Genomic DNA, 57,215 nt, shown 5'->3' on the forward strand with positions numbered 1-57,215 from the left:
CGGACCCTAGACAAGTCCTATCGTCCCAGGTCAGAGGCACTCCTCACCTTTTTGATCACGCTTCGGACAGGCTCGTTCGTGAAAGCGCGAGGCTAGACACCGTCGTGCGGAGGCGGGCGGCTTCGGCTCGGAGGTTGGGTGCGGGGTTGCGGCTGGTGTGCTGGATGCGGGTGATCAGGACGCGGGCGGGCTGGCGAGCGGTGGTGAGTTCGCGCTGGGCGGCGGCTTCCTTGAGGAGCTGGTGGGGTTTGTGGCCGCCGGCTTCGGCGTCGGCGAGGACGGTGGCGAGGGCTGGCCAGGCGGGGTCAGTGAGGATGCGGTCGGCGTGGTCGGGGACGGCCGCCCGGACGTCATGGGCCAGGGTCCGGCTGGCCTGGTCGCTCGGCCGGCGAGCGGCGAGGGTGTCGATGACCGGGACGAGGGCGTGGTCGGCGGCTGTCTGGAGGTGGTGAAGGGTCTGGCGGGCGGCTTCGGCCTGGTGGGCGTGGTTCCTCGCTTCGTGCCAGCGGGCGGCGACGATCGTGGCCCAGACGAGGGCGGCGAAGGCGCTGGCGTCGGGGCCGGTGACGGTGTGGGCGATGTCGCGGGCTGCGCGGCGCAGGGTGTGGGCAGCCTGGGTCTCGGCGCGGATCTGGGAGCGCTGGGAACGGGCGAATGTCCGTGCTGCGGTGCGTAGTTCGGCTCGGGAGTGGTCGGGGGCTTTCTGTGCGGTCGCCTCGATGAGTTCGCCGAGTGCCGTGATGTGGGCCTGGGCGTGGGTGTCGTCGGTCATGTCCTGGTGGAGGGTGTCGAGGGCGTCGGTGGCCTGGTGCCAGGGGGTGGTGGGGCGCTGTCGGCGTGCGGTGGGGTGTTCTTCGGCTGGGGTGGTTTCGAGGCGGGCCTTGAGCTTGGGGAGGGTGAGGTCGGGGGCGATCTTTCCGCCGGGGTGGAAGATCCGCCTGCACGATCTGCGCCACGGCGCGGCCACCCTCATGCTCGCCGCCGACATCGATATCAAGATCGTGTCGGACACCCTCGGGCACAGCGACACCCGCATCACGCGGGACATCTACCAGAGCGTCCTCCCCCACGTCGGCAAGAGTGCCGCCGAGGCCACCGCGAAGCTCGTCCCCCTCCAGCGCAAGGCCGAGGCCGAGAAGGCCGCGCGCAAGGCCGCAAAGAAGGAGAAGGCCAGGAAGGCTGCGGCCAAGGCGGCCGACGTCGGCAAGGGCAGCAAGGGCGGCGGCAAGCCGAAGAGGGACAAGGCAAAAGCTCAGGCCAAGGCAGCCAAGAAGGACACACGCCGCAAGCCCAAGAAGTAGGTCCCCGAGCGGCTCCGCTCACGCACCGCTCACGCAGGCAACACCACGGCAACCCGGCCGTGTGTCCCGCCATGCTCCGAGCAACAGAAAACCCCAGGTCACGGGCTATGTGGCCTGGGGTTCAACTGAGCCGCCTTCGGGATTCGAACCCGAGACCTACGCATTACGAGTGCGTTGCTCTGGCCAACTGAGCTAAGGCGGCGCGCCCTGTTCGCACCATGATGCGATCAGCAGCGACGCCAAGTCTACACAGTTTCCAGGGGTGCTCCGAACCAGCCCGCTTCGGCACCGTTCGCGCAGGTCAGGTGCACTTCTTGCCCCCGGCCGGCGGGGTGCCCTCCAGGAGGTACGTGTTGATCGCCGTGTCGATGCAGTCGCTGCCGCGTCCGTACGCGGTGTGGCCGTCGCCCTCGTAGGTGAGGAGGATGCCCGAGGAGAGCTGGGCCGCCAGGGACCGGGCCCAGGCGTACGGGGTGGCCGGGTCGCGGGTGGTGCCGACGACCACGATGGGGGCGGCGCCCTTCGCCTCGATGCGGTGGGCGGTGCCGGTGGCGCGGACGGGCCAGTGGGCGCAGTTCAGGGCCGCCCAGGCGAAGCCCCTGCCGAAGACCGGGGACGCCTTCTCGAAGGAGGGAAGGGCCTTCTCGACGGCCTTCGCGCCGGTGAAGGCGGGCGGGAGGTCGAGGCAGTTCACCGCGGCGTTGGCGAACATCAGATTGGTGTACTTACCGCTCGGCTCCCGCTCGTAGTAACTGTCGGCCAGGGCCAGCAGCCCGGAGCCGTCGCCCGACTCGGCGCCGGTCAGCGCCGCGCGCAGCTGGGGCCAGGCCGACTCGTCGTACATCGCCGCGATGACGCCCGTCGTGGCGAGCGATTCGCCCAGCTCGCGGGAGTCGCCCGTGGGGATCGGATCCGCGTCCAGGCGGGCGAAGAGCTTCTTCAGGCGGTCCGCCGCGTCGGAGGCGGACGTGCTCCCGAGCGGGCAGTCCTTCTGCCGCACGCAGTCCTTCGCGAACGACTGGAACGCCGTCTCGAACCCCGCCGTCTGCGCCCGGTTCATCTCCACCGACGAGAGCGAGGGGTCCATCGCCCCGTCGAGGACCAGGCGGCCGGTGCGGCCGGGGAACAGCTCCGCGTACGTCGCCCCCAGGAACGTCCCGTACGACGCCCCCACATAGTTCAGCCGCTCGTCGCCGAGCAGGGCGCGCAGCATGTCCATGTCGCGGGCGGTCTCCACGGTCGAGACATGCGGCAGGACCTCGCCCGAGCGCTTCTCGCAGCCGGCGGCGAACTTCTCGAAGGCACCACTCAGCTTCGTGACCTCGGCGGCGTCGTCGGGGGTCTGGTCCACCTGCGTGTACGCGTCCATCTGCGGCCCGGTCAGACACTCGACGGGCTCGCTGCGCGCCACCCCGCGCGGGTCGACGGCCACCATGTCGTAGCGGGCCCGCACCTGGGCGGGGTAGCCGATCCCCGCGTAGCCCTGGAGGTAGCCGATGGCCGATCCGCCGGGGCCGCCCGGGTTGACCAGGAGGGAGCCGATCCGCTTGCCGGGGCCGGTCGCCTTCTTGCGCGAGACGGCGAGCTTGATCCCGTCGCCGTCCGGCTTCGCGTAGTCCAGCGGCGCCTTCATCGTCGTGCACTGGAATCCGCTGACACCGCAGTCCCGCCAGCTGAGGTGCTGCGCGTAGTACGGCTTCAGGCCGGCCGGGACCGCCGAGGGCGACGCGGAGCCCGCACCGGCGGAGGACGTGGCTCCCGACGAGGAGTCTCCGCCGCTGCACCCGGAGACGAGCAGGCCGGCAGTGCCGAGCACGAGGGCAAGAGTGCGGAACGGGCGCCTGGGGTCCATGCCCGGAGCGTAGCCGCAGCCCCGCCGGTCACCCGATTCCTTGCTCTTTCGGGTGATTCGGCGGATGTACGGGAGCGCCGCCTCAGCCCGCGCGCAGCGCCATCGTCATCGCCTCCACCGCCAGCAGCGGCGCCACATTGCGGTCCAGGGCGCGGCGGCAGGCCGATACCGCCTCGATCCGGCGGAGCGTGCGCTCCGGGGTGGACGCGCGGGCGACGCGGTCCAGGGCGTCCTCGGCGTCGGCGTTGGCTATCGCGATCCGCGAGCCGAACTGCAGGGCGAGCACATCGCGGTAAAAGCCGGTCAGCTCGGTGAGCGCCAGGTCGAGGCTGTCGCGCTGGGTGCGGGTCTTGCGGCGCTTCTGCTTGTCCTCCAGCTCCTTCATCACCCCGGCCGTACCGCGCGGCATCCGGCCCCCGGCGGCGGCACCGAGCGCCGCCTTCATGTCCTCGGTCTCCTTCGCGTCGACCTCGTCGGACGCCTGCTTCGCGTCCTCGGTCGCGGTGTCGATCAGCTCCTGCGCCGCCTTGAGGCAGCCCCCGATGTCCTCGACGCGCAGCGGCAGCTTCAGCACCGCGGCCCTCCGCGCCCGGGCCCGCTCGTCCGTGGCGAGGCGGCGCGCCCGGCCGATGTGCCCCTGCGTCGCGCGGGCGGCGGCGGCGGCCCGCTCCGGGTCGATGCCGTCCCGGCGCACCAGCACGTCGGCGACGGCGTCGACCGGCGGCGTCCGCAGGGTGAGGTGGCGGCACCGCGACCGGATCGTCGGCAGCACGTCCTCCAGCGAGGGCGCGCACAGCAGCCACACCGTGCGCGGGGCGGGCTCCTCGACGGCCTTCAGCAGGACGTTGCCCGCGCCCTCGGTGAGGCGGTCGGCGTCCTCCATGACGATGACCTGCCAGCGCCCGACGGCCGGCGAGAGCTGGGCGCGGCGCACCAGCTCGCGGGTCTCCTTCACACCGATGGAGAGCAGGTCGGTGCGGATCACGTCGACGTCCGCGTGCGTACCGATGAGGCTGGTGTGGCAGCCGTCGCAGAATCCGCAGCCCGGCGCCCCGCCCAGCGCGCGGTCCGGGCTCGTGCACTGGAGCGCGGCGGCGAAGGCCCGGGCGGCGGTGGAGCGCCCGGAGCCCGGCGGGCCGGTGAACAGCCAGGCGTGCGTCATCTTCGAGCCGGGCGGCACCGGCTCCCCCGCCGCGTTGGCGGTGACCAGCACATCGGCGTCCCGGGCGGCGGCGCTCAGCTGCTCCTGCACCCGGTCCTGACCGACCAGGTCGTCCCACACGGACATGGGGCACCGCCTTTCCGCTTCGCTCGACGCGTGGCTCCCGTCGCTCCGGTCTCCCATTGTGAGGGACAGGTCTGACACCACGGACGCCGATGGCCCCGCACCCGTGGAGGGCGCGGGGCCATCGGCGTACTTCCGTCGGCGCCGGACGGTCAGCGGCGGGGCCGTCGTCCCCGGCCGCCCGAGGACTCCGGGCCCTCGTCCTCGTAACCGCCGAGCAGCTCGTCGGCCAGGCTGGGCAGGTCGTCCAGCGGGGTCTCCTCCGCCCAGTCGGGCCGGGGGCGCCGGGGCCGCTGCTGCTCCGCGTGCGGATCGGTGATCTGCGGCAGCTCACGGGTGCGCTCGTTTTCGCCCTCCGCCTGCCGCTCGTCCCGGAAGATGCCGCGCGGCACGCGGTCGGCCGGGTCGGCAGCCGGTACGGCCGGCAGGACCGTCGTCTCCTCGGAGTCGTCCGAGAACTTCGGGATCACGGTCGTCTCGTCCTGGTCGGACGGCCAGGGCCCACGGCCCCGGCCGGAACCGGACTCCGGATCCACGGGCGCGGGAACGGGCTGCGTGGTCTCGTTCGGGCTCACGATCGGGGTGGGCACGGTCAGCTCGTTGTCGGGCCCGGCGGGCTTGTCGCCGCTGCCGGAACCGCCGGCCTCCGAGCGCGACGAACCCCCGGAGTCCTGCCGCAGCCGGGACTCCTCCTCCCGGGCGGCCCGGGCACGGGCTTCCTGCCGCGCGGCCAGGGCGCGGGCCTCCTCCTCGCGGGCAGCCCGCTCACGGGCCCGCTCCTCGGCGGCGGCCGCATCGGCCTGGGCCTTCGCCTGGGCCTCCGCTTCCGCCTGGCGGCGGGCGGCCTCGGCCCGGATCAGGGCCTCCTCGGCCTTGCGCTGCTTCTCCAACCGCGCGGCCTCGGCCTCCTTGCGCAGGCGCGTGTCCTCCTCCGCCTGCCGGCGCAGCCGCGCCTGCTCCGCTTCGTACGCCGCCTCTTCGGCCTCGCGGCGCGCGCGCTCGGCCTCGGCGACACGGCGGGCCTCCTCGGCCTGCTGCCGCTCCGCCTCGGCGCGCTGCCGCTCCTCCTCGGCCTTGCGGGCGGCCTCCTCCTCGGCGCGGCGCCTGGCCTCCTCCGCCTGGCGCTCGGCCTCGCGGCGGCGGGCTTCCTCCTCCTCGCGGCGCTTGCGCTCCTCCTCCTCGGCGCGGAGCTTGGCGAGCTGTTCCTGCCGTTCGCGCTCCAGCCGCTCCTCCTCGGCCTTGCGGGCGGCCTCTTCCTCGGCGCGGCGCCTGGCCTCCTCCTCGGCGGCCTTGCGGGCCTCCTCGCGGGCCTTGATCTCGGCCTCGGAGAGCGGCAGGACCTGGTCGAGGCGGTGGCGTACGACGGTGGTGATGGCCTCCGGTCCCTGTGCGGCGTCCACGACGAGGTAGCGCGTCGGGTCGGCGGCGGCCAGGGTCAGGAAGCCGGAACGCACCCGGGCGTGGAACTCGGGCGGCTCGGACTCCAGCCGGTCGGGCGCCTCGGTGAACCGTTCCCTCGCGGTCTCGGGCGCGACGTCCAGGAGGACGGTCAGATGCGGTACGAGGCCACTCGTCGCCCAGCGCGAGATGCGGGCGATCTCGGTGGGGGCCAGATCGCGGCCCGCGCCCTGGTAGGCGACGGACGAGTCGATGTAGCGGTCGGAGATGACGACGGCGCCGCGCTCCAGGGCCGGGCGGACGACCGAGTCGACGTGCTCGGCGCGGTCGGCGGCGTACAGCAGGGCCTCGGCCCGGTTGGAGAGCCCGGCCGACGACACGTCGAGCAGGATGGACCGCAGCCGCTTCCCGATCGGGGTCGCGCCGGGTTCACGGGTGACGACGACCTCGTGGCCCTTGGCCCGGATCCACGCGGCGAGCGCCTCGACCTGGGTGGACTTGCCGGCTCCGTCGCCGCCCTCCAGGGCGATGAAGAAGCCGTTCGCGGCGGGCGCGACGGCCGGGTCGCCGCCGCGCAGCGCCTCGCGCAGATCGCGCCGCAGCGGTACGCCGGTGCGGTCGTCGGTCTTCGCGAGGACGATGACCGCGACGGGCAGCAGCAGGGCGCCGACCAGCATCAGGGTGAACGCGGCGCCGCCGTGCGCGAAGACGAAGTCGCCGATGGTCAGCCGGTGCGTGCCGATGGCCGCGGCGACCAGGGGGCCCCCGACCGCGCCGAGGGCGATGAGGATCCGGACGACGGCCTGGAGGTGCTCGGCGATCCTGGTCCGGCGGGCCTCCTCGGTCTCCTGGTCGACGAGGACATGACCGGTGTTCGCGGCGACGCCCGCCGCGTATCCGGCGAGTACGGCGAGCAGGACGACGGTCGCGGTGTCCGGGACGAGGCCCATCGCCAGGAGGGCGATGCCGGTGACGGCGGTGGCGAACGAGAGCATCCGCCGCCGCGACAGGGCGGGCAGCACCTTCCCCGCCGTACGGATGCCCACACCCGTACCGCCGGTGAGGGCGAGGACCAGCAGGGCGAGGGTGACGGGCCCGCCGCCGAGGTCGCTGGCGTGCAGCACGGCGACGGCGGCCGCGGCCGCGATGGCTCCCGCGACCGCCGCGCAGGTGGCGACGATCAGCGGGATGGAACCGGTGCGGCCCTTGTCGGGGCCGTTCCCCGCGGACGGCCTGCGCAACCCCTCCAGGGGCGAGCGCGGGCGGGGCGTCTGCGTGGCGGGCAGTTGCAGGAAGTACAGGGTGGAGACGGAGGCGGAGAACAGCCCGGCCGCGACGTACGAACCGAGGGCCGCCTGATGGAAGGAGAACCAGTCCAGACCGGAGCCCAGCAGGCGGCCGATCACCGTGGCGACCAGCAGAACGGCCGCGGCGAGGGGAACGGCCGCGAAGTCCGTACGCAGGGACAGCCGGCGCAGTGCGTCGAGGTGGTCCGGCAGCGGCCGCACCGCGGCGCCCTCGATCGGCGGGGCGGGCAGCAGCGCGGGCGCCGCGCTCTCCTTGGCGACGGTCCAGAGCCGCTCGGCCACCCCGGCCACGAAGACGGTGACCAGGATCATCGTCAGCGCGTTGGCGGGCGTCCAGTCGATCCACAGGGGCGCGACGACGAGCAGCAGGAGCCGCACCCCGTCGGCCCCGATCATCAGCCACCGCCGGTCGACCGGCCCGCCCGGCGCCGTGAGCGACGTCAACGGCCCCAGAAGTACGGCTCCGAAGAGCAGGGTGGAAATGATCCGGGCCCCGAACACGGCGGCGACGGCAAAGGCCGCCCCCCGGTATCCGGTCCCGAATGAGCCCTCGAGAACCGCCGCTTGCAGCGACAGCAGCACCAGCACGAGAAGGGCGAGTGCGTCGCCGGTACCGCCGACGAGCTGTGCGCTCCACAACCGCTTCAGCGGAGGAACACGCAACAGGGCTCGTACGGCGCGCTCGCGTGAGTCTGCGGCAAGTGCGTCGGAGGTGGGGCTCACGACCGTAGGCTGCTCGGCTCGCGTCATCCGCCCAGCCTAACGGGACACCCACATCCCCCGTGCCCCCACCCGAACAAACACCCAAGCCGCACGATCCAGCCCCGCCGGCGTTTGAGGCGCGGGGCCCGGGGCAGAGCCCCGAAACCCACCCCGCCGCACGATCCAGCCCCGCCGGCGTTTGAGGCGCGGGGCCCGGGGCAGAGCCCCGGTTTCGGGAAGGGGCGGGTAGGGGAACACCCCCGCCCCAGGCGCCCCGCCCCGCCTACTCCTCCGCAGCGGCCTTCTTGGCGACAGCCTTCTTCGCCGGCGCCTTCTTGGCCGTCGTCTTCTTCGTGGCCGCCGCCTTCTTCGTAGCCGCAGCCTTCTTCGCCGGCGCCTTCTTGGCCGCAGCCTTCTTGACCGTCTTCTTCTTCGCCGGCCCCTTGGCCCGCTTCTCCGCCAGCAGCTCGAACCCCCGCTCCGGCGTGATGTCCTCGACACTGTCCCCGGTACGCAGCGTCGCGTTCGTCTCCCCGTCGGTGACGTAAGGACCGAACCGCCCGTCCTTCACCACGACCGGAGACCCGCTCACCGGATCGGTGCCCAGCTCCTTCAGCGGCGGCTTCGCCGCGGCCCGCCCCCGCTGCTTCGGCTGCGCGTAGATCGCCAGCGCCTCGTCGAGCGTGATGTCGAAGATCTGGTCCTCCGACGTCAGCGACCGCGAATCCGTGCCCTTCTTCAGGTACGGCCCGTAGCGCCCGTTCTGCGCCGTGATCTCGACGCCTTCGGCGTCCACGCCGACCACCCGCGGCAGCGACATCAGCTTGAGCGCCTCGGCCAGCGTCACCGTGTCGATCGACATCGACTTGAACAGCGAGGCCGTCCGCGGCTTCACCGCGTTCTTGCCGGTCTTCGGCGTGCCCTCGGGCAGCACCTCGGTGACGTACGGCCCGTAACGGCCGTCCTTGGCGATGATCTGGTTCCCGCTGACCGGGTCCGCGCCGAGCTCGAAGTCGCCGCTCGGCTTGGCCAGCAGCTCCTCCGCGTACTCGACGGACAGCTCGTCGGGCGCCAGGTCCTCGGGGACGTCCGCGCGCTGGTGGCCCTCGGAGTCCTTCTCGCCGCGCTCGATGTACGGGCCGTAGCGGCCGACGCGAAGCTTGATGTCGTTGCCGACGGGGAACGACGAGATCTCCCGCGCGTCGATCGCCCCGAGGTCGGTGACGAGCTCCTTGAGCCCGCCGAGGTGGTCGCCGTCGCCGTTGCCCGCGTCGGAGGCCGCCCCCGCACCGGCCGCGTCGTCGCCCTCCTGCGTACCGAAGTAGAACCGCTTCAGCCACGGCACGGACTGGGCCTCGCCACGGGCGATGCGGTCGAGGTCGTCCTCCATGCGGGCCGTGAAGTCGTAGTCGACGAGCCGGCCGAAGTGCTTCTCCAGCAGATTGACCACGGCGAACGAGAGGAACGACGGCACCAGGGCCGTGCCCTTCTTGAACACATAGCCGCGGTCGAGGATCGTCCCGATGATCGAGGCGTACGTCGACGGCCGGCCGATCTCGCGCTCTTCGAGCTCCTTGACCAGCGACGCCTCGGTGTACCGGGCGGGCGGCTTCGTCGCGTGGCCGTCGACCGAGATCTCGTCGGCGGACAGCGCGTCGCCCTCGGTGACCTGCGGCAGCCGCCGCTCGCGGTCGTCCAGCTCGGCGTTCGGGTCGTCGGCGCCCTCGACGTACGCCTTCATGAAGCCGTGGAAGGTGATCGTCTTGCCGGACGCGGAGAACTCGGCGTCGCGCCCGTCGCTCGCCCGGCCGCCGATCTTGACGGTGACCGAGTTACCGGTCGCGTCCTTCATCTGGGAGGCGACGGTCCGCTTCCAGATCAGCTCGTACAGCCGGAACTGGTCACCGGTGAGGCCGGTCTCGGCAGGCGTGCGGAAGCGGTCGCCGGAGGGGCGGATCGCCTCGTGCGCCTCCTGCGCGTTCTTGACCTTGCCGGCGTACGTACGCGGCTTCTCGGGCAGGTAGTTCGCCCCGTACAACTGCGTGACCTGCGCCCGGGCCGCGGAGATCGCGGTGTCCGAGAGGGTCGTGGAGTCGGTACGCATATAGGTGATGAAGCCGTTCTCGTACAGCTTCTGCGCGACCTGCATGGTGGCCTTCGCCCCGAAGCCCAGCTTCCGGCTCGCCTCCTGCTGGAGGGTCGTCGTACGGAAGGGCGCGTACGGGGAGCGGCGGTACGGCTTCGACTCGACGGACCGCACGGCGAACGAGGAGTCCGCGAGCGCGGCGGCCAGGGCCCGGGCGTTCGCCTCGTCCAGGTGCAGCGTCTGGCCGGAGGCGGACTTCAGCTGTCCGTCCGCACCGAAGTCGCGGCCCTGGGCGATGCGGCGCCCGTCGACGGCGCTGAGCCGGGCCGTGAACGTCGAGGGGTCGGAGGCGTCCCCGCCCCGCCCGGTGGCGAAGGTTCCGGTCAGGTCCCAGTACTCGGCGGAGCGGAAGGCGATGCGCTCGCGCTCCCGCTCGACGACGAGCCGGGTGGCGACGGACTGGACGCGGCCCGCCGAGAGCTTCGGCATGACCTTCTTCCACAGGACCGGCGAGACCTCGTAGCCGTAGAGGCGGTCGAGGATGCGGCGGGTCTCCTGGGCGTCGACCATGCGCTGGTTCAGCTCGCGCGGGTTGGCGACGGCGGCGCGGATCGCGTCCTTGGTGATCTCGTGGAAGACCATCCGGTGGACGGGGACCTTGGGCCGCAGGACTTCCTGGAGGTGCCACGCGATGGCTTCGCCCTCGCGGTCCTCATCGGTGGCGAGGAAGAGTTCGTCGGACTCGGCCAGCAGCTGCTTCAGCTTCCTGACCTGGGCCTTCTTGTCAGCATTGACGACGTAGATCGGCTCGAAGTCGTTCTCGACGTCGACGCCGAGACGGCGCACCTCGCCGGTGTACTCGTCGGGCACCTCGGCGGCGCCGTTCGGGAGGTCGCGGATGTGCCCGACGCTCGCCTCGACCACGTATCCGGGGCCGAGATAGCCCTTGATCGTCTTCGCCTTGGCAGGGGACTCGACGATGACGAGTCGGCGGCCGCCCTGTGCGGTCTCGCTGGTCGGGGACAACTTCGCTCTTCTCTCCGGTCGACGCTCGGTGGGCATCCGGGGCAGCGCGAGGGCGCTGCCGACAGTGCTGTCGCTGCGGAGTGTGACGGTACAGCCCGCCCCCGTGTCAAACGGCAAAAGCCCGCAACGGCCACTCGAACGGTAACCCGACTTCCGCCATTCCTGCCGCCCGGCCCGCTCGGTCCGCCGCGCGCACGGCCACGGCCTGCGGGTTTCGGCACGGTCCGGACCGCCCTGCGGGTGCGGGGTCCGGGGGACACGCGGCCCGGGCGTGTTTCCGGCCTCACCACCGGGTCCCCGACCGGCCCGGCCGCGTACGCCTGGCGCCCGGGCGCACTCATACGCGACCGAAGCACCACACCCCGAGGACGAGGAAAAGTACGCCGAACACGGTGGCGAGTGCGGTGGAGACCCGGGGGCGCACCCCGTATGCCACCGGCGCGCGGTGCAGCACACGCGCCCCCGTCCACAGCAGCAGCGCCGCGCCGAACAGTGCGAACGTCGTTCCGGCGAGAACAGCGGGCCCGCTCTCCATTCCGTACGCCTCCCTCTTCCCCTGCCACATCTCGGATACGCGGGGAGGCTCCCACCGCGGAGCGTCGCGGACGCCAACACGGGGTGAACAGCAGGACCCGTCACATCACGTCGAGCGTGGCGCGCCGCCTGCTCCCCCGTTCGAACAGGGCGAGCAGTACGACGGCGAGAAGGGCGTAGCCGGCGCCGGTCAGCAGTTCCGCGGCGATGCCCCGGCCGTCGAGCCCGGCCCCGGCGGACAACTGACGCGCCGCGTCGGCGGCGTGAGTCAGCGGCAGTACGTCCCCGACGGCCCGCATCCAGCCCGGCAGGGTCTCCCGCGGCACGTTCGCACCGGTCAGGAGCAGGAGTACGGAAGCGGCCACGTTCGATACGAGGAAGACGTCCCGGAACCGCAGCCCCAGCGCCCCCAGCGCCAGGCCGAACGCGGAACATCCGGCAGCGGCGGCGAGCAGGACCGCACCGAGCCCCGGCAGAGCCCCAAGCGGAATGCGCAGACCGAGCAGGAGACAGGCGGCGGAGAGCGTGAAGACGCTGATGACGAGACCGTTCAGCACATACGGGAGGGCCCGGCCGAACCAGAGCGGAGCGCGGTCGCGGGGGCTGAGCAGGACCGCGCCGAGCGTTCCGAAACGCCGCTCGTTGGCGATGGCCATCGTGCCGCCGTACACACAGGCTGTGGATGAGGAGATCACGGCGTTGCCGAGCAGGTAGAAGCGGTCGTCGGCGACGCCCAGCTGCCGTCCCAGGAAGACGAAGAAGAGGAGTTGCAGCAGCGGGCCGACGAGCAGGGTGCCGATGAACATGGGCGGTGTCGTCCAGTTGAAGAGCGCCCGGTACGAGAGGGCGCCGCCGATCACCACGAGCCTGACCGAGGAAACGATCCGGCGGTGGAGGCCGGGTGCGGAACCGGAATCCGCGTGAGGGGTACGGGCGGACATGCGGGCAACTCCTGGGGGCGGGGCGGAAGGGGGTGCGGGGCGCGGGTCCGGGTCGGGCGGCGCGCCAGGTCAGGCGAGGGCGAGGGTCGCGGCGGCCCGCGCACGCTGTTCGACGCGTCCCAGCACCAGGACGGCGAGCAGCGCGTAGAGCGCCCCGAGTCCGAGGGCGGCGCCCATCGGGACCAGCACCTCGGCCGCGCCGGCCCCGCCGGAGGTCGCCGCGTGCACCGCGCGCGAGCCCCAGGTGGTGGGCAGCGCCCAGGAGACCGGACGCGTCCAGTCCGGCAGCACGGTGATGGGCACGAGCATCCCGGAGAGCAGCCACACGGGGGCGTCCAGCGGGTTGGCCAGGGCGTTCGCGTTGCGCAGCAGGACGAAGGTGGCGGCGAGCAGCAGCCCCATCATCCCGAGCGAGAGGACGCAGACCGGGACGGCGGCCAGGAAGAGCACCGGATGCGCGAAGTCCAGCGGCACGTCGAAGAGCACGGCGCCCCAGAGCACCGTCGCGCCCATGGCGTAGGTGCCGATGACGGCGGTGGCCAGGGTGATGGGCAGCAGGACGAGGGCGAGCGGGGTGGGCGAGGCGACGAGCGTCTCCAGGGTGCCCAGCCAGCGCTGGTTCTGCACGGCCCCGCCGGATCCGAAGAGGACCGAGGACCAGATGCCCATCAGCCCGGCTCCGACGGCCGCGGTCAGCAGCCGGTCGGGGTCGTCGGCGGCGCGGAAGAGGTAGACGGAGAGCGTCGCGTAGACCAGGGGCACGAGGACGGCGAAGGTGATCTCCAGCGGCGAACGGCTCATGTACGACACGTGTGTCCGCACACCGACGGCGGTCAGGCGCAGGGCCCGGGCGGGCGTCATGCGACGACCTCGCCGTCGAGGTGGCGGTCCGCTTCGGTGCCGGGGGCCGGCTCGGCGGGGCCCGGCTCGGCGGGGCCCGGCTCGGCGGGGCCCGGCTCGGCGGGGCCCGGCTCGGCGGGGCCCGGCTCGGTCGGTGCGGGCTCTGCGCGCGATGGCCCGTCCGTCTCCTCCACGATCGCGATGTAGGCGTCCTCCAGCGTGGGTTCCCGGGTGACGACCCGTCCGACGCGGACCCCGTCGAGCGCCGCCAGGACCTGTCCGTGCAGGTCGGCGCCGTGCTCCGTCTGCACGATGACGGCCTGTCGGCTGCCCCGGTCCTCGGCGGCCACGCCGTGCACACCGGCCACGGCGCGGATGCGTTCGAGGTGGTCCTCGCCCGCCCCGTACGCCTCGATCTCCAGGATGCCGCGTTCCTGGACGCGGGACTTGAGCCGGTCCGGGGTGCCGAGCGCCCTGATCGTGCCGCCCGCGATGACGGCGATCCGGTCGCACAGCTCGTCGGCCTCCGCCATGTAATGCGTGGTCAGCAGCACCGTGGTGCCACCGGCGCGAAGGTCGGCGACAGTGCGGCGGAGGTCGCGCGCCGCCACCGGGTCCACGCCGATGGAGGGTTCGTCGAGGAACAGGACGTCGGGGCTGTGCAGCAGGCCGCGCGCGATGTGCAGCCGCTGCCGCATGCCCCGCGAGTACCCCTCGACGCGCTCCTTCTCGCGCCCGGCGAGGCCGACCAGGTCGAGGAGTCCGGCGATCCGCCGCTTCTGGTCCCGGGGCTCGACCCCGTACAGCTCGGCGAAGTAGCGCAGGTTGTCGAGGGCGGACAGCCGGTCGTACAGGCCCCGGTCGCCGCCGAAGACGTAACCGATCCGGCGGCGTACGGCGACCGGGTCGGACGCCACGTCGTGCCCCAGCACCCGGGCCGTGCCGGAGGTGGGCAGCAGCAGGGTGTTGAGCATCTTGATGGTGGTGGTCTTGCCCGCGCCGTTCGGCCCGAGGAGCCCGAAGAGCTCACCGCGCGCCACCTCGAAGGTGATCCCCCGCACGGCTTCGGTCTCGGTGCGGCGCGGACGCAGGAAGCCGGTCCGGCTGGTGTAGGTGCGGCACAGGTTCTTCGCCTCGATCGCAAGCATGGCCCGGACGCTAGGTCCGCCGCCGGCGCCCTGCCATCGATTCGGAACCCCCCGAATCGTCCGCGCTTCCCTTACGAGACCGCGCGCAGAACGTCCTCCCCCGAGAGCAGCGCGAGGAGGGCGCGGCCGGTGTCGGTGAGCTGGTAGTAGACGCTGCGGCCTATGCGGTGCCGGGTGACGACGTCGGCCTCGGCGAGGGCCGACAGATGCTCGGAGACCGTGCTCGGGGCGAGCCCCAGCCGGTCGGCTATCCCGGCGGTGGTGAGGGGTCCGCCGAGCTGGCGCAGCACGGAGGCCCGGCCCCGGCCGAGCAGCAGCCCGAGCCGGTCGCCGCTGTCGGCGCGCTCCGCCGGCCGCTCGCGCAGGGCGCCCGCGCCGCGCGCCTGGAAGGACACGGTCAGGACCTCGGGGTCGTCGGTGGAGTAGAGCCGGCAGCCCTCCGCGAAGACGAGGGGCACGAGCAGAAGCCGCCGTTCGCCGGCCCGGTACTCGGCGTCGATGTGCTTCGTCAGCTCCAGGACCGGCGGCTGCCACTTGGCCCGGCTCTCCAAGCCGGTGAAGAGCGCGTCGATGCCCTCGGTGGCGAAAGTCCGCGCCCGGATGAGCACTTCGTCCTCGACCAGACGGCGCATGACGGGCCAGTGGACGGCCATCGCGCCCTCCCAGTACGCCGCGTACGCATCGGCGAGCGCCGCGCACGCGCCTTCGGGATCGGCGAGATAGGGGCGTACGTACGGATGGTCCTCAAGCCCCGCGTAGTGCTCGGCGATCCCCGCCCGTACGACATCGGCCGGGGTGGTCCGCACGGCTTCCAGCTCCATCTCGACGGCGGTGGCCCCGACCGGCCGGGGCAGCATGAAGTCGGGGAACTGGTGGGGGCCGTCGATCAGCAGCCGGAGCGCATGCGTCCGTTCGTCCTCGCGCAGCACCTCGCGGGCCCGCACCACCCACTCCTCGTACGGGCGGGAGGGGTGGCGGTGCGGCATCGCGAGGTGGAGGCCGCAGAAGGCGTCCCACAGCGGGCTGATCGCGATGCGGGTCGCGCCGAGCGACGTCTCGTCCAGCTCGATCCGGATCATCCGGTCACCGCCCGCCCGGGGGCAGCGGCTCCAGGAAGCCCTCCTCGACCAGCAGCCGGATGGCCTGCGGGGTGCGGTCCCGGAGCAGCACCGGGTCCTCGTTCATCAGCTGGGCGATGGCGTCGAGGATGCGCCCGGCGGGCAGCGAGCCGTCGCAGACCCCGGCGAACCCGGCGCCGACCGCGTCGACCTTGGTGGCCCGGCGCATGCCGCGGTTCTGACGGAGCACCACATGCTCGGGGTCCTCCGCCCCGGGCATCCCCACCTGCTCCTGCACCACCTCGGCGGCCAGGGTGAAGTGGGCGGCGAGGAGCGCGGCGTCGTCCTGCTCGCGCAGATAGTCCTGGCGGGCGAAGTGCGCCTCGACGGCGGGGCCGAGCGGCTGCTCCACCGCGTGCGGCCACTCCTCGATCACGACGGAGGGGCTCCCGGCGGCGGCCGCGGCGGACTTCCGCAGGGTGATCCAGCCGAAGCCGACGCCCTTGGTCCGCCGCGCCTCGAACTCGTCCAGCCAGGCGTCGTACCGCGCCTCGTACTCCGCCGGGTCCGTGCGGTGGTCGCCGCTGTCGCGCAGCCACAGCTCCGCGTACTGCGTGACGTCCTGCACCTCGCGCTGCACGATCCAGGCGTCGCACCCCTCCGGGACCCAGGTGCGCAGCCGGTCCTGCCACTCCTCGTCCTCGGTGTGCTCCCAGTTGGCCAGGAAGTGCGCGAAGCCGCCCTCGTTGAGCCGGTCGCCGGTCTGCCGCACCAGGGTCCGGCACAGGTCGTCACCGGCCATCCCCCCGTCGCGGTAGGTGAGCCGAGCGCCCGGGGAGATGACGAACGGCGGGTTGGAGACGATCAGGTCGAAGGTCTCGGCACCGACCGGCTCGTACAGCGAGCCCTCGCGCAGGTCCGCCGGGGCGGCGCCGGACAGGGCGAGGGTGAGCCGGGTGAAGGCGAGGGCGCGCGGATTGAGGTCGGTCGCCGTGACCCTGGTGGCGTGCTGCGCGGCATGCAGCGCCTGGATGCCGGAGCCCGTACCGACGTCGAGTGCGGAGCCGACGGGCTTGCGGACGGTGATCCCGGCCAGGGTGGTGGAGGCCCCGCCGATGCCGAGGACGACGCCCTTCTCGCGCGAGCCGATCCCGCCGGCGCCGCCGACCGCGCAGCCGAGGTCGGAGACGATGAACCAGTCCTCGCCGGCAGGCCCGCCGTACGGCCGCACATCGACGGTCGCCCGTACCTCGCCGGCCGTCTCGGTCAGCCAGCCGTCCGCCACGCACTCCTTCAGCGGGAGCACGGCCGCCGCCCGCTCGACGGGCACGGGCCGCTGGAGGAGGAAGAGGCGCACCAGCGTGTCGAGCGGCGTGTCACCACGCGTCGCCCGCAACGCCGGAACCGTCTCGCTGCGCGCCAGCGCGGCGTAGGCGGGCGCGCCGAGCAGGTCGAGGAGCCCGTCGGCCGTGAAGGCGGCCGCGAGCAGGGCCTCGCGGAGCCGGTGCGCGTGGTCCGCCGCGGGAAGGTCTGCTGCGAAAAGGCTGGTCTTACTCACGTGCTCCATTGTGACGGCTCCCACTGACAACGGCAGCGGCCCGGCCACCGCACCGGGTATCCCCGGGGTGGCCGGGCCGCTCACCCGGTTTCCGTCCGCTCTCCGCGGGCCGTGACGCCGGCCGCCCGGTTACGCCTTCTTGCTGGCGGACGCGGAGGGAGACGCTTCCTTCGACGGCTCGGTCGAAGGCTTGGCGGAGGGCTCGGAGTCGTCCGAAGCGCCGCCCGAGGGGGACGGCGAAGCGGTCGGCTTCTGGCAGCCCTCCTGCTTGGCCATCGCGGAACCGACATCGCCGGACTGGAGCTTCTGCAGGGCCTGGTCACCGCTGGTACTGATCTTGTTCAGCTCCTCCGCGACGCCCTTGAGGCCGTCGGCGAACTTGCCCTGGTCCTTCGTCTCCAGGTCGTCGACCTTGTCCTGGAGCTTGGCGTAGGCCGCGGAGGAGGCGTTGAGCTCCTTCACGGCCTCCTTCTGCGTGGTCTCGCCGTCGTCCACCGGCGGCGGACCCGCCGAATCGACGGCCGAGCCCAGCGCCTTGTACGCCTGCGAGATCTGCTGGAAGGCTGCGGAGTCGGTCTTCTGGACGTCCGCGGGCTTGCTGTTGTCGGAGGTCTGCTGCTGGATGGACGCGTTGGCGTTCGCGATCTTCTGCAGCTGCGGCTGAACCTGGTCGCAGACCTTCTTCGCCCAGTCGTTCACCTTGTCGTCGCTGTCGTCGCTGCAGCCCGACAGTGCCAGTACGAGTACCGCACCGCCGGACAGCGCGGCTGCAAGCTTCTTGTTCACCGGTTTGGTCCCTTCCAAGGCTCTCGGCCCCGGAACTTACACGCCGAACGCCCTCCATCCGGGTGTCAGGCGTCCGATAGGCAGGCTTTTGCAGCCATTTGCACCAAGGGAAATGAGGGATACGCAACTCACCCGGACAGCCCCCACCGAGGGGAACAGGCGAACGATTCCCCACTCGCACGAGAGGTCGACCAGCCAGACGCGACGTCAGAAGCTCTGAGTGAGAAGAGAACTGACCGCGCATCGCTCGCGACGCGCGGTGGCACCGCTCAGGGAAGGACGGCGACCGGCGTCTTCGGCCAGTTCATCCGGATGACTCCGCCCTCCGCACCGGACCTGACCTCCACGTCGTCCACGAGGCCGCTGATGACCGCGAGGCCCATCTCGTCCTCGTCGTCCGCATCGGGCTCGGGCTCATCGAGCCCTCCGCCGCGTCGCCCGGAGGCACCACCGGGAACGGAGCCGTCGGCGCCGGGGCCCGGCACCTCGTCCCCGACCTCGATGGCGAAGGTCTTCTCCTCCTCGATCAGGCGGACCGTCACGGGAGCGGTGACGCCGTGGCTGCGGTGCAGGCCGACGGCGCGGCTGCACGCCTCGCCCACGGCGAGGCGGACCTCGTCGAGCACGGCCTCGTCGACTCCGGCCCTGCGCGCCACGGCCGCCGCCACGAGACGGGCGGTCCTGACGTGTTCGGGCTGGGCGCTGAAGCGGAGTTCAACGGTGGCCATGCGATCCCCCTCGAACGTACGTATGTGCATGCCGGGGGCAGGCCGCACGGCCCGAAGCCCCGGCTCCCTCTGCGGACCCTGGCTCCCGGCGCCGAGCGGACTCTCCCGGACGGATCGGGCGGCTGACGGATACGGCTGACAAATAAATCGGCCACGGACCGCCGACCGGGTGATCCCGGCATCCCGGGCCCACCCACCGGCCACGGCGGGACAAACACTGCCGCCCCGGCGGGCTCCCGGGGGAGCCGCCGCGGGCCGGCCGCCGCCGGACCGGCACGAGCCGGACCGGCGCCGGACCGGATGTCAGTCGGTGGCCGCGACGGCCTCGTCGACCGTGGTGTGGATCGGGAACACCTTGGTCAGACCGGTGATCCGGAAAATCTTAAGAATGCGCTCCTGGTTGCACACCAGGCGCAGCGAGCCCTCATGGGCCCGCACCCGCTTCAGGCCGCCCACGAGCACGCCGAGGCCGGTGGAGTCGAGGAAGTCGACGCCTTCCATGTCGACAACCAGGTGGTAGCTGCCGTCATTCACCAACTCGACCAACTGCTCGCGCAGCTTGGGCGCGGTATACACATCAATCTCGCCACCGACCTCGACGACCGTACGGTCGCCACCAGGGCCGGACACATTGCGAGTCGACAAGGACAGGTCCACGGATCCTCCAGCACCTTGCTATCGAGCGGTCGCCCCTCGGTCTCCCCGGCGGAGCCGGGGGACGGATCGCCAGCCGCGATGGCATTCAATCACTTACCGGCAGCCATGCACGACGCCTTCGGACCATTGTCCGCCTCGCCAGTGACACACTCGGTGCCGATGGCCAAGAATCAACGCCCCAGTCGACCCCCGGGGAGTGGGGGCTCCCGCCCCTCTCCCGAGATGGTCCTCGACCGGCTCGCCGCAGGGGCGGGCCGGTCCGCGCGCATCACTCATACGGAGCACTTGCCCCCGCGTGCGGGAACCCATGCAGTCTGGCCCGACCGCATCCGTCCGGAAGTGATCGCCGCCATCCAGAAGGCCGGCATCGACCACCCCTGGGCCCATCAGGCGGCCGCCGCGGAGCACGCGCTGGACGGCACGTCCGTCGTCATCGCCACCGGAACGGCGTCCGGCAAGTCCCTGGCCTACCTCGCCCCGGTCCTCAGCGCCCTCCTGGACGGCTCCGAGGCCCCGAACGGGCGCGGCGCCACCGCTCTCTACCTCTCCCCCACCAAGGCACTGGCCGCCGACCAGCGACGCTCGGTCAAGGCGCTCGCGGCCCCGCTGGGCAACGGCATCCGGCCCGCCGTCTTCGACGGCGACACGCCCGTCGAGGAGCGCGAGTGGGTGCGCCAGTACGCCAACTACGTCCTCACCAACCCCGACATGCTGCACCGGGGCATCCTCCCGTCACACCCCCGCTGGTCCTCCTTCCTGCGCTCGCTGCGCTACGTCGTCATCGACGAGTGCCACACCTACCGGGGCGTCTTCGGCTCCCACGTCGCCCAGGTGGTGCGCCGACTCCGCCGCCTCTGCGCCCGTTACGGCTCCGACCCCGTCTTCCTCCTCGCGTCCGCCACCTCCGCCGAGCCGGCCCTCGCGGCCGGCCGCCTCACCGGCCTCCCCGTCACGGAGGTGGCCGACGACGCCTCCCCGCGCGGCGAACTGGTCTTCGCCCTGTGGGAGCCCCCGCTGACCGAGCTGCACGGCGAGAAGGGTGCCCCCGTACGCCGCACCGCCACGGCCGAGACCGCCGACCTGCTCACCGACCTCACCGTCCAGGGCGTCCGCTCGGTCGCCTTCGTACGCTCCCGGCGCGGCGCCGAGCTGATCTCCGTCATCGCCAAGGAACGCCTCGCCGAGGTCGACCGCACCCTGCCCTCCCGGGTCGCCGCCTACCGCGGGGGGTACCTCCCCGAGGAACGCCGCGCCCTGGAACGCGCCCTGCACTCCGGCAGCCTCCTGGGTCTCGCCGCCACCACCGCCCTGGAACTCGGCATCGACGTCTCCGGGCTGGACGCCGTCGTCATATCCGGCTACCCGGGAACGAGGGCGTCCCTCTGGCAGCAGGCGGGCCGGGCAGGGCGGGCGGGCCAGGGCGCCCTCGCCATCCTGGTGGCCCGCGACGATCCGCTGGACACCTTCCTCGTCCACCACCCCGAGGCCCTGTTCGAGCAGCCCGTGGAGTCGACCGTCCTGGACCCGGACAACCCGTACGTCCTCGCCCCCCATCTCTGCGCCGCCGCGGCGGAGCTTCCGCTCACCGAGAACGACCTCCAGCTCTTCGGCCCGGCCGCGCCCGGGCTCCTCCCCCAGCTGGAGACCGCCCGGCTGCTCCGCAAGCGACCGTCGGGCTGGCACTGGACCCGGCGCGAGCGGGCCGCCGACCTCACCGACATCCGCGGCGAGGGCGGCCGCCCCGTCCAGATCGTCGAGGAGGGCACCGGCCGGCTGCTGGGCACCGTGGACGAGTCCGCCGCCCACAGCGCCGTGCACGAGGGCGCCGTCCACCTCCACCAGGGCCGCTCCTACCTGGTCCGCAAACTGGACCTGGAGGACTCCGTGGCCCTGGTCGAACAGGCCGACCCGCCGTACTCGACCACCGCCCGCGACACCACCTCCATCGCCGTCCTGGACACCGACACCGAGATCCCCTGGGGGGACGGCCGGCTCTGCTACGGGTCCGTCGAGGTCACCAACCAGGTCGTCTCCTTCCTGCGCCGCAAGCTGATCACCGGAGAGGTGCTCGGCGAGAGCAAGCTGGACCTGCCGCCGCGCACCCTGCGCACCCGAGCCGTGTGGTGGACGGTGACCGAGGACCAGCTCGACGCCGCACGGATCAACCCGGAGATCCTCGGCGGCGCGCTCCACGCCGCCGAGCACGCCTCGATCGGCATGCTGCCTCTCTTCGCCACCTGCGACCGCTGGGACATCGGCGGGGTGTCCGTCCCGCTGCACCCCGACACCCTGCTGCCCACGGTCTTCGTGTACGACGGCCACCCGGGCGGCGCCGGATTCGCCGAGCGCGCGTTCCACACCGCCCGCGAGTGGCTGTCGGCCACGCGCATGGCCATCGCGTCCTGCGAGTGCGACGCGGGCTGCCCCTCCTGCATCCAGTCCCCCAAGTGCGGCAACGGCAACGACCCCCTGCACAAACGAGGCGCCGTCCGCCTCCTCACGGAACTCCTGCGCTCCGCGCCGGGCGATCCCGACGAGGCCGACGGCCCGGGCGGAACGCCGAGCGGGCCGGGCGGAACGCCGAGCGGGCCGGGCGGAACGCCGAGCGGGCCGGGCAAGGACGACGCCCGGGGCGCTGGGGCGGGGGGCCGGGACGCTACGGGGGAAGGCCTGGACGCCGTGGCGGACGGCCAGGACGCCGTGGCGGACGGCCAGGACGCACCGCCTGAGGGCCGGGGCGCTTCGGCGCATGGCCCCGGCGCGACGCCCGACAACCGGCGCGCTACGACGGAGGGCTCGGGCCGCCCGGCCGGATCCGGTCCGGGCCGCCCCGCTGATCCCGGCTCGCCCGAAGCGGCGGTCCACCCGCCGGAGGAGCCTCCTCCGGCGGCCCCGCCCGGGACCTGACCTCCGGCGCGTACGGCCCGAACCGCACCCGGGCCGTCACATCGGCGACCTCCCCCAGCACCGTGCACCGCACCACCTCCGCCCCCTGCGCCCTGGCCACCTCCCCGGCCGACGCGCAGGCCGGCTCCACGCCTTCCAGCGCCCGGTCCGCCACCGCCAGCGCCGCCAGATCGGCCGCGCCCCCGGCCCGGTGCCGGGCGGCCACCACCTGCCCGAGCGCCAGAACCACAGCGAACACGGTGCACAGCGTCGCCGTGGTCACCGCCGCCCAAACGGTCGCCAGCCCCTGATCCCCCTCCGGCACCCGACGCCGCCACCGGACCAAAGCCCAGTCCCATCGGCAACGTCCCCGCCCCATCACGGGCCGCCCCCTTCCACCGCCGGATTCGGGCCGCCCGCCGCAGCCGGCCCGGCAGGCACCGGCGCGTCCTCCGCCGCAGCCGCGGCCTCCGCTTTCAACGTCACGGCAAGCCGCCCGGGCCCGGGCGTCGGAGCGGTCACCGTCACCCGCCACAGCTCTCCGGCCCGCTCCACCGCGACCGAAGCCCCGCCGGGTGCGGCGGAAAGAGCGGCTTCCCGCACCTGCGGCGCCGGCTCCGAACGGGCCGCGGCACGAGCACCGGCCCGGGCCGCGTCCACACAACGAATCTGGGCCGACGCAGCCATCAGCGCCCACAGCAGCGCCAGAGCGAACAGCGCCAGCACCGGGATCACCATGGCGGCCTCCGCCGTCACCACTCCCCGATCGCCGAACCTCCTGCCGTCCGGCACGACTCCCCCGCACCGCCCGTTCCGCCCTCGCCCCGGCCGACCTCCGGACCCGGCACCCGCACCCGCACCCGCCTCAGAACTTCGCATCGAGCGCGCCCTTCAGCAGTGACTGCAGCTGGGACATCACCGCCGCGCTGGTGACGACCTTGTAGAGCACGGCGGCAAACGCACAGGCCGCGATCGTGCCCACCGCGTACTCGGACGTCGTCATTCCACTGTCGCCCCGAGACCGTGCGAGACGGACCACGGACCGCATCCAGTTCTTGATCTTGCGCATCACTTCAAACCCCCGACACATCGGTTACGTACGACATGGCTGAACTGCTTTTACGTCTTCGCCTTCCGGACTACGCCGGCTGGAGCAGGCCCCCGGCCAGCCCGATCACCACGGGCGCCACCCCGACCGCCAGGAACGCGGGGAGGAAGCAGAGCCCCACAGGCGCGGTGACCATCACGGCGGCCCGCTGAGCCCGCGCCACGGCCGCCCTCGCCCGCTCGGCCCGCAGTGCCTCGGCGATCCGGGCCACCGGCTCCGCCGCCGGTGCGCCGGTCGAGCCGGCCCGGTCCAGGCAGCCGGCCAGGGTGGCGGCCCCCGGTATCTCGCCGAACCTCCCCCAGGCGACAGCCGGGTCCCCGCCGAGCCGGATCTCCGCGGCCGTCCGGGCGAGCTGATCGCCCACCGGGCCGCCCAGGGACTCCCCCACCGCTTCGGCCGCCTCCACCGGACCGGCACCGGCGGAGAGGCAGGCCGCCAGCAGATCCGCCGCCATGGGCAATTGGCTGGCGGCCTCCGCCGTTCGGGCCATGGTCTCGGCGGCGACTCGCGAGGCATGTCCGAGCCGCTTCCGCTGCCACCGCCGCGCGCCAAAGGCCGAGGCCAGGCCGACCGCCCATCCCGCCGGGCCGCCCACGAGGAACCACCCCGTCAGCACGACCGCCGACAGCACCACCCACTGTCCGACCGGGCCGACGGAGACCGTCCGGCCCACCCCAGGCCCGGAGGAGCGGAACGGCCCCATCCAGACCCCGGGAACCGCCGGCCCCACCGCAAAAAGGCGCTCGCCCCGACGCCGCACCCGCCGACCGGCCTGCCGCCGCGCCAAGGGAAGAAGCACTCGCGCGTAGAGGCACAGCGCCACCGCCACGGCTTCCGCCGCCTGGACACCCCCTCCGGCCGACGCGCTCATCCGGCTTCCCCCGCCCGGACGATCCGGGCTGCCCAGAAGAGCCCGCACACCTCCAGCAGGCCGCCGGTCACCAGGCAGACCAGACCGGCGGTGGTATGCAGCAACACCCTCAACGGGTCCGCGCCCAGCGCGGCGCCGAGCCCCAGGCCGAGCACGGGGAGCAGGGCGAGCACCGCGACCGTCGACCACGCCCCCGCGAGTTGCGCCCGCAGCTCATCCCGCTGCCTGCGTTCGGCACGCAACGCGCTTTCCAGCCGGTCCAGGCCCGCCGCGAGCCCGGCCCCGCTGCCCACCGCCACCCGCCAGCAGGCGGCCACTCCGGCCAGCCCGTCCAGGCCCGGTTCACCCGCCGCCTGGACGAGCGCCCGCGGCACATCGCCCCCGAACCGTGCGGCGGCCGACACCCGGAATCCGACATCGCCCATCACGTCCGTACCGCGCACCGCGACGAGCAGCGCCTCCCCCGGCTCGCGACCGGCCCTGAGCTCGCCGACCAACGCACCGCACAGGTCCACCACCCCGTTCGCCCTGGCCTCCTGTTCCTCGCGCGCCCCCCTTTTCAGCAACCATCTCCGCGCCAGAGGGACAGCAGCGGCCCCCGCGATCAACGGCAGAACGGACTGCCCGAGCACCGCCGGCACCGAAGCCACCGGCAGACACAGCCACTCCCACCGCCCTCTGAGCCGCTTCTCGATCCGGCTGCGGACCCTCCACCACCTCTCCCCGGCAGACGTCCGCTCGCCCTCGTCGGTCATCAGCGCTCGCGCCCTGCGCAGCGGCCGACTACGCCCCATCACCACCAGCCAGGCCGCCATCGCCGCACACAGCGCCGCGGCGTGCACCACGTCCGGCACCCCGACGTGCGCCGTCCCGCCGATCACAGCGCGCCCCCGATGAGCTCGTGGAGCCGCTCCCAGCCCCGCTCCCGCTCAAATCCGGTGCCGCCCCACCGCAGCGCCGGAACGGTCAGCACCAGCCCGGCCGCATCCCGCTCCAGCACATGGATGTCCGCGATCCGCCTGCGCCCCGCCCGGTCCCGTACGAGGTGGACCACGACCGACAGAGCCGCCGCGAGCTGGCTGTGCAGCGCCAGCCGGTCCAGCCCCGCCGCCGTTCCGAGCGCCTCCAACCGTGCTGGTACGTGCCCGGCGGCATTGGCATGAACAGTTCCTGAGCCCCCCTCATGCCCCGTGTTCAGGGCGGCCAGGAGCTCGGTCACCTCGCTTCCCCGTACCTCACCGACCACCAGCCGGTCGGGCCGCATGCGCAGTGCTTGTCGCACCAGGTCGCGAAGGGTCACCCGGCCGGCACCCTCCTGATTCGCGGGGCGCGACTCCAGCCGTACGACATGCGGGTGGTCCGGTCGCAGCTCTGCGGAGTCCTCTGCGAGCACGATCCGCTCGCGCTCCCCCACCGCCCCCAGCAGGCTCGACAGCAGAGTCGTCTTCCCCGCCCCCGTCCCACCGCTGATCAGGTAGGAGACCCTCGCCTCCACCAGGGCCCTCAGCACCCGGTCTCCTCCGGGCGGCACGGTCCCGGCCTCGACCAGCTCCGCCAGCGAGAAGGCCCGGGGCCTGACCACCCTCAGCGAAAGGCACGTCGACCCGACCGATACCGGGGGAAGCACCGCGTGCATACGGGTGCCGTCCGGAAGTCTCGCGTCCACCCAGGGCCTGGCATCGTCCAGTCGGCGTCCCGCCACGGCCGCGAGCCGCTGGGCCAGCCTGCGGACTGCGGCCGCGTCCGCGAAGGTCACCCCGGTGAGTTCGAGCCCCCCTCCCCGGTCCACCCAGACCCGGTCGGGCGCCGACACCAGAACGTCCGTGACATCGGGGTCGGCCAGAAGGGGCTCCAGCACCCCGGTGCCGATCAGCTCCCCTCTCAGTTCGTCCGCACGGCCGAGCACTTCGGCCGTGCCGAGCAGACGCCCCTGCGCCCGCAGAGCGGCGGCGACCCCGGCCGGAGTCGGAGCAGCGCCGCTGGAGGCAAGCCGCTGCCTCACCGCGTCGAGCAGCGCCTCGGTCATGGAGTACCCCCGGCGACCGGGCCACTGACGCGCTCACCCACGAGCGCCTGATCCCAGAAGGCGGCGCAGAATCTGGCCAGCGGGCCGCGCACGTTGCCGCCGGGCGGCTCGCCGGCGTCCTGCTCGGCCGACAGACCTTTTTCCAGCGGGAGTTCGCCGACCAGCGGCAGGCGCATGGCCCGGGCCACCCAGTGCGCGTCGAGCCCTGGCGCGTACGGTCCCCGCGCCACCACCCGCAGATCGTCGAGCACCATCCCGGCCATCGACGCCACCCGCTTCGCCGCCGCGACCGCGCGCAGCTCGCCGGGAACGACCACAAGCCCCAGGTCCAGCTGGGCAAGGGCCTCGGCCACCGCTTCGTCCACCCGGCGCGGCAGATCGACCACCACCACCCCGCCGAGCCTGCGCGCGGCGGCCAGCACCGCCCGCATGGCGGGGGGCGGGATCACCACCCAGTCGTCTCGGCCCCAGCTGAGCACCCGCAGCCCGTGCAGCGCGGGCAGCGATTCCTCCAGCGCGCCCCCGCCGACCCGCCCCTTTGAATGGGCGAAATCCGGCCACCGCATGCCTTCCGCCCGCTCGCCACCGAGCAGCACGTCGATGCCACCGCCCAGCGGGTCCCCGTCGATGAGCATGGTCCGCTGCCCCGCTCCGGCCGCGGTCACCGCGAGAGCGCAGGCCAGCGTGGACGCACCCGCGCCGCCCCGGCCACCGATCACCCCGACCGTGACCGCGGGCCGGCCGACGCCTTCCGACGCGTTGGCGATCTGGTCGACAAGCCAGGTCTCGGAGTCAGGCAGCCGGATCACGCACTCGGCGCCGATGTCGACGGCTCGGCGCCACACGTCCGGCACGTCCCGGCCCCGTCCCACGACCATGACGCCCCGCCTGCGCGCCGCGCCTCGGCACCGTGCGGCCGCGTCGTCGCCGACGAGGACCATGGGCGCCTGCTCCCACCCCTCTCGATGGTCCGGCAGCGTGTGATGCACCTCCGGTTCCGCACCGGCGGCGGCGCACAGCCTCAGCAGGTCGTCGAGCAGATCCACGTCCTCGGTCACGATCAGCGGTCCACCCCGCCGCGTGGCGACAGCCGCCCATCGGTCCTGCGCACTGGATTCAGCCACGCTCTCCCCCTCCATCACTCACCTTCGCCGCGGGTGCGGCGATCTCGGAGACCGTCCGAGAACGGTGATTCCGGTACCCGTGGAGTTCACGGGTGGAATCACGGTGCAGCGCTTCCGGAAATCGTGTGGATCTTGCTCAAAAACCGTGGACAACTCAGTGGTTGTGAATAACTTCGTAGCTCATACCGGTGACTTCCCGGTGCGACTCTTTCGCTACCCAGTGTCACAGTGCACGCTGACGTGAGTCGGTCGCGGTCATCGCCCGACAAGGAGCAGAAGGAGGAGAAATGGTCGATTCCGCGCGACAAACCGCGTCCGGACATGCGACGACCCCCGCCGGGGGGGAGAGCGGGGGTCGTCCCCACGGCCGACTCGGGGGGGGGAGGAGCCGGACCGGGTTAGCACGGTCGCGAACGATCCGTGACTTCCATGGTGTACCCGAGGCCCTTCTCAGGCAAACCCACGCGCCAGGGTTTACGCCGAATGGCGGGCCCCTATGCTCTGCCGTGTGGAAAACCGCTTCTTGCCGCGCACAGCCGCCTTCTTCGACCTGGACAAGACGGTCATTGCGAAGTCCTCGACACTGACCTTCAGCAAGTCCTTCTACCACGGCGGGCTGATCAACCGCCGCGCGGTGCTGCGTACCGCGTACACGCAGTTCGTGTTCCTCGCCGGGGGCGCGGATCACGACCAGATGGAGCGGATGCGCGAATATCTCTCGGCGCTCTGCAAGGGCTGGAACGTGCAGCAGGTCAAGGAACTTGTGGCCGAGACCCTGCACGAACTGATCGATCCGATCATCTATGACGAGGCGGCGACCCTCATCGAGGAGCACCACACCGCCGGCCGCGATGTCGTGATCGTCTCGACCTCGGGCGCCGAGGTGGTCGAGCCGATCGGTGAGTTGCTCGGCGCCGACCGCGTCGTCGCCACCCGCATGGTCGTCGGTGACGACGGCTGCTACACGGGCGAGGTGGAGTACTACGCGTACGGCCCCACGAAGGCCGAAGCCATCAAGGCGCTCGCGGAGTCCGAGGGATACGACCTGGCCCGCTGCTACGCGTACAGCGACTCGGCCACCGATGTCCCGATGCTGGAATCCGTGGGCCATCCCCACGCGGTCAATCCGGACCGCGCGCTGCGACGGGAGGCCGCGCTTCGGGAGTGGCCGATTCTCGCCTTCGACCGGCCCGTCCGCCTCAAGCAGCGCCTCTCGGCGTTCTCCCTGCCACCGCGACCGGCGCTCATGGCCGCGGCAGCCGTGAGTGCGGCAGCGCTCACGGCGGGAGCCGTCTGGTACGCCGCCCGCCGACGAGCCGGCGCGGCTTCCGCGTGACCCGACCCATTGAACCAACTCGTCCGTAATTGAACACAAAAGTAAAGAAGTGTGGCCACCACTACCGCTCCACCGGCCCCTGGAGTACAAAGGACTCAACGGCCCGCGAGACCAAGGACATCCGAGAGGATGACCTGAATTACGCAGCAAGGCCCCACGGACCGCGCATGAAAACCCGGCACCCACGCGACGTCGACCCGTCGATTACGGGCCAGCCACACCAGGAGCGGGCAAAGACCCCGGCCTGATGGGCACATATCGAGGACGCTTGGTAACCGGGCGGACGTGCCAGCGGCGGTACCGAGACCGGTACCGCCGCAACCATGCTCAGCTCGTACGACCGCGATACCCGTACGACAGCGGCTAGCCGACAGCGGCCGGCCGATGCCGGTGGCGAGCGGGGACCCGCCTTATGCGGCGCCTCGCTGCAGGGCCTCGCACACCGCTGTCGATTCCCTGGCGCCGAGTTCCGCCGAGCGTCCGCAATGGCCGATCCAGGCCGCCATGCCGTCCGGCGTACCGGACAGGTAGCCATCGAAAGCGGCGGCATAGGCCGCCCGCCCCTGCTCGGCGTGCCCGACCTCGGCCGGACAGATCGATTTGGGATCGAGCCCGCTCCCGATCAGCACGATCCGCTCCGCGGTCCGCGCCACCAGGCCGTTGTGCGAACCGAAGGGGCGCAGGGCCAGCAGCTCTCCGTGCACGACGGCGGCGGTCACCAGAGCGGGAGCCTCACTCCCCGAAAGGATGATCCGGCTGAGGCCTTCCAGTCGGCCCGCGACCTCGTCCGCGTCCGGCAGCGGGGCTTCGATCAGAGGCTCGTCCACCGGTTCGCCCGCGAGCCGGGGCCGCCCGACCGCGTCCTCCGGGGCGGCGCTGCCGGCCGCCACCAGGTGAAGCCGAGCCAGCACCCGCAACGGCGACTGCCGCCAGATGGACAGAAGCTGCCCCGCCTCCGCTGTCAGGCGCAGCGCGGCCCCGACGACACGTGCCTCGTCGTCACCGCTGAAGTCGGTGCGGCGGCGCACCTCTTCGAGGTTCCAGTCGGCACCGGACAGGGCGGCCGATCCACGCGCGCCCCGCAGAGCGGCCTCCGCCGTGACCTCGTTGCTGCGGCGCCGCATCACGCGGTGGCCGTAGACGCGGTCCACCGCCTTGCGTACGGAGTCCACCGCGTCGGTCACGCCCGGCAGGGCGCCCAGAGCGACGAGCGGGTCCGAGGAAGTCGTACTCATAAGTAGCGAGGCTACGCGCCTCCGGCCCGCCCACCGGCCGGGAGTGGCCTTCTTCACGAAACCAGACAACTCATAGCGAGCGATCGACTACCCTAGGTGAACATGAAGATCGCTTTCGTAGGGAAGGGCGGCAGCGGAAAGACCACGCTGTCCTCGCTCTTCATCCGCCACCTCGCAGCCAATGAAGCCCACGTCGTCGCGGTGGACGCCGACATCAACCAGCACCTCGGAGCCGCGCTCGGCCTCGACGAGGACGAATCCGCGGCGCTGCCCGCCATGGGCGCCGAGCTGCCCCTGATCAAGGAGTACCTGCGCGGCGGCAATCCGCGCATCGCCTCGGCCGAGACGATGATCAAGACGACGCCGCCGGGCGAGGGCTCGCGCCTCCTGCGCGTGCGCGAGGACAACCCGATCTTCGATGCCTGCGCCCGTACGGTCCGGCTCGACGACGGAGACATCCGGCTGATGGCCACGGGGCCGTTCACCGAATCGGACCTGGGCGTGGCTTGCTACCACTCGAAGGTCGGCGCGGTCGAGCTCTGCCTCAACCACCTCGTGGACGGCCCCGACGAATACGTGGTGGTCGATATGACCGCCGGTTCGGACTCCTTCGCCTCGGGGATGTTCACCCGCTTCGACATGACGTTCCTCATCGCCGAACCGACCCGTAAGGGCGTCTCCGTCTACCGCCAGTACAAGGAGTACGCGCGGGACTTCGGCGTGGATCTGAAGGTCGTCGGAAACAAGGTGCAGGGCGAGGACGACCTGGACTTCCTGCGTTCCGAGGTGGGCGACGACCTGCTGGTGACCGTCGGCCATTCCGACTGGGTGCGAGCCATGGAGAAGGGCCGCCCCGCTCGCTTCGAGCTGCTTGAGGCGGACAACCGGATGGCCCTGCAAGCCCTGCAGAACGCTGCGGAGGATTCGTACGAACGACGGGACTGGGCCCGTTACACGCGCCAGATGGTGCACTTCCACCTGAGGAACGCGGAGAGCTGGGGGAACGAGAAGACCGGCGCCGACCTCGCCGCGCAGGTCGACCCCGGCTTCGTACTGGACGAGCGCTTCCTCCGCGCCGAAGCGACCCAGCTCGCGTGAGCGACTGAGGTCCCGGGTGGGCCGGCCACGGCGCCGGGCACGTCTCCTGCCCGGCGCCCGGACCCACCGGATCTAACGATCGGCCGGATTACCCGCGGCCGCGGCCGGCGCCTTCGAGGCCAACGGCTCCCGGCCCACGCCCGACGTGAGGAACGCGGGCCAGCCGGCCTTGGGCGCCTGGCCGACCTTGAGCGTCCGGAACTTCGCCAGGGTCGCCGGATCCTGGGCGTCGAGCCAGTCCGCCAGCTGCCTGAACGAGACGCAGCGCACTTCCTTCTTGGTGCAGACCGTCGCGATCGTCTGCTCGATGGCGCGCATGTACGTGCCACCGTTCCAGGACTCGAAGTGGTTGCCGATGATCAGTGGCGCGCGGTTGCCGTCATACGCGCGATCGAACGCCTGGAGCAGGCCGTCGCGCATCTGGTTTCCCCAGTACTCGTGCTTGTCGGGGTCGCCCTGCGTCGTTCCGGACTGGTTGAACATGAAGTTGTAGTCCATCGACAGCGTCTCGAAGTCGCGCCCCGGGACCGGCACCAGTTGCATGGAGAGGTCCCAGACACCGTTCTTCTTCTGGGGCCACACCTGATCGTTGACACCGCTGGAGTCGTAGCGGAACCCCAGGGTGCGCGCCGCCTCCACCATGTTCTTCTGACCCTCCAAGCAGGGGGTGCGGCCGCCGACGAGCTCCTTGTCGTAGTCGAAGGGCAGCGCCTTCTCGTCCTTGAGGACAGGGTCGTTCGTCTTCCAGCCCTTCACGAATGACTTGGCCTGGCTGATCTCGCTCTTCCACTCCTCGACGGACCAGGTGCCGACGCCGCCGTCCTTGCCGCAGAAGTGCCCGTTGAAGTGGGTGCCGATCTCGTTGCCGTCCTGCCAGGCCCCACGGAGCTGGGCCAGGGTGTCTCGGATGCCCTTGGTGTCGTTGAAACCGATGTCCGAGGCGCCGGCGTTGTGCTTGGGCGGGTCGTACTGCGTCCGCTTCCCCTCCGGCAGGAGATATACGCCGCTGAGGAAGTACGTCATCGCGGCGTTGTACTTCTTGCCCACCTCGCGGAAGTGCGAGAAGAGCCGCTGGCTGTCCTCGCCCGCCCCGTCCCACGAGAACACCACGAACTGCGGGGGTTTCTGGCTCGGCGTCAGGCGATCCACCACCGGCTGCTTGGGCTGGACCCCCGTGAACGCGGTGGAACCATCACCGATGGCCCGGAACACGCGCTTGGGGGCAGCTTCAGCACCCTTCTTCTTCTCTCCCGCAGCGCCGTTCACGGCCCCGAGGCCGGAGCCCTCCGCTCCGGAGCCGGTTCCCGAGCACCCGGCCGCTCCCGCGACCAGCACGACGGCCACGACGCCCAGGCCGATCCTCCTCGTGGCGCCCATCGTCTTCCTCGCGGCGGCCATCATCCGCCCACCTCTTTCTCGCAGGTAGCTTGCGCCGGGTGCCGACACGGCGCGGCCAAAGTCGCACGCACGGCCCAAGAGCCAGCACGACAGGCCGAATGAAAAGCTGACTATTCACCGGAATGGGTGGCTGGATGGCCCATTTGCCCTCAATCCTGGACATGACTCTTTACTCTCCATTACTGTCTGTTTACCGAGAGTTGAGATATCCCGCCGCTGCATGCCGTGACCCACGGCCGCGCCATCGAGTTCCACGACCGCGCCGCTCAGGAGGAGACGGGAAATATGTCTGCCTGCGTGCCCACTCGCCACGAACACTCGTCCCGCAGTTCGCGCCCCTCCCGGTCCTCGGGAGTCAAGCGACCACACAGCCCGCCCCCGCCGCCGCGCGGCGGACGGTTCCGTATCTCGGGCGCCGATGTGTCCGCGTCCATCACTGTCTTTCTGCTCGCCATCCCCATGTCGCTCGGTCTGGCTGTCGCCATGGGAGCCCCCCTGGAGGCGGGTCTCATCTCCGCCGCGGTCGGCGGCATCGTCGCCGGACTCCTCGGCGGCACCCCCCTGCAGGTCTCCGGCCCGTCCGCCGGACTGACCGTGGTCACCGCCGAGACGATCCAGATCTACGGCTGGCGCACCACCTGCGCCATCACGATCGGGGCGGGCCTGCTTCAGCTCGCGCTCGGCTCACTGCGAGCGGCCCGCAGCGCACTCGCTGTCAGCCCCGCCATCGTCCACGGCACGCTCGCCGGCATCGGCGTGGCCATCGCGCTCGCTCAACTGCACATCGTGCTGGGCGGTTCACCGCAGAGCTCGGCCATCTCCAACGTGCTGCATCTCCCCGATCAGCTGGCACGTGTCAGTCCCGCCGCCCCATTGATCGGCGCGCTCACCGTAGCCGTCCTCGTCCTGTGGCCACTGCTGCCCGGGCGGACCGGGCGGTTCCTGCGCCGGGCTCCTGCGGCCCTGGCCTCCGTGGGTCTGGCCACGGCCGTGGCCGCGTGGGCGGCGCCGTCGATCGCCCGGGTCGATCTGCCCTCATGGCGTTCGCACGCCCTGCCCGAAATGCCGCACGGACCGGTGCTCGGCCTGGCTACAGCCGTGTTCACGATGATGCTGGTGGCCAGCCTGGAGTCGCTGCTCGCCGCCGTCGCCGTGGACAAGCTGGCCGCCGACCGGAGCCGTGCGCACTCGACAGGCTCTTCTACGCCGTCGGGAGAGGCACCGGCCGACGAAGCAGCCGCCGCGCACGCCGGCCCGGACTCCGCCAAGCGGCCCGCGCCGCCCCTCCTCAAACGCTCCGACCTCGATCGGGAGCTACGCGCACAAGGCGTCGCCAACGCGGTATCGGGCCTGCTGGGGGGACTCGCGGTCTCCGGTGGAGCCGTGCGCAGTTCGGCGAATGTGAGAGCCGGGGCGACCGGCCGCGCGTCCACCGTGCTCCACGGCGTTTGGATCCTGGTCGCGTCCGCCCTGCTCGTCAGTGTGCTGGAACGCATTCCACTGGCCGCCCTCGGAGCACTGGTGATGATGGTCGGCCTCAAGATGGTGAGCCTGGCGCACATCCGCAACGTCCATAAGCACCGGGAGTTCCTGGTGTACGGCGCGACCATCGCCGGGGTGCTGGTCGTCGGCGTGCTCAAGGGCGTGGTCATCGGCATCGCCGTCGCGGTGGCCGTCGCGCTGCACCGGCTGGGCCGGACCCGGATCTCGGTGTCCGAACAGAACGGGCAACATCTCGTGGTCGTACGGGGCCAGTTGACCTTCCTGGCCGTTCCCCGCCTCAGCCGGGTGCTGGGGCGACTCCCCCAGGATGCCGATGTGGTCGTGGAGCTGGACGGCTCGTTCATGGACCACGCCGCATACGAGACGATCCAGGACTGGAGCAACGCCCATGCGGCCCACGGCGGCCAGGTGGCGTTCGCCGGGAGGTCCGGCGGCAGGATCGCCGAGCCCGCCGCGGCAGCGCACTCCTGCTGCCGGCCATGGACCCCCTGGCGCAACCACCACTGCCACGACCGCCCCGAGCACGCCCCTCCCGCAGAGGCCAACGGCGGCGCGGATGCCGGCACGGCGGCCGAGGCCCCGCAGCGCACGGGGAGCACCCTGGACGCGGTCCACCCGCCGGGCCACGTCGGCACCGCCGACACCGCCGACACCGCCGACACCGCAACAACCATCCCCACCGGGATCGCGACCACCGCCGGCCCGGCCCCGGGCGCCCTCACCCCCGCCACCCCGCCCCACACCGGCACCGCCCCCGGCACCACCACCGACTCTGTGCCCCTTTCCGAGCCCGCCCCTCGCCTCCCACAGCCCCCACCCCCGTCACGGACGCAGTCCCCCGCGACCGGCATTCCCGCCGCCTCCGCCCAGCAGCCCGCATCCGTCGGCCGGCCCCCGCGCGCAGTCCGCGATCACCGGCTGGTCCGGGGTCTCAGTTCGTTCCAGCGGGATACGGCACCCCTCGTCCGGGGGGAGCTGGCACGACTCGCCAGGGAGGGCCAAAGCCCCTCGCAGCTCTTCATCACGTGCGCGGACTCCCGCCTGGTGACGAGCATGATCACGGCCAGCGGGCCCGGCGACCTGTTCACCGTGCGGAACATCGGCAACCTGGTGCCACCTCCTGACGCCGAGGAGGGCGACCACTCGGTGGGGGCCGCGATCGAGTACGCGGTGGACGTGCTCGGCGTCGAGTCCATCACCGTCTGCGGCCACTCGGACTGCGGCGCGATGAACGCGCTGCTGGGATCCGCCCCGGAAGCCCCGGACACATCGCTGTGGCGCTGGCTCCGACACGGGCTCCCCAGCCTGGCCCGGATGTCCTCGGCCGGCGACACCCCGGTCCGGCTCTCCGGCCGACTGCCCGCCGACGCGGTGGAGCAGCTCTGCCTGACCAACGTCGTCCAGCAGCTCGACCATCTGAGAGCCCACCCATCGGTGGAGCGCCGGATCGCCGACGGCACCCTTCAGCTCCACGGCATGTACTTCCACGTGGCCGAGGCCCAGTCGTATCTGCTGGACGAGGGCGCGAGCGCGGAGAGCGGCACGGCCGAGGTGTTCGAGCCGATCGCACCGTCGCACCCGGTCCCACCGGCGCACCCGCATCCACCGGCGCACCCGGTCCCACCGGCGCACCCGGCGGAGCCCGCCCGTACCGGCGCCTGAACCGCAGGCACCTCGGATCCGTAAGACCTAGTGATCCCGCTTCCGTGCCGGAAGCGTCCGCACCGGCGGAGTGCTCCACCGTGCCGCGACCGCGCGAAGGCGGGATCATGCCTCTATACACGAGAGACAGGTCTAAACCAATTCCCGGCAGGCACTTGTCACCTGGCCTTGGGACTGATGAGCTATGCCCCGGGACACAACGGACACCCTGGGACTGGGAGAAGTCGTGAGCAACGAGAGCCTGGCCAACCTGCTTCGGGAAGAGCGGAAGTTCGCTCCGCCTGCCGAGCTGGCCGCCAACGCCAACGTCACCGCTGAGGCGTACGAGCAGGCCGAAGCGGACCGGCTGGGATTCTGGGCCGAGCAGGCCCGCCGCCTGACCTGGGCCACCGAGCCGACCGAGACCCTCGACTGGAGCAACCCGCCCTTCGCGAAATGGTTCGCGGACGGCGAGCTCAACGTCGCGTACAACTGCGTGGACCGCCACGTCGAGGCGGGCAACGGCGACCGGGTCGCCATCCACTTCGAGGGCGAGCCCGGCGACAGCCGCGCCATCACCTACGCGGAGCTGAAGGACGAGGTCTCCCGCGCCGCCAACGCCCTCACCGAGCTCGGTGTCGGCAAGGGCGACCGGGTCGCCGTCTACCTCCCGATGATCCCCGAGGCCGCCTTCGCGATGCTGGCCTGCGCCCGTATCGGCGCCGCGCACTCGGTGGTCTTCGGCGGCTTCTCCGCCGACGCCATCGCCGCCCGCATCCAGGACGCGGACGCGAAGGTCGTCATCACGGCCGACGGCGGGTACCGCCGCGGCAAGCCCTCCGCGCTCAAGCCCGCGGTCGACGACGCCGTCTCCCGTATCGACAGCGTGGAGCACGTCCTGGTGGTCCGCCGTACGGGCCAGGACACCGCGTGGACCGAGGGCCGCGACGTCTGGTGGCACGAGATCACCGGCCGCCAGTCCGCCGAGCACACGCCCGAGGCGTTCGAGGCGGAGCAGCCGCTCTTCATCCTGTACACGTCGGGCACCACCGGGAAGCCCAAGGGCATCCTGCACACCTCCGGGGGCTACCTCACCCAGGCGGCGTACACCCACCACGCCGTCTTCGACCTCAAGCCGGAGACCGACGTCTACTGGTGCACCGCCGACATCGGCTGGGTGACCGGGCACTCCTACATCGTCTACGGGCCGCTGGCCAACGGCGCCACGCAGGTGATGTACGAGGGCACCCCCGACACCCCGCACCAGGGGCGCTTCTGGGAGATCGTCCAGAAGTACGGGGTCACGATCCTCTACACCGCGCCGACGGCGATCCGTACGTTCATGAAGTGGGGGGACGACATCCCCGCCAAGTTCGACCTGTCGTCCCTGCGCGTCCTCGGTTCGGTCGGTGAGCCGATCAACCCCGAGGCGTGGATCTGGTACCGCAAGCACATCGGTGCCGACACGTGCCCGATCGTGGACACCTGGTGGCAGACCGAGACCGGCACGATGATGATCTCGCCGCTGCCCGGCGTCACCGAGACGAAGCCGGGAAGTGCCCAGCGCGCCCTGCCGGGCATCTCCGCGACCGTCGTGGACGACGAGGCCAACGAGGTCCCGAACGGCGGAGGCGGCTACCTGGTCCTCACCGAGCCGTGGCCGTCGATGCTCCGCACCATCTGGCGCGACGACCAGCGCTTCCTCGACACCTACTGGTCGCGCTTCGAAAGCAAGTACTTCGCCGGCGACGGCGCCAAGAAGGACGAGGACGGCGACATCTGGCTGCTCGGCCGGGTGGACGACGTCATGCTGGTGTCCGGCCACAACATCTCGACCACCGAGGTCGAGTCGGCGCTCGTCTCGCACCCCGCGGTCGCCGAGGCCGCCGTGGTCGGCGCCACCGACGAGACCACCGGCCAGGCCATCGTCGCCTTCGTCATCCTGCGCGGCACCGCGACCTCCTCCGACGAACTGGTCGCGGAGCTGCGCAACCACGTGGGGGCGACTCTCGGCCCGATCGCCAAGCCGAAGCGCATCATGCCGGTGGCCGAGCTGCCCAAGACCCGTTCCGGCAAGATCATGCGCCGCCTGCTGCGCGACGTGGCGGAGAACAGGGCCCTGGGCGACGTCACGACCCTGACCGACTCCTCGGTCATGGACCTCATCCAGAACCAGCTGCCGTCGGCTCCCTCCGAGGACTGACACCGACGCACGACCCGAAGGGCACCCGGCAACGCGCCGGGTGCCCTTCGGGCCTTTACGGTGAGATCACCGCTCCCGAGCATCCTCACCGTCACGCCCCGCGGGTACAGTGGCAGCTGATCAACAACAAGATAAGAAAATCTTCACAGGGGTGCCGGGAAGTCTGGTCGGCAAGTGCATCAGCCATGCCATCGCTGCCGTACCGACCCGGAGGTCTCCCCCCGTGGCCACACCCACCCCTACGCCCACCGGCCCGCGCCGCACCCTCCTGGGACGGCTGCCGCTCCCCGAGCGCAACTACGTCGCCGACGCCCTGCGCACGGAAACCGTCGGGGGCGTCATCCTGCTGTTCGCCGCCGTGGCCGCGCTGGTGTGGGCGAACACCGCGGGGGCGAGCTACTCGGCCGTCAGCGACTTCCACATCGGGCCTGAAACCCTCGGTCTGCACCTCTCCGTGGAGCACTGGGCCGCCGACGGGCTCCTGGCCATCTTCTTCTTCGTCGCCGGCGTCGAACTCAAACGCGAGCTCGTGGCGGGCGAACTGCGCGATCCGAAGGCCGCGGCTCTCCCCGTGGCCGCCGCGCTGTGCGGCATGGCGGTCCCGGCGGTCGTCTACACCCTCGTGAACGTCCTCGGTGACGGCTCGAAGGACGGCTGGGCGGTCCCCACCGCCACCGACATCGCCTTCGCGCTCGCCGTTCTCGCCGTCATCGGCACCTCGCTGCCCGCCGCACTCCGGGCCTTCCTGCTGACGCTCGCCGTCGTGGACGACCTCTTCGCGATCCTCGTCATCGCCGTCTTCTTCACCGAGGACATCGACTTCCTCGCGCTCGGCGGCGCCTTCCTCGGCCTGGGCCTCTTCTATCTGCTGCTCCGCCTCGGTGTGCGCGGCTGGTACGTCTACGTGCCGCTCGCCCTGGTCGTCTGGGGGCTGATGTACAACAGCGGCGTGCACGCCACGATCGCCGGTGTCGCCATGGGCCTGATGCTGCGCTGCACCCGCCGTGAGGGCGAGGAGCACTCCCCCGGTGAGCGCATCGAGCATCTGGTGCACCCGCTGTCGGCGGGCTTCGCCGTACCGGTCTTCGCGCTGTTCTCCGCAGGGGTCTCCCTCTCCGGCGGCGCGGTGGCCTCCGTGTTCCACCGGCCCGAAACCCTCGGGGTCGTCCTGGGCCTCGTCGCCGGCAAGACGATCGGCGTCTTCGGCGGTACGTGGCTGACCACCCGGCTCACGAGGGCCGAGCTGAACAAGGACCTGGCCTGGGCTGACGTCTTCGCGATCGCCACCCTCGCCGGCATCGGCTTCACCGTGTCGCTGCTGATCGGCGAGCTCGCGTTCGCCGGTGACGACGACATGATCAACGGGATCAAGGCGTCGGTTCTGCTCGGCTCCCTCATTGCCGCCGTACTCTCCGGTGTACTGCTCAAACTGCGGGTACGCAGATACAGGGCACTGTCCGACGCCGAGGAACTCGACGAGGACGGCTCCGGGGTTCCGGACGTCTACGAACAGGACGATCCGGCCTACCACCTGAGGATGGCCGCGATCTACGAGGAGAAGGCGGCCGAGCACCGCCGCCTTGCCCGACTGGCGGGGGCAGCGAGCAACAGGCCGGACAGTCCGGCATGATCTGACATCGGACGTGTTGAACAGGAGAGGGAGTCAGGGATGAGCGACCCCGGCAATTACGCGGGCGGCGCCGACCGCAGTCTCGGCCAGCTGGTCGCGTCGGCGACGGCCGAACTGTCGGCGCTGGTGCACGACGAAATCGCCCTGGCCAAGGCCGAGGTGCGGCAGGACGTCAAGCGCGGCGTCATCGGCAGTGTGGCGTTCATCGTCACCGGCGTGCTGATCCTGTTCGCGATCCCGGTGCTGAGCTTCGCGGCCGCGTACGGCATCCACAACCTGGGTCTTGGCCTCGCCTGGTCGTTCCTGATCGTGGGCGGCGCGTTCATCCTGCTGGGCGTTCTGCTCGCGCTGTTCGGCTACGCGAAGATCAAGAAGGTCAAGCCGCCGGAGAAGTCCATCGCCTCCGCCAAGCAGACCGCCGCCGTCCTTCAGGGCGTCAAGCCGCACCCGCGCCCCGAGACCGCCGCCGACGCGATCATCCCGGTGGGCGGCAGCACCCGCTCCGACCGGGCCATCGAGAGCGCACCGGTCCAGGACAAGGCGTCGGCTGTGGCACGCTCGTCCACATGACCGTTCCCGCACCGTCCGCCCCGGCCGGCGGCCCCGTCCGCCTCGACGGCCCCTGGACCCACCGGGACGTCGCGGCGAACGGCGCCCGCTTCCACATCGCCGAAATGGGTGAAGGGCCGCTCGTCCTCCTCCTGCACGGCTTCCCGCAGTTCTGGTGGACCTGGCGCCATCAGCTGCCCGCACTCGCCGAGGCCGGCTTCCGGGCCGTGGCCATGGACCTGCGCGGCGTCGGCGGCAGCGACCGCACACCCCGGGGCTACGACCCCGCCAACCTGGCGCTCGACATCACGGGCGTGGTCAGGTCCCTCGGCGAGCCGGACGCCGCCCTCGTCGGCCACGACATGGGCGGATACCTGGCCTGGACCGCGGCCGTGATGCGCCCGAAGCTGGTGCGCCGGCTGGTCGTCTCCTCGATGCCCCACCCACGCCGGTGGCGCTCCTCGATGCTCTCCGACTTCGCGCAGTCCCGGGCCGGCTCGTACATCTGGGGCTTCCAGCGGCCCTGGGTGCCGGAGCGTCAGCTCGTCGCCGACGACGGCGCCTTGGTGGGCCGGCTGATCAGCGACTGGGCGGGGCCGGGCAAGGCGGAGTTCCCCGACGAGGCGACGCTCGGCGTGTACCGGCGGGCCATGACGATCCCCTCGACGGCGCACTGCTCGATCGAGCCGTACCGGTGGATGGTGCGCTCGCTGGCGCGCCCGGACGGCATCCAGTTCAACCGGCGCATGAAGCGGCCCGTTCGGGTGCCGACACTGCACCTTCACGGTTCACTCGATCCGGCGGTCCGCACCCGCAGCTCGGCCGGGTCCGGCGAGTACGTCGAGGCGCCCTATCGTTGGCGACTTTTCGACGGTCTGGGTCACTTCCCGCATGAGGAGGATCCGGCGGGGTTCTCGGCCGAACTCATCAACTGGCTCAAGGATTCCGAGCCGGATCGCTAGCCGTTCTGGCACACATGTCCTACGAACGGCCACGTGCCCGGCGCATAAGCCAATTGGCTGACGGATAGGCGATTACGGACCATGAGGCACGGGCAGACGTCCGGGTATGGGCTGGACGCACGACTTCGGTGACGCAGCACGCAACCGTCGCTCGACCGCCACGGCGGTTCCGGGCCTTCATGAGGGGGACGGCCTTCAGGGCCGGGTGCACGCTTTGCACGTCATGCATGATCCTCGGCTCGGCATCTCACGCATCCTGCGCCGCAGGGCCCGCTGGGTCTCGGCGCGGCTGCGCCATCCCCGTAACTGACGCACCGACGGTCCCGCACGGGCCGCCCGGAGACCTTCAGAGCGCGCATCCCTGGCTGTCGACCTGCTGGTTGGCGGTACGGCCCTGCGTGATGTCGTCGCGGATCTCGTCCGCCGTCAGCGCGTAGCCCGTGTCCGGGTCGTCGAGCGACTTCGCGAACACGACTCCGTACACCTTGCCCTCGGGGGTCAGCAGCGGGCCGCCGGAGTTGCCCTGGCGGACCGTGGTGTAGAGCGAGTACACATCACGGCGGACCGTGCCCCGGTGGTAGATGTCGGGGCCGTTGGCGTCGATGCGGGCCCGCACGCGCGCGGAGCGTACGTCGTACGAGCCGTTCTCCGGGAAGCCCGCGACGATGGCGCTGTCGCCCGTCTCCGCGTCGCGGTCGGTACCGGTGAACTGCAAGGGCTTCACGTCGAGGTCCGGGACGTCGAGTACGGCGATGTCGCGCTGCCAGTCGTAGAGGACGACCTTCGCGTCGTACAGGCGTCCCTGACCGCCGATCTGGACGGTCGGCTCGTCGACGCCGCCGACCACGTGGGCGTTGGTCATCACCCGGCGGTCGGAGAACACGAACCCGGTGCCTTCGAGGACCTTGCCGCAGCTCGGGGCCGTACCCACGACCTTCACGATGGACTGCTTGGCGCGCGCGGCGACGGGGCTGCCGACCAGCGCCGGGTCGGGGGCGCTGACCTCGGTGATGGGTTCGTTGGCGAACGGGCTGAAGACCTGCGGGAAGCCGTTCTGCGCGAGGACCGAGGAGAAGTCCGTGAACCAGGTGGACGCCTGGGGCGGCATCACCCGGGAGACGCCCAGCAGGACCGAGGAGCTGCGGACCTCCTTGCCCAGCGTCGGCAGCGAGGTGCCCGCCAGGGCGGAGCCGATGAGCCAGGCGACGAGCAGCATCGCCACCACGTTGACCAGGGCGCCGCCGGTCGCGTCCAGGGCGCGCGCGGGCGACCACGTGATGTGCCGGCGGAGTTTGTTTCCCAGATGGGTGGTGAACGCCTGGCCCACCGACGCGCACACGATCACGATGACGACCGCGACGACGGCCGCGGTGGAGGAGACCTCCGAACCGTCCGTCATCTGGTCCCACAGGACCGGCAGGAGGTAGACGGCGACGAGACCGCCGCCCAGGAACCCGATCACCGACAGAATGCCGACGACGAACCCCTGGCGGTAGCCGATGACCGCGAACCACACGGCTCCGGCCAGCAGCAGGATGTCCAGCACGTTCACCGTCTATAGCCTCGCAGATTCGTCACCGGGCCCGTACGTCTCCGTGGCCCGGGCGGTCCCGGATCGGCGGAGCACGGAAGTCAGCCTGTCATGCGCGCCAGTCGAGCGGCACCTGCCTGGCTCTGTCCCAGGGGCGTTCCCAGCCCGCGAAGTGCAGGATCCGGTCGATCACGCCGGCCGTGAATCCCCAGACGAGTGCTGATTCGACCAGAAATGCCGGGCCCCGGTGACCGCTGGGGTGGACGGCCGTCGCCCGGTTGGCCGGGTCCGTGAGATCCGCCACGGGGACCGTGAAGACCCGCGCCGTCTCCCCCGGGTCGACCACACCGACCGGGCTGGGTGCCCGCCACCAGCCGAGGACCGGGGTCACCACGAAGCTGCTCACGGGGATGTAGAGACGGGGCAGCACACCGAAGATCTGCACCCCGCGCGGATCCAGGCCGGTCTCCTCCTCGGCCTCGCGCAGAGCGGCCCTGAGCGGCCCGGTCGTCGCCTGGTCGCCGTCCTCGGGGTCGAGCGAGCCGCCGGGGAACGACGGCTGGCCGGGATGGGAGCGCAGGCTTCCGGCGCGCTCCATCAGAAGCAGCTCGGGGCCGCGCGCGCCCTCGCCGAACAGGACGAGCACGGCCGACTGGCGCCCCGCGCCGTTCTCCGGCGGCAGGAAGCGGCTGAGCTGCTGCGGCCGCACGGTGCGCGCGGCACGGGCGACGGGGTCGAGCCAGTCGGGCAGCCCCTCCTCCGAAACCATGGCCGCAGGGCCGTCCGCCCCACCGCGCTCCGTGCCGGTCTCATGCGTCTTCATAGGCACCCCTCCGTCTCACAACGCCCGTCGTCCCGCGATTCGTTCCGCAGCGGCGGTCCGCGTCAGTCGGCGCCCAGGGGAGGTGCCGGGCTTCCCGGGTAGTCCGGCGGCGGGCTGAGCCGCTGGCCCGGCTTGCCGCCCATCTCGTACTTCAGGAGCTTGCGGGCCTTCTCCGGGTCCGTCTCGCCCTCACCGTACGACGGGCACAGCGGGGCGATCGGGCAGGCGCCGCAGGCGGGCTTACGGGCATGGCAGACGCGGCGGCCGTGAAAAATGACGCGGTGCGAGAGCATGGTCCACTCGCTCCTGGGGAAGATCGCCGCGACCTCCGCCTCGACCTTCTCCGGGTCCTCCTGCTCGGTCCACTTCCACCGCCGGACCAACCGCCCGAAATGGGTGTCCACGGTAATTCCGGGCACTCCGAAGGCATTGCCCAACACAACGTTGGCCGTCTTGCGGCCGACTCCCGGCAGCTTGACGAGATCCGCGAGCTTGCCGGGCACCTCGCCGCCGAAGTCGTCGCGGAGCGCGGCGGACAGCCCGAGCAGCGACTTCGCCTTGGCCCGGAAGAAGCCGGTGGGCCGGATGAGCTCTTCCAGCTTCTCCGGAACCGCGGCGGCCATGTCCTCGGGGGTGGGATAGGCGGCGAAGAGGGCGGGCGTGGTCTGGTTGACCCTCAGGTCGGTGGTCTGGGCGGAGAGAACCGTGGCGACGAGCAGTTCGAACGGATTCCGGAAGTCCAGCTCCGGATGGGCGTACGGGTAGACCTCGGCGAGCTCGCGATTGATCCGGCGGGCGCGGCGGACCATGGCCAGATGCGATTCCGGCCGTCCCGGCTTCTTCTTAGGCGCGGCGGCTCCGGACGCCCCGGTCTCCGCCGGCTTCGCCCGCCTGGCCGAGCCGGGACCGGCGGACCGGCTCTTCGCCGTCCCGGTGGCGCTTTCCGCCGTTTTCTTCAGGTTCTTCCCTTTGTCCGCACCCTGTTCGCCCACAGCGGAATCACGGCCCTCCGACACCCCATCAGCCCCCTTGGCCTGCGCTCTCACCGGCAATCCGGACACTCGGCCAGCCTAGAGCCCGGCACTGACATCCGCCCCGGTCACGGGTGATCCGCCCCCAATCGGCCCCCTGCCGTGCCCCTCGGCACGCGCGTGCGTCAAACTGGTTTGTGATTGATCGCACTGTTTTACCGTCCGGCATGATGGGGACCACGGTTCCCTGAACAGGCCGACAAGGAGAGAACTCGTGGACGACGTTCTGCGGCGCGCCCCGCTTTTCGCGGCGCTCGATGACGAGCAGGCCGCGGAGCTCCGCGCCTCGATGAGTGAGGTGACCCTCGCGCGCGGTGACGCGCTCTTCCACGAGGGTGACCCGGGTGACCGCCTCTACGTGGTGACCGAGGGCAAGGTGAAGCTCCACCGCACCTCCCCCGACGGTCGCGAGAACATGCTCGCGGTCCTCGGCCCCGGCGAGCTGATCGGTGAGCTCTCGCTCTTCGACCCGGGCCCGCGCACCGCCACCGCCACCGCGCTGACCGAGGTCAAGCTCCTGGGGCTCGGCCACGGCGACCTCCAGCCCTGGCTCAACGCGCGCCCCGAGGTGGCCACCGCCCTCCTGCGCGCCGTCGCCCGGCGCCTGCGCAAGACCAACGACCAGATGTCCGACCTGGTCTTCTCCGATGTGCCCGGCCGCGTCGCCCGCGCCCTCCTGGACTTGTCGCGCCGCTTCGGCGTCCAGTCCGAGGAAGGCATCCACGTGGTGCACGACCTGACGCAGGAGGAGCTGGCCCAGCTGGTCGGCGCGTCCCGCGAGACGGTCAACAAGGCCCTCGCCGACTTCGCCGGCCGCGGCTGGCTGCGTCTGGAGGCCCGCGCGGTGATCCTCCTGGACGTGGAGCGGCTGGCCAAGCGGTCGCGCTGATCTGACATGCGGGGCCCCGCCGGCATCGGCGGGGCCCCGCACGCATGTCAGATCAGCCCGTGCTCGGTCAGATAGTCCAGCTGCGCCCGCACCGACAGCTCCGCGGCCGGCCACAGCGAACGGTCCACGTCCGCGTAGACGTGGGCCACCACCTCGGACGAGGTCCGGTAGCCCGATTCCACCGCGGTCTCCACCTGGGCCAGCCGGTGCGCGCGGTGGGCGAGATAGAACTCGACCGCCCCCTGCGCGTCGTCCAGCACGGGTCCGTGCCCGGGCAGCACCATATGGACCCCGTCGTCCACCGTCAGCGAGCGCAGCCGCCGCAGCGAGTCGAGATAGTCCCCGAGCCGCCCGTCCGGGTGCGCCACCAGCGTCGTCCCGCGTCCGAGGATCGTGTCCCCGGTCAGCACCGCCTGATCGGCCGGCAGGTGGAACGACAGCGAGTCCGCCGTGTGGCCCGGCGTCGGCACCACGTACATCTCCAGGCCGCCGGTCGTGATCACGTCGCCCGTGCCCAGTCCCTCGTCGCCGAGCCGCAGCTCCGGGTCGAGCGCGCGCACCTTGGTCCGGGTCAGCTCCGCGAACCGCGCCGCGCCCTCCGCGTGGTCGGGGTGGCCGTGGGTGAGGAGCGTCAGCGCGATCCGGCGGCCCGCCCGCTCGGCGGTGTCGATGACGGCCCGCAGATGGGCGTCGTCCAGCGGGCCCGGGTCGATGACCACCGCGAGGTCCGAGTCGGGCTCGGCCACGATCCACGTGTTGGTCCCGTCCAGCGTCATCGGCGAGGGGTTGGGCGCCAGGACGTTGACCGTACGGGCCGTGGCGGGACCGGACAGCACGCTGCCGCGCGGCTGTCCGGGCAGCGCCGCCGCGTCACTCATGCCGCACCGCCTTCCGTGTCGCCCTTGTTCTTCCCGGCGTGCGTTTCGTCCGCACCCGCGGTGGAAACGTGCTTGGTGAATTCCTCGTGCCCCGGCCAGCTCAGCACCAGCTCGTCACCGTCCAGACGGGCCTGCGCGAGTACGGGGGTGAGGTCCTGGTCCGACGCCGCCTCAAGCGCCTGCGCGGCGGAGGCGTACGGCCGCAGTGTCCGCAGCGTCGCCACGGTCGGCGGCATCATCAGCAGCTCGCCCCGGTCGTATCCGTCGGCCGCGTCGCCCGGGGTGATCCACACCGTGCGGTCGGCCTCCGTCGAGGCGTTCCGGGTGCGCTGGCCCTCGGGGAGCGCGGCGACGAAGAACCACGTGTCGTAGCGGCGCGGCTCGAACTCCGGGGTGATCCAGCGCGCCCACGCGCCGAGCAGGTCCGAGCGCAGCACCAGGCCGCGCCGCTCCAGAAACTCGGCGAACGACAGCTCCCGCGCGACCAGCGCCGCGCGATCGGCCTCCCAGTCGTCGCCCGTGGTGTCGGTGACGACGGTCTCCGGCGTCGGGCCGGCCAGCAGGACCCCGGCCTCCTCGTACGTCTCGCGGACGGCCGCGCAGACGACCGCCTGTGCCTCGGCAGGTGTGCCGACGCCCAGCCGGTGCGCCCAGGTCTCCAGCGCGGGCCCGGCCCAGCGGACGAGCCGGTCGTCGTCGCGCGGGTCGACGCCGCCACCCGGATAGGCGTACGCCCCTCCGGCGAAGGCCATCGAGGTGCGCCGGCGCAGCATGTGGACGGCGGGTGCGCCCCCGGTGCCGGTGGCGTCGTCCCGGAGCAGCATCACGGTGGCGGCCCGCCGGGGCTCGGCGGCCGTCAGCTCGCCTGCGGCGAGGGCCCTGATCCGGCCGGGCCATTCCGGGGGGTACCACTGACCATTGGACATGGCCGGAGGCTATCCGGAACCGCGTCGATGTTCGAGAGGCCCCCGGATCCGTACATGGCGTGTACACACAAGATCCCGCCCGGTCCTCACGACCGGACGGGATCAGGGGTGGAGACGGTACGGATCAGACCCCGGTCAGCTCGACCTGGATCTCGACCTCGACCGGCGCGTCCAGCGGCAGCACGGCGACGCCCACGGCGCTGCGGGCGTGCACACCCTTGTCCCCGAGGACCTCGCCCAGCAGCTCGCTCGCACCGTTGATCACGCCGGGCTGGCCGGTGAAGTCGGTGGCCGAGGCGACGAAGCCGACGACCTTCACGACCCGCGCGATCCGGTCCAGGTCGCCCGCCACCGACTTCACGGCGGCGAGGGCGTTCAGCGCGCAGGTCTTCGCGAGCTCCTTGGCCTCGTCGGCCGTGACCTCGGCGCCGACCTTGCCGGTCACCGCCAGCTTGCCGTCGACCATGGGCAGCTGACCGGACGTGTACACGTACACCCCGGACTGCACGGCCGGCTGGTACGAGGCCAGCGGCGGCACGACGGCCGGCAGCGGCAGTCCGAGCTCGGCGAGCTTCGCCTCGACGGCGCCCGCCACTACTGCTTCTCCCGCTTCAGGTACGCCACGAGCTGCTCGGGGTTGTTCGGGCCGGGAACGACCTGGACCAGCTCCCAGCCGTCCTCGCCCCAGGTGTCCAGAATCTGCTTGGTCGCGTGCACGAGAAGGGGCACGGTCGCGTATTCCCACTTGGTCATGGCCCGACTGTAATGCCTGCGCGATCCGGGGCACGCGCAGCCTCGTGCGTAGCCCGCGGTGCGACTGGTTAGGCTCGAATACGTGAGCAGGTTCCAGGTCGTCAGCGGCAAGGGCGGTACCGGTAAGACCACGGTCGCCGCCGCCCTCGCGCTCGCCCTCGCGACCGAGGGCAGGCGCACCCTCCTCGTGGAGGTCGAGGGCAGACAGGGCATCGCCCAGCTCTTCGAGGCGGATTCCCTCCCCTACGAGGAGCGCAGGATCGCCGTCGCCCCGGGCGGCGGCGAGGTCTACGCGCTCGCGATCGACGCGGAGCTGGCGCTCCTCGACTACCTCCAGATGTTCTACAAGCTCGGCAGCGCGGGCCGGGCGCTCAAGAAGCTCGGCGCGATCGACTTTGCCACCACCATCGCGCCCGGCGTGCGGGACGTCCTGCTGACGGGCAAGGCGTGCGAGGCGGTCCGCCGCAAGGACCGGCAGAACCGGTTCGTCTACGACTACGTGATCATGGACGCCCCGCCGACCGGCCGCATCACCCGCTTCCTCAACGTGAACGACGAGGTGGCCGGGCTCGCCCGGATCGGCCCGATACACAATCAGGCGCAGGCCGTGATGCGGGTGCTGAAGTCCCCGGAGACCGCGGTGCACCTGGTGACGCTGCTGGAGGAGATGCCGGTCCAGGAGACCGCGGACGGCATCGCGGAGCTGCGCGCCGCCGAACTGCCGGTGGGCCGGGTCATCGTGAACATGGTGCGCCCGCAGCTGCTGGACGGGGACGCGCTGCGCGCCACGGTGGGCGGACGGCGCAAGGAGATCGCCAAGACGCTGACGCGGGCGGGCGTGACCGGCGCGGCGGGGCTCGTACGCCCCCTGGTCGAGCAGGCCGCCGAGCACACCCAGCGGGTCGCGCTGGAGCGTGAGCAGCGCACCGTGCTGGCCGGGCTCGGTCTGCCGGGGTACGAGCTGCCGCTGATCGGCGAGGGGGTGGACCGGGCCGGGCTCGACCACCTGGCGGCCGCGCTGCGGGAACAGGGCGCGGGGCAAGCGGGAGCCGGACGAGGGGCGGGATCATGACAGCGCGCACGAAGGCGGGGGAGGGCGGCGGTGCTCCTGCGGAAGCCGTACCGGCTCTGGACACCGACGCCCTGATCGATGACCCGGGCATCCGGATCATCGTCTGCTGCGGTTCCGGCGGCGTCGGGAAGACGACCACCGCGGCGGCGCTCGGGGTGCGGGCGGCGGAGCGCGGCCGCAAGGTCGTCGTCCTGACCATCGACCCGGCCCGCCGGCTCGCCCAGTCCATGGGCATCGACTCGCTGGACAACGTCCCGCGCCGGGTGAAGGGCATCGAGGGCTCCGGTGAGCTGCACGCCATGATGCTCGACATGAAGCGGACCTTCGACGAGATCGTCGAGGCGCACGCGGACGGCGAGCGGGCCCGCGCGATCCTGGAGAACCCCTTCTACCAGTCCCTGTCGGCCGGCTTCGCGGGCACGCAGGAGTACATGGCGATGGAGAAGCTGGGGCAGCTCCGGGCGCGGGACGAGTGGGACCTGATCGTCGTGGACACGCCGCCGTCGCGTTCCGCGCTGGACTTCCTGGACGCCCCGAAGCGTTTGGGGTCGTTCCTGGACGGGAAGTTCATCAAGCTGCTGATGGCGCCCGCGAAGATGGGCGGCCGCGCGGGGATGAAGTTCCTCAACGTGGGCATGTCGATGATGACCGGGACACTGGGCAAGCTGCTGGGCGGTCAGTTCCTGCGTGACGTACAGACGTTCGTCGCCGCGATGGACACCATGTTCGGCGGCTTCCGTACCCGCGCGGATGCCACGTACAAACTCCTTCAGGCACCTGGCACGGCCTTCCTCGTCGTCGCGACTCCGGAGCGGGACGCCCTGCGCGAGGCGGCGTACTTCGTGGAGCGCCTGGCCGCCGAGGACATGCCGCTCGCGGGGCTGGTGCTCAACCGGGTCCACGGCAGCGAAGCGGTGCGGCTCTCCGCCGAGCAGGCGCTGGCCGGCGCGGAGAAACTTGAAGCAGAAAATCTTGAAACCGACGGCATTGTGGATCAGGCGGCCGGGAAGGCTGGACTTCGTGAGCCCGCCGACTCCCCCACGGACGGGCCCGCACCCACCACGGACTCCGAACCCCGGCCCGACAGCACGGCAGCCGTCACAACCGAAGAACTGACCGCAGGGCTGCTCCGTCTGCATGCCGAGCGGATGCAGGTGGTCGCGCGCGAACAGGACACACGCGACCGCTTCACCACACTCCACCCCGAGGTGGCCGTGACCGCCGTGGCCGCGCTGCCCGGAGACGTCCATGACCTCTCGGGCCTGCGAGCCATCGGGGACCGCCTCGCGTCCGGTTCCGCACCGGACGGAGCTGCCTAGCCCCTCGTACTACGTAAGCCGTCCACGTAACCCGTACAACGTACGGACCGCCGGGGGCTAGCCGACGGCGGCGAACGTCTCGTGCAGCTCTTCGCTGTCCTCCAGACCGATCGCCACGGGCAGGATGCCCGAGGCGCGCTCGTATTCACTACGGGCGGTCTCCAGCAGTCGGCGCCAGGACGTCACGGTCGGCCGTCTCCGCAGCAGCGCGCGGCGCTCCCGCTCGGTCATCCCGCCCCACACGCCGAACTCGACGCGGTTGTCCAGCGCGTCGGCCAGGCACTCGGTCCGCACCGGGCATCCGGTGCACACCGCCTTGGCCCTGTTCTGCGCTGCCCCTTGTACGAACAGTTCATCCGGATCAGTAGTGCGGCAGGCTGCCTGCGCACTCCAGTCGGTTACCCAGCCCATCCCGGCGCCGTCCTCTCCCGAATCGAGGCTCCCCCACGGCGGCAGCGGCATATTCACCGCTGCCAGTTGAGGACGTTACGGAAGGTGGCGACAGCACAACACCCCCTTCGGGCCCAATCTTGAATGGCCCGAACGGACTATGCGTATACGGCAGATCACCCAGGGGAGTGAGGTGAGGACATGCGGGACTATCCCGTCGGAATCGGGACAGTCTGCCAGAACCACATCGGACGTTCGGTGACACACGGGGCGAATTCGGGAGCGCCGGGTGTGTGGCCGGATCGTGCACGGGGGTTGATACGGAACCGGACTGCTGTGACAGTTGAGAGCAGCTTAGGCCAAGGCATATCCGTGTGTCCGGCGAATGGGAACCTAGCCCCCTCGCGTCACCATGCCACCAGGTCCAGCAGCCGCAGCGCGGCACCCACGCCGGTTCCGAATGTCACGGTCCGGTACGCGAACGCTCCGAGAGGCCCCCGGTCCCACGGAACACTCATATCTACGGATTAGGCTGCCCCCATGCCAAAGAAGCGCTCGGGCGGGGGTCTCACCACGACCCAGCAGGCCGCCAAGTTCCTCGGTGTCGCCGCACTCTCCGGAGTCGTCCTGGCGGGCATCGCGCTGCCGGCGGCCGGAGCACTGGGCCTCGCGGCCAAGGGGACGGTCGACGGGTTCGACGAGATCCCGGCCAACCTGAAGACCCCGCCGCTGAGTCAGCGCACCAAGATCCTCGACAGCAAGGGCGGCCTGATCGCCACGGTCTACGAACGCGACCGCACGGTGGTGCCGCTCACGAGCATCTCCCCGTACATGCAGAACGCGATCATCGCGATCGAGGACGCCCGCTTCTACGAGCACGGCGCGGTCGACCTCAAGGGCATCCTGCGCGCGCTGAACCGCAACGTTCAGGCGGGCGGTACGGCGGAAGGCGCGTCGACCCTCACCCAGCAGTACGTGAAGAACGTCTTCGTGGAGGAGGCCGGCGACGACCCGGCCAAGGTCGCGGAGGCCACCCAGCAGACGCTGGGCCGCAAGGTCCAGGAGCTGAAGTACGCGATCCAGGTCGAGGAAGAGCTCGGCAAGCGGAAGATCCTGGAGAACTACCTCAACATCACCTTCTTCGGGCAGCAGGCATACGGCGTCGAGGCGGCTTCCCAGCGCTACTTCTCCAAGTCGGCGAAGGACCTGAAGCTGGAGGAGGCGGCGCTGCTGGCAGGGATCGTGCAGTCGCCCAGCCGCTACGACCCCATCAACGACACGGAGGAAGCGACCAAGCGCCGCAACACCGTGCTCCAGCGGATGGCCGACATCGGCAAGGTCTCGCAGGAAGAGGCCGACAAGGCCAAGGCCACCCCGATCAAGCTGAAGGTCAAGCGGCCGCAGAACGGCTGCATCACGGCCGTCAGCGGTGCCGGGTTCTTCTGCGACTACGTCTCGAAGATCGTCAAGAACGACCCGGCCTTCGGCAAGACCGCCAAGGACCGCGCCAAGCTCTGGGCGACCGGCGGTCTGACCATCAAGACGACCCTGGACCCGAGGTCGCAGGCCGCGTCCAACGAGGCCGCCGTCTCCCGGGTCAACAAGGACGACAAGGTCGCCGACGCGGTCGTTCAGGTCCAGCCCGGCACCGGACGCATCCTGGCAATGGCCCAGTCCCGGCCGTACGGTCTCGACGCCTCCAAGCACCAGACCATGCTGAACCTCTCCGTCGACCACGCCATGGGCGGCAGCTACGCCGGCTTCCAGGTCGGGTCGACGTTCAAGCCGATCACCGCGGCGGCGGCGCTGGAGAAGGGCATCAGCCCGGCACAGAGTTTCGATACCCCGCGCAAGATCTCCCTGCCGGCCGACTCCTTCCGCACCTGTGCGGGCGCACCCACGGACGACAAACCGTGGAGCGTGCAGAACGAGACGGAGTCGGAAAAGGGCATGTTCGACATGACCGGCGCGCTGGGCAAGTCGATCAACACCTACTTCGCGAAGCTGGAGCAGAAGACCGGTCTCTGCGAGACGCTCGCGATGGCGAAGAAGGTCGGCTACGAACGCGGCGACAACAAGCCGCTGTGGGAGGTCGCCAACACCACGCTGGGCGGGCAGGAGTCGACTCCGCTGGCCATGGCCTCGGTGTACGCCACCTTCGCCAACCGCGGCACGTACTGCACCCCGGTCGCGCTCCTCTCGGTCACCAAGCCGAACGGCAAGCCGGTCGACGTACCGAAGCCGCAGTGCAACCGCGCGATGAGCGAGCACACGGCCGACACCATAAACCAGATGCTCAAGGGCGTCGTCGAGGACGGCACCGGCACGCAGGCCGGCCTCAGCGACCGTGACAACGCGGGCAAGACCGGCACCACCGACGGGCGCAAGAACGCCTGGTTCGTCGGCTACACGCCGAACCTGTCCACAGCGGTATGGGTCGGCAGCGACGGCGCCCACCAGAACGACATGACCGGCATTGTCATCGGCGGCCAGTTCTACGACAAGGTCTGCGGTGGCTGCCTGCCCGGTCCGATCTGGAAGACGGCGATGACCGGCGCCCTGAGCCCGTCCGAGACCCCTTCCTTCAACCCGGTCGACGTACCGCGGGCGAAGGAGAAGGAGGACAAGGACAAGAACAAGGGCGGGGACAAGAAGAAGCCGGGCGACAACAAGCCCGGCGGCGACAACAACCCGTTCCCCGGCATCAGCATCCCGCCGGACGTCCTCGGCGGGAACAACGGCCACGGCCGCGGTCAGAACGACGGCGGCACGAACGGTCCCTGATCAGCCGTTACGCAGACGAGGGCGGGGCGCTCCGGATCATCCGGAGCGCCCCGCCCTCGTATATGCGCAGCCAGCTCTACACGCGGCCGGCCAGGCCTTCGCTCAGCCGGCGAGGAGCTTCTTCACCGTGGCGGCCACCCGGCCGCCCTCGGCGCGCCCCGCGACCTTCGGGTTGACGATCTTCATGACGGCGCCCATCGCACGCGGCCCCTCGGCCCCGGCGGCCTTCGCGTCGTCCACGGCGGAGGCCACGATCGCGGTCAGGTCCTCGTCGCTCAGCTGCTGCGGGAGGTACGCGTCGAGGATCGCGCCCTCCTTCTTCTCCCGCTCGGCCTGCTCGGTCCGGCCGCCCTTGGCGAAGGCATCGGCGGCCTCACGGCGCTTCTTGGCCTCCTTGGCGATCACCTTCTGCACCTCTTCGTCGGAGAGTTCGCGGGCGGTCTTGCCGCCGACCTCTTCCTTCGTGATCGCGGTGAGGGTCAGCCGGAGCGTGGACGAGGTCAGCTCGTCACGCGCCTTCATGGCCGTGGTGAGGTCTTCCTTGAGCTTGGACTTGAGCGTGGTCATGAGGTGATTGTGGCAGGTGCGGGGCGCCCGGCGCCCGCCTGTTTTCCTGCGGGCGCACGACGTCTGCGACGATGGGCGCATGCGCGCACGCTACGGAGTACCCCTGAAAATCACGGCGGTCACCGCCGCGGCCGGCGCCGCCGGTCTCGCCTACGCGGCAGGCTTCGAGGTCCGCTCGTTCCGCCTGCGCAGGGTCACGGTCCCGGTGCTTCCGAGTGGGGCGCGCCCGTTGCGCGTCCTCCAGGTCTCCGACGTGCACATGGTCAGCGGACAGCGCAAGAAGCGGGCCTGGCTCCAGTCCCTGGCGGGTTTGCGCCCCGACTTCGTGGTGAACACCGGCGACAACCTCTCCGACCCCGAGGCCGTACCGGAGCTGCTGGACGCGCTCGGCCCGCTGATGGAGTTCCCGGGTGTGTACGTGTTCGGCTCCAACGACTACTACGGCCCCAAGCTGCGCAACCCGGTCCGCTATCTCTTCGAGAAGGCGTCGGGCAAGCACGGCCTCAACGGCAACGCCCCGGCGACCGGCGTCGTCCACAACCCGTGGGAGCCGATGCGGGACGCCTTCGACGAGGCGGGCTGGCTCAACCTCTCCAACACCCGCGGCCGCCTCAAGCTGGACGGCCTGGAGCTGGCCTTCACCGGCCTGGACGACCCGCACATCAAGCGCGACCGCTACGCCGAGGTGGCCGGCGGCCCCGAGACGGGCGCCGACCTCTCGATCGGCGTGGTCCACGCCCCGTACCTGCGCTCACTGGACGCGTTCACGACGGACGGTTACCCCCTGATCCTCGCCGGTCACACCCACGGCGGCCAGGTCTGCATCCCCTTCTACGGCGCCCTGGTCACCAACTGCGACCTGGACACGGACCGCGTGAAGGGCCTCTCCATCCACTACTCCGGCGGCAACCGCGCCTACCTCCACGTCTCGGCGGGCTGCGGTACGAGCCGCTACGCCCCGGTCCGCCTGGCCTGCCCTCCGGAGGCGACCCTGCTCACCCTGACGCCCAGGGACGCCTGACCGGGCCACCCCCGCCGATCACGACAAAAACCGGATTTCGTCTCCGGGCGCCGGTGGGCTAGAGTTGTCGATGTCGCCGGGAGACCGGCGGCGATCGGGGTGTAGCGCAGCTTGGCAGCGCGCTTCGTTCGGGACGAAGAGGTCGTGGGTTCAAATCCCGCCACCCCGACAGCCGTAAGACCAAGTCAGGGGCCTGATCCACTTAGTGGATCAGGCCCCTGAGTGGTTTCCGGGGGTGCCTTGGGAGCCGTTTGGGAGCCAAGTGCGGGAAGGCGGCTCCCCGGCCCCGGCGCTGGAAGGGCAGCCACCACGCAGCAAGACGTTCAGACTCCCCTGTCTCGAAGGGGTCGCACTGAGCGGGCCCTCGACAGAGAATGCAGTACGGTCGCGCTCATACGGGTAGGCACAGAGAGGAGGGGCCATGTCGTACGAACCGAAGCTCGCAGCGGCGCTGTCCGGCGCGACGATGGCCCAGCTCTCGCACTGGCGTCACGCCTCAGGCGCAGGAGGCGCAGTCCTCGTCCCAGAGATCTCGGCTACACGGCCCATCCTGTACTCCTTCCGAGATGTCGTTGCACTGCGAACCTGCGTGCGCCTCCGGCAGGAGACCTCGCTGCAGCGGATCCGTCGCGCAGTGGACTCCCTCAGGGATGATCTGGGTGAGCGAGAGCACCTCTCTGCCTACCAGCTCGTCACCGACGGGGGCACGGTGTATCTGGCCGATCCTGACCATGCCGTCGACCTGATCGGCCGCAAGGGTGGCAAAAGCAACCTCGTCATCCACCAGCTCGTCGATGTCCTAGCCCCGTTCTACCGGAACGGCCGACACATTCCCGACCTGCTGTCCCCCCGCCCAGATGTCGCCGTGGATCCATCCGTACGCGGCGGTGAGCCGGTAATCCGTGGCACTCGCGTCCCCGCAGCCGAGGTCGCAGCCCTGATCCGAGATGGAATTCCTCCGGAGCAGATCGCCGACTTCTTCCCCGGGGTCAGCGCCGGAGCAGCACTTGAAGCAACCGACTTCACCGATTACGTCGACAGCTACACCGGAACGCCAACCGGTGCAGGCGCAGGTGCGAGCCGAGGCGCCGCTTGAAGCTGCTGCTCGACGAGAACGTGCCGCGTCCTATGGCCGACATCGTCCGCATCCTTCTCAAGGCTCATGACGTCCTGCACGTGCATGACCTGCCCGGATGGGCTGGCACCAAAGACATCGAGCTGTTCGAGAAGGCCCGCGCTGAAGGCTTCGACGCAGTCCTCACCAACGACACCAAACAGATGAGCCGGCACCATGAAGTCGCGGCAATCGCTGCATCCGGGCTCCATCGGATCGAGTACCGACAGAACAACAAGCACGGCGGGCTAGTCGGCCTGGGCTCGGCCATCGCCACCGTTTGCGCAGGTCTCCCCCACGCTCTGGCCGAGCTATCAGTCGCAGACGGCCAACGTCTGGTCTCCCTCACCTCTGTCGACCCAACTCGCGCCACCCGTGTCCGCACCGTCGACCCTCAGGCGGACGCACCCAAATTCTGGCCCACGGGCTGATCCGCAACGGCTGTTCCGACCACGCCGCAACTCCGAGTTCCGGACGGTGCTGGGCTCACGCGAAACCGGCCTTCGCAGCCTCGAGAACCTTCTTGTTCGGGCTGGAGAAAATGGCGTAGATGTTGTCGACTGCGGCGGTCGAGTGAAGCGTCAGCCGTATGTATCCCGACTGAGCGCCCGGGACGACCGTGATCGTGAGCTCGCCCCAGGTGGGGAACTTTCTATACGTGCCCGTCACCTGCCCGAGGTCTGCGAGTGACCGCACGTCCTTGAAACCTGCGGCAATGAGGCCCTGTTCGCAACGGGTAAGCCACTCCTCGCGCTGCCCGGCGACCACGAGGACCTCCTCCATGCTCTTACGGATTGCCACGTGACTCCTCCAGAGTGCGGAACGTTCATTCAGCTCAGCGGAGCATGACTTGTTTGCCGGGAGCGGTCTTGTATCGGGCACGCCAGTAGCTTCCGCGCTTCTCTGTGAAACCTAAGTACGTTTCCTTCCTCTTCGGTGCGGCGTTCTACGCGGCGGTGTCGAATGCGGCTCGGTCGGATCGGCGCGGCGGCCCGGCGCGCAGGCGGGCGGAGGGTGCACCCGGCTCGGGGGCGCTCGAGCGTCGGGCAGCGGCCGCAGGCGGGGCTCCGGGGGACGGTGGCCGCGCAGCGACGGTCGGTCGCTCCTCGTGGAGGCGCATGATCTCGGCGAGATGGGCGTCGGTGAAGCGGTAGGCACGGCCCACTCGGGCGAAGGGCATCTGGCAGTCCGGTGCAGATCGTCAGCAGCCCGGGAAAGGACCGCTGACGCGCCTTCGGTGTCGCTGGTCGCCAGTACGGCGCTGCCTGGCCCTTGGGGCAGCAGGGCGATGACCTGGGCCGGGCGGGTGACGTCGTCCAGCACCACCAGCATCCGGCGCT

General features: G+C 71.2%; 47 protein-coding genes, 2 tRNA genes and 3 pseudogenes. 18 read left to right on the plus strand and 34 right to left on the minus strand.

Annotated features, from left to right (window positions below; translation table 11 throughout):
• Nucleotides 1–55: 55 nt before the first annotated feature.
• Nucleotides 56–937, minus strand: a pseudogene (locus tag ACIQZN_RS29315) (mobilization protein); the annotation flags it as partial.
• Between ACIQZN_RS29315 and ACIQZN_RS29320 the strand changes: the two are divergent.
• Nucleotides 933–1,301 (plus strand): annotated as a pseudogene (locus ACIQZN_RS29320) (tyrosine-type recombinase/integrase); the annotation flags it as partial. The pseudogenes ACIQZN_RS29315 and ACIQZN_RS29320 overlap by 5 nt on opposite strands.
• A 128-nt stretch (nt 1,302–1,429) precedes the next feature.
• Here ACIQZN_RS29320 and ACIQZN_RS29325 read toward each other — a convergent pair.
• The 14 genes from ACIQZN_RS29325 to ACIQZN_RS29390 form a co-directional block, all read right to left on the minus strand.
• Nucleotides 1,430–1,503, minus strand: a tRNA-Thr gene (locus tag ACIQZN_RS29325).
• Between the two features lie 99 nt (nt 1,504–1,602).
• A complete protein-coding gene (locus ACIQZN_RS29330) occupies nt 1,603–3,153 on the minus strand; it encodes an alpha/beta hydrolase (RefSeq protein ID WP_404000112.1) in 1,551 nt (516 codons plus the stop codon).
• Nucleotides 3,154–3,235: 82 nt separating this feature from the next.
• On the minus strand, nt 3,236–4,441 hold the full coding sequence (locus ACIQZN_RS29335) for a DNA polymerase III subunit delta' (protein WP_404000115.1): 1,206 nt from the start codon (nt 4,439–4,441) through the stop codon (nt 3,236–3,238).
• 149 nt (nt 4,442–4,590) lie between these two features.
• A complete protein-coding gene (gene tmk, locus ACIQZN_RS29340; RefSeq protein WP_404000117.1) occupies nt 4,591–7,893 on the minus strand; it encodes a dTMP kinase in 3,303 nt (1,100 codons plus the stop codon).
• 235 nt (nt 7,894–8,128) lie between these two features.
• On the minus strand, nt 8,129–10,957 hold the full coding sequence (gene topA, locus ACIQZN_RS29345; protein ID WP_404000120.1) for a type I DNA topoisomerase: 2,829 nt from the start codon (nt 10,955–10,957) through the stop codon (nt 8,129–8,131).
• A gap of 337 nt (nt 10,958–11,294) precedes the next feature.
• Complete coding sequence (locus tag ACIQZN_RS29350; protein WP_404000122.1) at nt 11,295–11,492, minus strand: hypothetical protein; 198 nt, start codon at nt 11,490–11,492, stop codon at nt 11,295–11,297.
• A gap of 100 nt (nt 11,493–11,592) precedes the next feature.
• The gene (locus ACIQZN_RS29355) at nt 11,593–12,432 is read right to left on the minus strand and encodes an ABC transporter permease (RefSeq protein ID WP_404000125.1); all 840 of its coding nucleotides are present in this window, start codon (nt 12,430–12,432) and stop codon (nt 11,593–11,595) included.
• Nucleotides 12,433–12,501: 69 nt separating this feature from the next.
• The gene (locus tag ACIQZN_RS29360; protein WP_404000128.1) at nt 12,502–13,293 is read right to left on the minus strand and encodes an ABC transporter permease; all 792 of its coding nucleotides are present in this window, start codon (nt 13,291–13,293) and stop codon (nt 12,502–12,504) included.
• Nucleotides 13,290–14,420, minus strand: coding sequence for an ATP-binding cassette domain-containing protein (locus tag ACIQZN_RS29365; protein ID WP_404000131.1), 1,131 nt, complete (start codon nt 14,418–14,420; stop codon nt 13,290–13,292). Before ACIQZN_RS29365 ends, ACIQZN_RS29360 begins: the two co-directional genes overlap by 4 nt.
• A 71-nt stretch (nt 14,421–14,491) precedes the next feature.
• Complete coding sequence (locus ACIQZN_RS29370; RefSeq protein ID WP_404000133.1) at nt 14,492–15,499, minus strand: winged helix-turn-helix domain-containing protein; 1,008 nt, start codon at nt 15,497–15,499, stop codon at nt 14,492–14,494.
• A gap of 4 nt (nt 15,500–15,503) precedes the next feature.
• Nucleotides 15,504–17,045, minus strand: a complete 1,542-nt coding sequence (locus ACIQZN_RS29375; protein ID WP_404000136.1) for a methyltransferase — start codon at nt 17,043–17,045, stop codon at nt 15,504–15,506.
• A gap of 120 nt (nt 17,046–17,165) precedes the next feature.
• Nucleotides 17,166–17,822 carry a small secreted protein gene (locus ACIQZN_RS29380; RefSeq protein WP_404000139.1) on the minus strand — a complete coding sequence of 219 codons (657 nt, stop codon included), beginning with the start codon at nt 17,820–17,822 and terminating at the stop codon, nt 17,166–17,168.
• A 269-nt stretch (nt 17,823–18,091) separates the two neighbouring features.
• Entirely contained in the window at nt 18,092–18,550 is a 459-nt protein-coding gene (locus tag ACIQZN_RS29385) for an ATP-binding protein (RefSeq protein ID WP_404000141.1), read from the minus strand.
• Between the two features lie 303 nt (nt 18,551–18,853).
• On the minus strand, nt 18,854–19,207 hold the full coding sequence (locus ACIQZN_RS29390; RefSeq protein ID WP_003967428.1) for an STAS domain-containing protein: 354 nt from the start codon (nt 19,205–19,207) through the stop codon (nt 18,854–18,856).
• Between the two features lie 78 nt (nt 19,208–19,285).
• Between ACIQZN_RS29390 and ACIQZN_RS29395 the strand changes: the two genes are divergently transcribed.
• On the plus strand, nt 19,286–22,114 hold the full coding sequence (locus tag ACIQZN_RS29395; RefSeq protein WP_404000144.1) for a DEAD/DEAH box helicase: 2,829 nt from the start codon (nt 19,286–19,288) through the stop codon (nt 22,112–22,114).
• A 40-nt stretch (nt 22,115–22,154) separates the two neighbouring features.
• On the opposite strand, the pseudogene ACIQZN_RS29400 reads toward ACIQZN_RS29395, so the two are convergent.
• The 7 genes and pseudogenes from ACIQZN_RS29400 to ssd form a co-directional block, all read right to left on the minus strand.
• A pseudogene (locus tag ACIQZN_RS29400) lies at nt 22,155–22,472 on the minus strand (Rv3654c family TadE-like protein); the annotation flags it as partial.
• Entirely contained in the window at nt 22,472–22,849 is a 378-nt protein-coding gene (locus ACIQZN_RS29405) for a TadE family type IV pilus minor pilin (RefSeq protein WP_404000369.1), read from the minus strand. The gene ACIQZN_RS29405 and the pseudogene ACIQZN_RS29400, both read right to left, overlap by 1 nt.
• Before the next feature lie 109 nt (nt 22,850–22,958).
• On the minus strand, nt 22,959–23,141 hold the full coding sequence (locus ACIQZN_RS29410; RefSeq protein ID WP_404000372.1) for a DUF4244 domain-containing protein: 183 nt from the start codon (nt 23,139–23,141) through the stop codon (nt 22,959–22,961).
• A gap of 91 nt (nt 23,142–23,232) precedes the next feature.
• Nucleotides 23,233–24,072, minus strand: coding sequence for a type II secretion system F family protein (locus ACIQZN_RS29415; RefSeq protein WP_404000146.1), 840 nt, complete (start codon nt 24,070–24,072; stop codon nt 23,233–23,235).
• On the minus strand, nt 24,069–24,887 hold the full coding sequence (locus ACIQZN_RS29420) for a type II secretion system F family protein (protein ID WP_404000375.1): 819 nt from the start codon (nt 24,885–24,887) through the stop codon (nt 24,069–24,071). Before ACIQZN_RS29420 ends, ACIQZN_RS29415 begins: the two co-directional genes overlap by 4 nt.
• 62 nt (nt 24,888–24,949) lie before the next feature.
• Entirely contained in the window at nt 24,950–26,098 is a 1,149-nt protein-coding gene (locus ACIQZN_RS29425; RefSeq protein ID WP_404000149.1) for a TadA family conjugal transfer-associated ATPase, read from the minus strand.
• Nucleotides 26,095–27,156 (minus strand): septum site-determining protein Ssd, encoded by a 1,062-nt coding sequence (gene ssd / locus ACIQZN_RS29430; RefSeq protein ID WP_404000377.1) that lies wholly within the window; start codon nt 27,154–27,156, stop codon nt 26,095–26,097. The genes ACIQZN_RS29425 and ssd overlap by 4 nt, the downstream gene beginning before the upstream one ends.
• A gap of 562 nt (nt 27,157–27,718) precedes the next feature.
• On the opposite strand from ssd, the gene ACIQZN_RS29435 reads away from it, so the two are divergent.
• Complete coding sequence (locus ACIQZN_RS29435) at nt 27,719–28,558, plus strand: HAD family hydrolase (RefSeq protein WP_404000152.1); 840 nt, start codon at nt 27,719–27,721, stop codon at nt 28,556–28,558.
• Nucleotides 28,559–28,968: 410 nt separating this feature from the next.
• Here ACIQZN_RS29435 and ACIQZN_RS29440 read toward each other — a convergent pair whose 3' ends face one another.
• Complete coding sequence (locus tag ACIQZN_RS29440; protein ID WP_404000155.1) at nt 28,969–29,793, minus strand: oxidoreductase; 825 nt, start codon at nt 29,791–29,793, stop codon at nt 28,969–28,971.
• 102 nt (nt 29,794–29,895) lie between these two features.
• On the opposite strand from ACIQZN_RS29440, the gene ACIQZN_RS29445 reads away from it, so the two are divergent.
• Nucleotides 29,896–30,891, plus strand: coding sequence for an ATP-binding protein (locus tag ACIQZN_RS29445; protein WP_404000157.1), 996 nt, complete (start codon nt 29,896–29,898; stop codon nt 30,889–30,891).
• A gap of 72 nt (nt 30,892–30,963) precedes the next feature.
• Here the strand turns inward: ACIQZN_RS29445 and ACIQZN_RS29450 are convergent, their stop codons facing one another.
• On the minus strand, nt 30,964–32,292 hold the full coding sequence (locus tag ACIQZN_RS29450) for a hypothetical protein (RefSeq protein ID WP_404000160.1): 1,329 nt from the start codon (nt 32,290–32,292) through the stop codon (nt 30,964–30,966).
• 282 nt (nt 32,293–32,574) lie between these two features.
• Here ACIQZN_RS29450 and ACIQZN_RS29455 point away from each other — a divergent pair, with 282 nt between their 5' ends.
• The 6 genes from ACIQZN_RS29455 to ACIQZN_RS29480 all read left to right on the plus strand — a co-directional run bounded on the left by ACIQZN_RS29455 (nt 32,575) and on the right by ACIQZN_RS29480 (nt 41,087).
• Nucleotides 32,575–35,454 (plus strand): SulP family inorganic anion transporter, encoded by a 2,880-nt coding sequence (locus ACIQZN_RS29455; RefSeq protein WP_404000163.1) that lies wholly within the window; start codon nt 32,575–32,577, stop codon nt 35,452–35,454.
• A 184-nt stretch (nt 35,455–35,638) separates the two neighbouring features.
• Nucleotides 35,639–37,636: an acetate--CoA ligase gene (gene acs / locus ACIQZN_RS29460; RefSeq protein ID WP_404000166.1), complete on the plus strand. Its 1,998-nt coding sequence runs from the start codon at nt 35,639–35,641 to the stop codon at nt 37,634–37,636.
• Between the two features lie 223 nt (nt 37,637–37,859).
• Entirely contained in the window at nt 37,860–39,266 is a 1,407-nt protein-coding gene (gene nhaA / locus ACIQZN_RS29465; protein WP_404000169.1) for a Na+/H+ antiporter NhaA, read from the plus strand.
• Nucleotides 39,267–39,305: 39 nt separating this feature from the next.
• Complete coding sequence (locus tag ACIQZN_RS29470) at nt 39,306–39,836, plus strand: phage holin family protein (protein WP_404000172.1); 531 nt, start codon at nt 39,306–39,308, stop codon at nt 39,834–39,836.
• Nucleotides 39,833–40,777 (plus strand): alpha/beta fold hydrolase, encoded by a 945-nt coding sequence (locus ACIQZN_RS29475; protein WP_404000175.1) that lies wholly within the window; start codon nt 39,833–39,835, stop codon nt 40,775–40,777. The genes ACIQZN_RS29470 and ACIQZN_RS29475 overlap by 4 nt, the downstream gene beginning before the upstream one ends.
• A 106-nt stretch (nt 40,778–40,883) precedes the next feature.
• Nucleotides 40,884–41,087: a hypothetical protein gene (locus ACIQZN_RS29480; protein ID WP_404000178.1), complete on the plus strand. Its 204-nt coding sequence runs from the start codon at nt 40,884–40,886 to the stop codon at nt 41,085–41,087.
• A 36-nt stretch (nt 41,088–41,123) separates the two neighbouring features.
• Here ACIQZN_RS29480 and ACIQZN_RS29485 read toward each other — a convergent pair whose 3' ends face one another.
• From ACIQZN_RS29485 to nth, 3 genes are all read right to left on the minus strand, one after another.
• On the minus strand, nt 41,124–42,329 hold the full coding sequence (locus ACIQZN_RS29485) for a MarP family serine protease (RefSeq protein WP_404000181.1): 1,206 nt from the start codon (nt 42,327–42,329) through the stop codon (nt 41,124–41,126).
• 88 nt (nt 42,330–42,417) lie between these two features.
• Nucleotides 42,418–43,131 (minus strand): NUDIX hydrolase, encoded by a 714-nt coding sequence (locus tag ACIQZN_RS29490; protein WP_404000183.1) that lies wholly within the window; start codon nt 43,129–43,131, stop codon nt 42,418–42,420.
• Nucleotides 43,132–43,193: 62 nt separating this feature from the next.
• Complete coding sequence (gene nth, locus ACIQZN_RS29495) at nt 43,194–44,123, minus strand: endonuclease III (protein WP_404000186.1); 930 nt, start codon at nt 44,121–44,123, stop codon at nt 43,194–43,196.
• Nucleotides 44,124–44,376: 253 nt separating this feature from the next.
• Between nth and ACIQZN_RS29500 the strand changes: the two genes are divergently transcribed.
• A complete protein-coding gene (locus ACIQZN_RS29500) occupies nt 44,377–45,051 on the plus strand; it encodes a Crp/Fnr family transcriptional regulator (RefSeq protein WP_014046869.1) in 675 nt (224 codons plus the stop codon).
• Between the two features lie 47 nt (nt 45,052–45,098).
• Here ACIQZN_RS29500 and ACIQZN_RS29505 read toward each other — a convergent pair whose 3' ends face one another.
• The 4 genes from ACIQZN_RS29505 to ACIQZN_RS29520 form a co-directional block, all read right to left on the minus strand.
• The gene (locus tag ACIQZN_RS29505; protein ID WP_404000189.1) at nt 45,099–45,929 is read right to left on the minus strand and encodes an MBL fold metallo-hydrolase; all 831 of its coding nucleotides are present in this window, start codon (nt 45,927–45,929) and stop codon (nt 45,099–45,101) included.
• Nucleotides 45,926–46,855: an NUDIX hydrolase gene (locus ACIQZN_RS29510; RefSeq protein WP_404000192.1), complete on the minus strand. Its 930-nt coding sequence runs from the start codon at nt 46,853–46,855 to the stop codon at nt 45,926–45,928. The genes ACIQZN_RS29505 and ACIQZN_RS29510 overlap by 4 nt, the downstream gene beginning before the upstream one ends.
• A 124-nt stretch (nt 46,856–46,979) precedes the next feature.
• Nucleotides 46,980–47,450, minus strand: a complete 471-nt coding sequence (locus tag ACIQZN_RS29515) for a RidA family protein (RefSeq protein WP_164625462.1) — start codon at nt 47,448–47,450, stop codon at nt 46,980–46,982.
• Nucleotides 47,450–47,608, minus strand: a complete 159-nt coding sequence (locus tag ACIQZN_RS29520) for a DUF4177 domain-containing protein (protein ID WP_003991873.1) — start codon at nt 47,606–47,608, stop codon at nt 47,450–47,452. The genes ACIQZN_RS29515 and ACIQZN_RS29520 overlap by 1 nt, the downstream gene beginning before the upstream one ends.
• Before the next feature lie 82 nt (nt 47,609–47,690).
• Here ACIQZN_RS29520 and ACIQZN_RS29525 point away from each other — a divergent pair, with 82 nt between their 5' ends.
• Nucleotides 47,691–48,680, plus strand: coding sequence for an ArsA family ATPase (locus ACIQZN_RS29525; protein WP_404000195.1), 990 nt, complete (start codon nt 47,691–47,693; stop codon nt 48,678–48,680).
• A complete protein-coding gene (locus tag ACIQZN_RS29530) occupies nt 48,677–49,999 on the plus strand; it encodes an ArsA family ATPase (RefSeq protein WP_404000197.1) in 1,323 nt (440 codons plus the stop codon). Before ACIQZN_RS29525 ends, ACIQZN_RS29530 begins: the two co-directional genes overlap by 4 nt.
• A 57-nt stretch (nt 50,000–50,056) precedes the next feature.
• Here ACIQZN_RS29530 and ACIQZN_RS29535 read toward each other — a convergent pair whose 3' ends face one another.
• The gene (locus ACIQZN_RS29535) at nt 50,057–50,410 is read right to left on the minus strand and encodes a WhiB family transcriptional regulator (protein ID WP_199879120.1); all 354 of its coding nucleotides are present in this window, start codon (nt 50,408–50,410) and stop codon (nt 50,057–50,059) included.
• Nucleotides 50,411–50,929: 519 nt separating this feature from the next.
• Here ACIQZN_RS29535 and ACIQZN_RS29540 point away from each other — a divergent pair.
• Nucleotides 50,930–53,173 carry a transglycosylase domain-containing protein gene (locus ACIQZN_RS29540; protein WP_404000199.1) on the plus strand — a complete coding sequence of 748 codons (2,244 nt, stop codon included), beginning with the start codon at nt 50,930–50,932 and terminating at the stop codon, nt 53,171–53,173.
• Between the two features lie 102 nt (nt 53,174–53,275).
• On the opposite strand, the gene ACIQZN_RS29545 is transcribed toward ACIQZN_RS29540, so the two are convergent.
• Nucleotides 53,276–53,740 carry a GatB/YqeY domain-containing protein gene (locus ACIQZN_RS29545; RefSeq protein ID WP_404000201.1) on the minus strand — a complete coding sequence of 155 codons (465 nt, stop codon included), beginning with the start codon at nt 53,738–53,740 and terminating at the stop codon, nt 53,276–53,278.
• 79 nt (nt 53,741–53,819) lie between these two features.
• On the opposite strand from ACIQZN_RS29545, the gene ACIQZN_RS29550 reads away from it, so the two are divergent.
• The 4 genes from ACIQZN_RS29550 to ACIQZN_RS29565 all read left to right on the plus strand — a co-directional run bounded on the left by ACIQZN_RS29550 (nt 53,820) and on the right by ACIQZN_RS29565 (nt 56,306).
• On the plus strand, nt 53,820–54,761 hold the full coding sequence (locus ACIQZN_RS29550) for a metallophosphoesterase (RefSeq protein ID WP_404000203.1): 942 nt from the start codon (nt 53,820–53,822) through the stop codon (nt 54,759–54,761).
• Between the two features lie 95 nt (nt 54,762–54,856).
• Nucleotides 54,857–54,930: transfer RNA gene (locus ACIQZN_RS29555), tRNA-Pro, on the plus strand.
• Between the two features lie 252 nt (nt 54,931–55,182).
• Nucleotides 55,183–55,857, plus strand: a complete 675-nt coding sequence (locus ACIQZN_RS29560) for a DUF433 domain-containing protein (RefSeq protein WP_164258863.1) — start codon at nt 55,183–55,185, stop codon at nt 55,855–55,857.
• Entirely contained in the window at nt 55,854–56,306 is a 453-nt protein-coding gene (locus ACIQZN_RS29565; protein WP_404000206.1) for a DUF5615 family PIN-like protein, read from the plus strand. The genes ACIQZN_RS29560 and ACIQZN_RS29565 overlap by 4 nt, the downstream gene beginning before the upstream one ends.
• A gap of 55 nt (nt 56,307–56,361) precedes the next feature.
• Here ACIQZN_RS29565 and ACIQZN_RS29570 read toward each other — a convergent pair whose 3' ends face one another.
• Complete coding sequence (locus tag ACIQZN_RS29570; protein WP_359312477.1) at nt 56,362–56,676, minus strand: hypothetical protein; 315 nt, start codon at nt 56,674–56,676, stop codon at nt 56,362–56,364.
• Between the last annotated feature and the right edge of the window lie 539 nt (nt 56,677–57,215).

Source organism: Streptomyces sp. NPDC097595 (genome assembly GCF_044761525.1).
In the GTDB taxonomy this organism is placed as follows: Bacteria; Actinomycetota; Actinomycetes; order Streptomycetales; family Streptomycetaceae; genus Streptomyces; species Streptomyces drozdowiczii_A.

Coding starts and splice junctions, on each gene's coding strand:
- ACIQZN_RS29440 (WP_404000155.1), bottom strand. CDS start 29,793: ATGAGTACGACTTCCTCGGACCCGCTCGTCGCTCTGGGCGCCCTGCCG.
- ACIQZN_RS29385 (WP_404000141.1), bottom strand. CDS start 18,550: ATGGCCACCGTTGAACTCCGCTTCAGCGCCCAGCCCGAACACGTCAGG.
- ACIQZN_RS29350 (WP_404000122.1), bottom strand. CDS start 11,492: ATGGAGAGCGGGCCCGCTGTTCTCGCCGGAACGACGTTCGCACTGTTC.
- ACIQZN_RS29560 (WP_164258863.1), top strand. CDS start 55,183: ATGTCGTACGAACCGAAGCTCGCAGCGGCGCTGTCCGGCGCGACGATG.
- ACIQZN_RS29425 (WP_404000149.1), bottom strand. CDS start 26,098: ATGACCGAGGCGCTGCTCGACGCGGTGAGGCAGCGGCTTGCCTCCAGC.
- ACIQZN_RS29530 (WP_404000197.1), top strand. CDS start 48,677: ATGACAGCGCGCACGAAGGCGGGGGAGGGCGGCGGTGCTCCTGCGGAA.
- acs (WP_404000166.1), top strand. CDS start 35,639: ATGCCCCGGGACACAACGGACACCCTGGGACTGGGAGAAGTCGTGAGC.
- ACIQZN_RS29435 (WP_404000152.1), top strand. CDS start 27,719: ATGCTCTGCCGTGTGGAAAACCGCTTCTTGCCGCGCACAGCCGCCTTC.
- ACIQZN_RS29545 (WP_404000201.1), bottom strand. CDS start 53,740: ATGACCACGCTCAAGTCCAAGCTCAAGGAAGACCTCACCACGGCCATG.
- tmk (WP_404000117.1), bottom strand. CDS start 7,893: ATGACGCGAGCCGAGCAGCCTACGGTCGTGAGCCCCACCTCCGACGCA.
- ACIQZN_RS29445 (WP_404000157.1), top strand. CDS start 29,896: ATGAAGATCGCTTTCGTAGGGAAGGGCGGCAGCGGAAAGACCACGCTG.
- ACIQZN_RS29335 (WP_404000115.1), bottom strand. CDS start 4,441: ATGTCCGTGTGGGACGACCTGGTCGGTCAGGACCGGGTGCAGGAGCAG.
- ACIQZN_RS29415 (WP_404000146.1), bottom strand. CDS start 24,072: ATGAGCGCGTCGGCCGGAGGGGGTGTCCAGGCGGCGGAAGCCGTGGCG.
- ACIQZN_RS29360 (WP_404000128.1), bottom strand. CDS start 13,293: ATGACGCCCGCCCGGGCCCTGCGCCTGACCGCCGTCGGTGTGCGGACA.
- ACIQZN_RS29540 (WP_404000199.1), top strand. CDS start 50,930: ATGCCAAAGAAGCGCTCGGGCGGGGGTCTCACCACGACCCAGCAGGCC.
- ACIQZN_RS29505 (WP_404000189.1), bottom strand. CDS start 45,929: ATGAGTGACGCGGCGGCGCTGCCCGGACAGCCGCGCGGCAGCGTGCTG.
- ACIQZN_RS29490 (WP_404000183.1), bottom strand. CDS start 43,131: ATGAAGACGCATGAGACCGGCACGGAGCGCGGTGGGGCGGACGGCCCT.
- ACIQZN_RS29410 (WP_404000372.1), bottom strand. CDS start 23,141: ATGCGGTCCGTGGTCCGTCTCGCACGGTCTCGGGGCGACAGTGGAATG.
- ACIQZN_RS29455 (WP_404000163.1), top strand. CDS start 32,575: ATGTCTGCCTGCGTGCCCACTCGCCACGAACACTCGTCCCGCAGTTCG.
- ACIQZN_RS29550 (WP_404000203.1), top strand. CDS start 53,820: ATGCGCGCACGCTACGGAGTACCCCTGAAAATCACGGCGGTCACCGCC.
- ACIQZN_RS29475 (WP_404000175.1), top strand. CDS start 39,833: ATGACCGTTCCCGCACCGTCCGCCCCGGCCGGCGGCCCCGTCCGCCTC.
- ACIQZN_RS29470 (WP_404000172.1), top strand. CDS start 39,306: ATGAGCGACCCCGGCAATTACGCGGGCGGCGCCGACCGCAGTCTCGGC.
- ACIQZN_RS29480 (WP_404000178.1), top strand. CDS start 40,884: ATGGGCTGGACGCACGACTTCGGTGACGCAGCACGCAACCGTCGCTCG.
- ACIQZN_RS29330 (WP_404000112.1), bottom strand. CDS start 3,153: ATGGACCCCAGGCGCCCGTTCCGCACTCTTGCCCTCGTGCTCGGCACT.
- ACIQZN_RS29395 (WP_404000144.1), top strand. CDS start 19,286: ATGGCATTCAATCACTTACCGGCAGCCATGCACGACGCCTTCGGACCA.
- ACIQZN_RS29355 (WP_404000125.1), bottom strand. CDS start 12,432: ATGTCCGCCCGTACCCCTCACGCGGATTCCGGTTCCGCACCCGGCCTC.
- ACIQZN_RS29520 (WP_003991873.1), bottom strand. CDS start 47,608: ATGACCAAGTGGGAATACGCGACCGTGCCCCTTCTCGTGCACGCGACC.
- ACIQZN_RS29420 (WP_404000375.1), bottom strand. CDS start 24,887: ATGGCGGCCTGGCTGGTGGTGATGGGGCGTAGTCGGCCGCTGCGCAGG.
- ACIQZN_RS29365 (WP_404000131.1), bottom strand. CDS start 14,420: ATGCTTGCGATCGAGGCGAAGAACCTGTGCCGCACCTACACCAGCCGG.
- ACIQZN_RS29510 (WP_404000192.1), bottom strand. CDS start 46,855: ATGTCCAATGGTCAGTGGTACCCCCCGGAATGGCCCGGCCGGATCAGG.
- ACIQZN_RS29450 (WP_404000160.1), bottom strand. CDS start 32,292: ATGATGGCCGCCGCGAGGAAGACGATGGGCGCCACGAGGAGGATCGGC.
- ACIQZN_RS29370 (WP_404000133.1), bottom strand. CDS start 15,499: ATGATCCGGATCGAGCTGGACGAGACGTCGCTCGGCGCGACCCGCATC.
- ACIQZN_RS29535 (WP_199879120.1), bottom strand. CDS start 50,410: ATGGGCTGGGTAACCGACTGGAGTGCGCAGGCAGCCTGCCGCACTACT.
- ACIQZN_RS29375 (WP_404000136.1), bottom strand. CDS start 17,045: ATGGAGCACGTGAGTAAGACCAGCCTTTTCGCAGCAGACCTTCCCGCG.